The sequence below is a fragment of the Fulvivirga sedimenti genome (assembly GCF_020328055.1).
The window spans coordinates 1,093,028-1,150,698 of record NZ_JAIXNE010000001.1; the positions used below are offsets into that span (position 1 = coordinate 1,093,028).

The window sequence follows — 57,671 nt, forward strand, 5'->3', positions numbered from 1 at the left end:
AAAGACTAACGCGGCGTTTTGGCATCAGGCCAGTCATTCTTGAAATCTATCCAGTACTGTCTCACCGTTTCCTTCATTTCGCCCCGAAGCCAGAATATACCAATGAGGTTGGGTATGGTCATCAGTGCAATGGTAATCCCCGATAGCGTCCAGATGATAGTGGTAGGCGTAAATGACGCCAGGAAGAAACCGATAACATACAGTATCCTGTAGAAAATGATATACTGTGTACCGAACAGATACGTCGTGGCACGGTCACCATAATAGGACCATGAGATCGCAGTGGAGAATGCAAAAAGCAACAGGCCAATGGTTACTATTAATTTCCCATTCTCACCAAGGAAACTCTTTTTAAAGGCAAAAGTTGTTAGCTGTGCACTATGCACGAGCGATTTCCCTTCAAAACGCACAGAAGGGCCGCTGCCTACTACCACATCGCCGTTGGTGACTTCCACGGTACCCGTATAGGGTACCCACTCTCCATTCTGGCTAATGTTCACTATTACTTCTTCGGCAATTGATCGGTTGTTTACAACGGTTACTTCGTCCGTGATCTTTCCATCTGTAATGGTAAGTTCTCCGGTAAACATCTTCATATCTGCACCTTCCACCAGGTATGAATAAAGTCGTTGCCGGTCCGCTTCATTATTTTCGTCGAAACTGGCTCCGAGTATATCCACATCAGTATAATCGAAAATATTCTGGTACTTTTCATTCCATGCACCCGAAGACAAAAGCACGAGTCCGGTAAGGGTACAGATAATAATTGTATCGATGAAGGGCTCGAGGATAGCCACCATTCCTTCAGAAACAGGTTCATGTGCTTTAGCGGCAGCGTGGGCAATGGGTGCGGAACCCTGCCCTGCTTCATTTGAAAATAATCCGCGGTTCACCCCCCGGTTGAAAGCAAAAGCAAGGTTGGCTCCAAGAAAACCACCTGCTGCCGCTGTACCTGAAAATACATCGGAGAATATCGAAATAAATGAGGGAAGGATATTTTCAAAGTTTGTGAAAATCACCGCCAAGGCGCCCAGGAAGTACAGAATAGCCATTCCCGGCACAAGTTTTTCAGTAACTTTTACAATTCGCTTGATACCTCCCAGAATTACAAGCGCCAGAATAACAGCGAGTACCAGTCCGGTCTGCCAGCGTTCGATCTGGAATGATGAATAAACCGAATCTGCGATATTATTTATTTGGGGCAGGTTTCCGGTTCCAAAGGAGGAGAGTATCGTTGCAAAGGCAAAAACGGCACCCAGCCAGGCAAGCTTCACGGGTTTGTTGCCGATCTTGAACGTCGCATTCTTCATGTAATACATGGGACCCCCGGCAATCAGTCCTTTATTATCCGTCTCACGATATTTATGTGAAAGGGTTACTTCCACAAATTTGGTTGTCATACCTAAAAACGCGGTAACAAGCATCCAGAACAGCGCTGCCGGTCCGCCCAGGTGTATTGCCAGGGCAACCCCGCCTATATTACCAGTTCCAACCGTACCGGAGAGTGCAGTGGCAAGTGCCTGGAAATGGGATGCATCTCCTTCGTCACCTTTTCGGTCAAACTTTCCCGTTACAACCCGCAGTGCATGCCGGAAATAGCGAATCTGGGGAAACCCCAGGTAGATGGTAAAGAATGCGCCTATGAATAACAGAAGGAATACAAACCAGGTGGACCCGCCAATATATCCGTCAATCAGCGAAAGAACATCGTTGAGTTCTTGCATAGTTTTGCTTGTAGTTTTTTAGGAAAGAGCAAAACTACTAAAATTAACCGTTTGGCAAAACCGGATTACACCACCGGCAAGTCTATACCACCTTCTTACGAATTTGTTTCGCGTAAGTACGGCTCACAGGAAAGGTCTTGGAGTTATCCATTTTCACAATGAGGCCACCGTTGAAATGTTTCTCAATTTCCTTGAGATAGTTCAGGTTGATAATGGTAGATCTGTGAATCCGGATAAAAATTTCGGGGTCGAGCTTTTCTTCCAGTTTTCCAATTCCACTGGAACTCAGGAACTGATCGCCTTTGGTTGAAAGAACCGTGTAGTCACCTGATGCCTCGAGATACATAATATCCTTTACTTCCAGGTTCAGCAGCTTCTCGGATTTCTGTACGAAAAGGTGCGAGGAATAGCGATTGCCACCCTTGTCTCCATTTTGAATACTGCGAAGCAAATCCTCCACATTCTGTGATTTTTCTGAAGTAATCCGATCCATGGCACGCTGAACAGCTGTCTTAAAACGCTCTTCATTCAGCGGCTTAAGTACGTAGTCAACAGCATTTTTATCAAATGCCTGAAGTGCGTACTGATCATAGGCCGTGGTGAAAATGACATAGGGGTGATGATCTATCGCTTCGAGTACCCCGAATCCATCCATTCCCGGCATTTGCACATCCAGAAATATCAGATCCGGTTCAAGTAAATTGATTTTCTCAACCGCTTCACTTCCCTTGCTGCACTGGGCCACTACTTCAATATCCGAGTAAGGCTGAATATATTCCATCAACAGATCCCGGGCCAAGCTTTCATCATCTATGATAATACAGGTAATTTTCATTTCATCTTTAATTAATTGTTTCCTTTTCCATTATCACCAACTTATCGTTCCTTCTTTCAATCCATTTGTTTGGAATGGTGAAAGATACAGAGTAACCATCCTCCCGCGCCTGGATGTTCAATCCGGCCGCCGGACCATATATACTTTTAAGGCGCCGATCGGTATTCTTAATGCCTACGCCTGTTGAGTTCCCATCGAGTACCTTTTTAGCATTTTTCCCTAATCCGTCGTCTGATACCCTAAATATTACACCATCTCCCACGGGTTTGACCACCAGCCATATTGTTCCGCCATCATCCTTGGGAGCAATTCCATATTTAACGGAATTTTCAACCAGGGGCTGAAGTATCATCGGCGGAATATCCATGTTGAGACAGGAGGAAGACACATCCTTGACGTAACGTAATCTTTCGCCAAATCGTACTTCCTGAATACGGATATAATTTTCAATAAATTCAAGTTCACTGCTAAGTTTCACAAGCTGACCATCATGTGATTCAAGCGCATACCTGAAAATATCAGATAGCTGACCAATCACACTCCTGGCTTTTTCCTTGTTCGTTCCCACGAGGGTACTGATCGAATTCAGGGTATTAAACAGAAAGTGCGGGTTAATCTGCGACTTCAGCAGGGAAATCTGCATTTCCTTATTCTTTATTTCAAGACCCGATTTTTCCTTTTCCTCAGATTGAAGGCTGGTAAAATACCGAATGATATAAAAAACCGCCACAGTGATCAAATACTGGTCATAATACCGCATTGCGTCCCAGCTGAGCAGATCGGTCATATACTCCTTCCAGTCATCAAAATAAACACGGCCGTCAAGGTAATCATTGAAATAATACGACAGATAACTGATGAAAAGGAAGTAAACAAGTAAGCCTCCGACGTGTCCGACAATTTGAATGGGTAGTCGGAATCGGGTAAGGAATTGTGCGTAGAAAAATATCAGGGCGATGGAGATACATACTGCTTCAAGCAGGTAAAATCCATTTTCCAACGCGATGGTATTATACGGCCGTTCGATCTGCCATTCTATAACCGCGCTGAGCGCATAATTTAATGCATACCAGGAGCATATCAGCAGATATGCCGTTTTCCAAATCTTCGGTATGCGTTCAATGGCAGTCAATGCGATAATTTATTCACTAAATTACATATAATATGTATAAGTGGCGTTTAAGAAACGTCGGGAAGCGTTAAAAAGGGTACGGTAGTTGCACTGTTTTTTAATTAATCTGTGATGAAATATTACATTTATTATTTCATGTGCGGAAACATGGGCATTTACATTGATTTCATCACCGGGGTTAATGATCTTTGATAGAAATACTAAGTTGTCAGGCGTTTTGGTTTTTCGATTTTTTACATTTTCCGTGATTTGGATGATTCTCGGAGCAGGCACACTACTTGCCCAAAGGTCATTCACGGTATCAGGGACACTCATCGACAGTGACTCAAAGGAGCCGTTGGTTTTTGCGACAATCGGAGTAAAAAATGAAAGTATCAGTACGGTGACCAATTCCCTTGGAAAGTTTGATTTTCATATTCCGGCAGAATACAAGGATAACCTGATGGTCATTAGTATGATGGGGTATGAAAACCGGGAAGTCCCCATCCGCGACCTCATCAATAAAGACACCATTCTCTTTCAGCTGAACAAGGCAACCAAGGTACTGGAAGAAGTCGTTATAAAGGATTCTTTAACCGGTGCAGACATCACGCAGATTGCCGTGAACCGGATCGAAGACAATTTCCCGATGGAACCTTTTCTTTTGGAAGGGTTCTACAGGGATCTCAAAAAACTGGGTGGTACATATTTTTCCCTGTTGGAAGCCGCCGTTAAGATCTATGACGAGGATTACGGATATCCTAAAAACAAAGACAGGCTGCGCGAGCGTGTAGGACTCACAGAAGTTCGCAAAAGCCTTGGATACGATAATAAATGGGTTCGGTATTTCGAACAAAACAACCTCCTGGAAAGCCTGCTCCTTGAAAATGATGTGCGCTATCACGACTTTCCGGATATAGACCCGGAGAAGGTAAACCCGTTTTACCAGGATTTTAAAAGGATAAAGATCACCTATTACAACGAACATCGGGTCTATGTCGTGGAACGGAACACTCCCAACCGGTTTACACGGATGTACATCGATACGGAAACGTACGCCATCATACGGATTGAACAGGAAGAATTATTTCCGAATACGCTTATCAAAAAACGCAAGCGAATGGTAAGCAAACAGATATCTGAAAAAAAGATCATTGATTTCAAGGAATACCGGGGCAAGATGTACCTCAATTATATGACGATGGAATCAAAGATCAACTGGTACAACGAAAAAACCGAAAGCCTGAAATTTGAAACGGAAGTTCTTCAGGAGCTGCTGGTAAACCAGGTGTATGCCAATACCGTTGAGCGGATCGATAATACAGAAAAAATGCGACGTTACGGACTCCAATACCAGGAAACGCGCTACAACAAAGAATTCTGGGCTAATTACAATGTGATCAAGGATACGCCGCTGAACGAGGAGATCGTTTCAGACCTCGAAAAACAGGGTGTACTGGAGTTCCAGTTTGAAGACCGCTAATCCTTTCTTACTCAAATTCACAACCTGATCATCAAACACTGATCGTACTATTTTGCCATTCGTCGACAGAAGTTGCAGATGAGCAGATGTAGTATTTGATTTTTCCACCTGAAGAATTACCTTCAACAACATAAAGCCAACTATAGACACGAAATAACCCCAAGGCCTAGGCTGCTTTGGGGTTATTTTTTTAAACTAATTTGAGGGCTTCCTGTAGCAGATCCTCCCGGTTTATCGGCACCACACCGGAGTGTTCACATACCAACCCACCCGCAAGATTCGATAAAGCAGCTACAATTGATGGCGATTGGCGAAGGGCAGTTGCCAGCGCGGCAATGCTGATGACAGTATCCCCTGCACCGGAAACATCTGAAATCTCGCGCATATGAGCGGGTAGGTGATTCTGTTCCTGTCCGCTGTCGATATAAATTCCCTGCTCCGAGAGCGTGACCATCACCTGGTCACAAACCAGCAACTCGCGTAATGCGCGAACTGATTCCCTGATCGCCTGCTGATCTGTTTTTTCAAATACCAGATTAAGTCCTTCCTTCAACTCTTTCAGATTAGGCTTAAAGAGCGTGACTCCACGGTAATTCAGAAAATTGCGTTTTTTCGGATCAACCACTACCGGAATATTGTTCTGTGAAGCTTTTTCAACCACATAGGAAATCAAATCCTGTGTGATGACCCCTTTATCGTAATCCTCAAAAATAACGACATCTGCCGATGGCAGGAATTGATCAATGCGCTGTTTGAGCTGAGTGAGTTCCTGTTCGTTTATGGGAGTATCTGTTTCCTGATCGACACGAACAACATGCTGATGACCACTGATCACACGGGTCTTGATGGTTGTTGGGCGATGGTCTGACCGAACGAGTCCTGAAGCGTCGAGGTTATTGATCTGCATACGTTCCAGAATATGGCCCGAGGCATCATCATTTCCAATGACAGCACAGAGCATGCAAGAAGCTCCCATGGCCTGAACATTCAATGCCACATTGGCCGCGCCGCCAAGCCGGTAATCTCTTTTATGGACTCGTACGACCGGCACAGGTGCCTCGGGTGATATTCGGTCTATGGATCCCCAGATGTAGGCATCAACCATTACATCCCCAATAACGAGTGCATTGAGGGAAGCCATATTATCGATTATCGCCTTGTAATCGGCCATTAGCTCAGTCTTGCCAATGTCTCTGAAATTCGTTTGATGGCTTCACGAAGGTCGTCTTCAGAAGCCGCGTAGGACAGGCGCACACAATTGGGATCACCGAAGGCATCACCTGATACCAGCGAAACATGCGCTTTCTGAAGGATGTACAGGCAGAAATCATCCGAATCCTGAATGGTAGTTTCTCCGTCTGACTTCCCAAAGTAATCACTGACGTCCGGAAAGAAATAAAACGCACCCTGCGGTTTATTGATCCTGATTCCCGGAACTTCGGAGAGCAGTTTTGCTACCAGGTCACGTCTTTTCAGGTAGGCATCTGCCATTTCAAAACTAGGCGCAAGATCTCCGGTAATCGCTGTAAGCGCAGCACGCTGTGCAATGGAGCAATTGGCTGATGTGATCTGACCCTGCATTTTGTTACAGCCCTTGGCAAGCCAGAGTGGAGCGGCAATATATCCGACTCTCCAGCCGGTCATGGCAAAACCTTTGGCAAAACCGTTCACGGTTACCGTTTTTTCAAACATTCCGGGAAGGGACGCAAAGCTTACATTCTCTCCTGTATAATTGATGAGTTCATAAATTTCATCTGCTATAACGACAATATTATCATGGCGGCGTATGACATCTGCCATGGCCTCAAGCTCCTTCCGGGAGAATACCGAACCTGTCGGATTACAGGGAGAGGAATAGATTATCGCTTTGGTGCGAGGTGAAATAGCAGCTTCAAGCTGGGCGGCGGTTGCCTTAAAATCATTCTCAATACTTCCTTTAATGAAGACCGGGACTCCTTCCGCCAGCTCGATAAGTGCGGTATAACTCACCCAGTACGGTGAATAAACAATCACCTCATCGCCAGGATTCAAAAGAGCGAACATAACGTTGGCGATTGACTGCTTTGCACCGTTGGAAACAACAATATTTTCTGCCTGGCAGGGAATGTGATTTTCTTTATTCAGTTTTTTTGCAATAGCCTCGCGCAGATCGGTATAACCGGGAACAGGCGGATAACTAAAGTATTTTTGGCTGTCGATCGCCTGCTTTGCCCCTTCCTGGATGTGTTTGGGTGTCTTAAAATCAGGTTCACCAAGACTCAGGCTGATCACATCAACCCCTTTTGCTTTTAGTTCGCGCGCTTTCGCAGCCATCGCCAGCGTCGCAGATTCCTTTAAGTTCGTAATCCGGTCAGATAAATTCATATGAAGTGTTGTCAAACGGGGTCAAAATTAGAAATTAAATCAGGTACATCCAATCAGTCCTGCGGATATAATGTCCGTCCCTGGATGCTCCTGCCAAGTGTGATCTCATCGGTATATTCCAATTCACCTCCGATTGGAATTCCGCGTGCAATCGTACTGATTTTCAGGTCAAAGTCCTTAAGTTTTTTGGTGAGGTAGAATGAGGTGGTATCGCCTTCCATGGTAGGACTAAGGGCAAAGATAACTTCTCTGATCTCACCATTGCTTTCAGTGATACGGTTGAGCAGCTGATCGATGTGCAGGTCAGCCGGACCCACCCCGTCAATCGGAGATATCACACCCCCCAGGATATGATACAGTCCGAGGTATTGTGAAGTATTTTCAATGGCCATAACATCGCGGGTATCTTCCACGACACAAAGTACAGAGCGGTCACGACGAGGTGAAAGACATATCCGACAGGTTTCCTCATCAGAGATATTCATGCATTGGGTGCAATAACGAATTTCTGTACGAAGTTTATGAATGGCTTCCGATAAGGTAATAGATTGTTGCTCCGGCTGTTTGAGTAAATGAAGTGCCAGCCTCAAGGCTGTCTTTTTACCGATACCGGGTAATTTGGAGATTTCTTCTACTGCTTCCTGAATGAGTTTGGATGAATATTCCATGCGCTGATTCCCGCTACACTACGCGTGCATCAATTCCCGCCTCACAAATGGCCTGCTGCATTGGACGCAAATCTTCCCATGCTCCTTTTTTAACGCAGCACTTCCCTTTGTAATGAATCAAAAGGGTACATTGTTCCGCCTGTTCAGAGGTATGTTTGCAAACTTTGATGAGCGTCTTTATCACGTGTTCAAAAGTGTTGACATCATCATTAAAAACCACCAGGTCCCTCAGGCCGGTTACGGCAATATCATCCAACACTTCGTTCTTATGTCTTACTTCTGTCATGTCGCCGAAATTTATTTGTCAAAGGTAAAAAAAAATCACAAATTAGCCTCAATTTATGAGCGCAACGACTGTTATTCTAATTATAGGCGCGTACTTTTTACTTTTGATCGGTATTTCATTTTTAACCGCCAGCAAAGCCGATTCCAGTACGTTTTTCACCGGAAACCGCCAGTCTCCATGGTACCTGGTAGCCTTTGGCATGATCGGAGCATCCCTCTCCGGGGTGACCTTTATATCAGTACCCGGATGGGTGGGTACCTCACAGTTTTCATACCTCCAGGTAGTCCTCGGCTATCTCGTGGGCTATTTTGTAATTGCCACCGTGCTGATGCCATTGTATTACAGGCTTAACCTTGTATCTATTTACGGATACCTGGAACAACGGTTTGGTTTTTGGTCTTATAAAACCGGTGCTTTCTATTTCCTGCTTTCCAGAACCATCGGCGCTGCCTTCCGGCTTTTTCTTGTAGCAGGGGTGCTGCAGCTTGCAATTTTCGATGCATGGAATGTTCCATTCCATATCACTGTTTTCATAACGATCCTTTTAATTTGGCTCTATACGTTCCGCGGGGGAATTCGCACGATCGTATGGACAGACACGCTGCAAACGCTTTTCATGCTTATGGCTGTTGTATTTGCCATATATCTGATTGGTGACGAGCTGGACATGACCACTGGTATGATGGTGGAAGCAGTTCGTGAAAGTGAGTATTCAAAAATCTTCTTCTGGGAGTGGGAAGGGCCCAAAAACTTCTTCAAGCAATTCATATCAGGAGCATTCATCGCCATCGTAATGACGGGGCTGGATCAGGATATGATGCAAAAGAACCTTACCTGCCGGAATCTGCAGGATGCCCAGAAAAATATGTTCTGGTTTTCCATTACGCTTGTTTTCGTGAACCTGCTTTTCCTGATGTTGGGAGCATTGCTTTACATCTATGCCGGCACGAAAGGAATTGCCATTCCTGAGCGTACCGATGACCTGTTCCCTATGCTCGCACTTGATTATTTTCCGGTAGTGGCAGGAATAACCTTCCTCCTGGGTATTACCGCAGCAGCCTATTCGAGTGCAGATTCGGCGCTTACTGCCCTTACAACTTCCTTTTGTGTTGATTTTCTCGGCTTCAAGCGCGAAGAAACACTGGAGCTACGTGTCTCGCAACGCAGAAAGCGATTTATGGTTCATATCGGGTTTTCGCTCCTGCTGTTTTTACTAATCGTTCTGTTCAGGGAAGTGCTTGACGGGGCGGTCATTCAAAAAGTATTTGAGGCGGCGGGATATACCTACGGTCCGCTTCTGGGTTTGTATGCATTTGGCCTTTTCACAAAAAAACAGGTTCGGGATCCGCTGGTACCCGTGATCTGTCTGATTTCCCCTGTGCTCTCCTACCTGCTGAATATCAATTCAGAAAAATTGCTGTTTGGCTATAAGTTTGGGTTTGAAATCCTACTGGTGAACGGGCTGTTCACTTTCATTGGAATGGTTCTGCTTATAAAAAGTGGCCGCCCCCATGATAATGAGGACGGCCTGGCTGTACAACATAAAACCAACTAAAAAACACAGCCATATCTGAACTAACCAACTTTGTTTCTGCAGAGGTTAGGTTCAATGGCCGTGCCAATGATGAAAAATCAATCAGAATAGTGTTTTAAGTAGGAATTGTGTAAGGTTTTGTCCCAATTTGGTACTATTATTCCCAATTTGGGACATTCAAAGGAGTTCCTTGGCCGGATCCCAGAACAGAGTATCAAAATTGACCACCTGATTTTCAAACACCTCAATTCCCTCTGCAAGCAGCAACTCCTCCATCCTTTGGGGGGTTTCAAAATGATTTCTGCCGGTGAGTAATCCCAGGCGGTTAACCACCCTGTGTGCAGGAATTTCGGGCATTGTGTGGCTTGCGTTCATTGCCCAGCCCACCATCCTGGCACTTCCACGCGTACCGAGGTAGCTGGCAATCGCTCCATAACTTGTGACTCTTCCGGGCGGAATGAGCTTCACAACTTCGTAGACATCTGCAAAAAAGGATTCGGTTTTCACGTGAATGCCTGTAATATGTTGTCAATTATAGCGTTCAGCTTACATCTGTCCGTTAAAACTACAGATAAAAGAAATAACCCCGGTATTTATGTGGGGGTTATATTACCTTTGTTTCAGGTGAAATTTTTTGTGCTATGTTTAAAAATCAGAAAGAAGAGAAGGTGTCTCCGGAAGTATTAAACTCCAACAACACCATAGGGAAAGGAACCACTTTTACAGGTAACATCGAAACCTACGGTAACATACGTATCGAGGGTAAAATTGTCGGTGATCTTCACTCAAAATCAAAAATTGTTATTGGACCATCCGCTGAGATCCAGGGGAATGTTACGGGACAGTTTGTGGAAGTAGAAGGTAACGTTCGCGGTACGCTCAAAGCAACCGAACAAATTACCCTGAAGGGAACCTGTAAAATTCTTGGTGACATCGAAACCAGTAAGCTCGTTGTGGAGTCCGGTGCCGAGTTCAACGGTAAGTGTAAAATGGGAAAGGTTGCCAGCATGGTAGCATCTTCCCCGGAGAAAACCGAACATAAACCGAGTCTCGCTTCAAACGGATAATTCGTACGTTACTGGATTTGTCTGTCAATAGAAATGGATGAACGGTTTTAAAATCGTTCAGGATATTTCTATTTTTGCGAGAGTTTTTTGGCAATCAAGTAACCGACACCTTGAAGTATTTTTTAGCGACCCTGTTTATTTTGGGAATTTTTCGTTTGTCAATTGCACAGGAAAATCCCAATCCCGTATTTGTATTTCCCGAACGGCCCGACTGGAACCTGATTTACGAAGGTGATACCCTCGCATTTCAGCTATCTGTAACGGATACGCTCAACCGTGCCTACAGGATAGGCTATTTAACAGACGAACAAATCGATATTCAGCTGGACTCCACCGGAAATTTTCTCTGGAGTCCTTCTTTTGATCTGGTAGACAGGCTGAATCCCTACAAGAATTTCAGTATTATTCTTGAAGCACTTTTCGAGGATGGCGAAAAACTTCGTCGTGAAATCAATTTCAGTGTCTTTCATGTGAACCGGCCTCCACTTGTAGAGGAGCTACCCGTATTTTATGTACGCCAGGGCATGAATAATGACGTTGCACTCAACCAGATGAATCAGATCCTGGACCCCGACGGTGATCCCATAGTTTTCAAACCGGTGCTTTCTGAAATGCCTGAAGGCGCGAGCCTGAGCGAGATTGGTGTCTTTTCATGGAAACCTTCGCGCAATCAGTTCAGGGACATGAGGGATGAACCACTGAAGGTTCCATTTATTGTACAGGATCAGCCATTCAAATCAGAAGCTACCGGTGTGCTGTACATTTCGCCAACCCAAATGGACCTTCCCCCGGAAATTGTAATGGTTCCGAATGATTCGGTCATTACGGTGAAAGAAGATGAATTCATGAATCTTAATTTTTACCTCACCGATCCCAACGGCGATGATGACATCCGGGAAGTTGATTTTGTCGCTAATGATCCGCGCATCGAAAAACATCTCTTTCAGCGCAATACCGCTACGCAATGGGAATTTAAATGGATGCCCGGCTATGATTTCGTAGAACTTGAAAACGGTACCAGGGAGGTGGAATTTACATTCTTTGTCCTGGACGAAAGTAATCGGCGAACCGAGCGCAGACTTTTGGTAAAAGTTGAGGATACTGAAAACCTGGATGAAAAAGACCAGCGGCTGTTCCAGAAATATAAGGCCATGCTCATTGAAACCATGAACCTGATTGCACACCTGGATGAAACGCAGAATACCCTGAACAAGGAATTGCGTAAGGCAAAGAAAGGAACGAAAAACAGGGCGATCATGAATGCCTCACTGGGTGCATTAACGGGCGTTGGTCCGGTCTTCCTGGAAGATCCCAGCAAGGATTATGTGACAGGAATTGGCGGTACCGCGGTACTTACGATGGGTACCCTGGAAGCAACCGATGTAATCGGGCGCTCAAAGGAAGATATTCTTTCGAAAATGAAGCTGAGCATTGACCTGCGCAATCAACTCCAAACGGAAGGGGATCAGTTCGCCCGAAAATATGCACTTAAATCGCGACGCCGGGATTCGGAGTTTTTCACGGATATTGATAAGCTTAAAAAGCAACTGAACAATAAACAGCTGATTTTACTAGAGCTCGATGCGGCGTGGGAAAATCCCAAAAAACCATCCGACGCCAATATTCGCAAAGCATTTCCGGATTATAATAACGAGGGATTCGAGTAATCAGCCATTCCCGTTTATCACTTCTCTCCACGCATTGTGTGTTGCACATTCCATAAATAAACACGTAATTGGTTAATTGAACCAATTACATCTCTAACTCCATGATTACATTTTCAACGATTGACATGTTGATTTTTGGTGGTTATATCGCCATCATTATATTCATGGGAATTTGGGTTTCCCGTGAGAAAAAAGGGCATGTAAAAGACTCGGCAGACTATTTTCTCGCGTCCAAGTCACTTCCATGGTGGGCAATCGGCGCATCGCTGATCGCCTCAAATATTTCAGCCGAACAATTTGTAGGAATGCAGGGTTCGGGTTTTGCCATGGGCCTGGCTATCTCGACCTATGAATGGATGGCAGCGGCTACGCTGATTGTGGTTGGAATTTTCTTCCTTCCTGTTTTCCTGGAAAAACAGATTTATACGATGCCTCAGTTCCTGGAAAAACGATTTGATGCGCGCGTACGCACAAGTCTTGCAGTTTTCTGGCTGTTGCTCTACATTTTTGTCAACCTCTCATCGGTACTTTACCTTGGCGCACTCAACCTGGAAACCATACTTGGCATACCATTCTCTGCAGGAATGATCGGACTGGCCGTTTTTGCCTTGCTTTATTCACTTTACGGCGGTCTTAAAGCAGTGGCGTGGACGGATGTTATTCAGGTTGTCTTCCTGGTGATCGGCGGATTAATGACCACATACCTGGCCGTCGAGCTGGTCGGAAGCGGCAATTTCTGGAGTGGCCTGGGTGATCTCCGTAAGGAAGCAGTTAACCATTTTACCATGATATTTGACAAGGGAGAGTACATGATCCCTGATGGGAAAGGTGGATTTGATGATGCCTACACCAATCTACCCGGTCTGGGCGTTTTATTAGGCGGGATGTGGATCGCAAATATCGGATACTGGGGATTCAACCAGTATATCACACAACGTGCACTCGCAGCAAAAAACATTAATGAGGCCCGGAATGGCCTTCTTTTCGCAGGATTCCTGAAGATTCTTATGCCTATGATCGTGGTAATCCCCGGGATCGCTATGTTCGTGCTGGTCACCCGCGAAGGAGGATCAGGAGAATTCACCGCGGCAATGACCGACGGAACGACTAACCTGGTTAAATCCGATAAGGCCTACCCTGTCCTTCTGAATATTCTTCCCGCAGGTATCAAGGGACTTTCGTTTGCTGCCCTTACAGCAGCAATTGTTTCTTCCCTGGCATCGATGATCAATAGTACGTCGACCATCTTTACGATGGATATCTATCGTAACTACATGAACAAAACAGCCAGTGAAACGAATCTTGTGACTACCGGACGTATTGTTGGTGTGATCGCGTTAATACTGGGGATGATCATTGCACCCCAACTGAGCAGCTTCGACCAGGTCTTTCAATTCATTCAGGACTTTTCAGGTTATGTGACACCTGCCGTTGTGGCCATTTTCCTGATGGGTATCTTCTGGAAACGAACCACCGCGAATGCAGCACTCGCTGTTGCAGTCGTGGCGATACCCTTATCATGGGCTTTCGGAAATATCGAGGGACTGCCCTTCCTGGACCGGATGGGAATCGTATTCACCATCCTTCTTTTCCTGATGATGGGCGTATCTGTACTCGACAAGAATTATGACGCGTCAAAGGCCGTTCAAATTAACCGGGAATGGTTACGCTGGGGAATGATCGTACTGATCATCTGTACAGTTACCGTGCCCATTTACCACGGAATGGACCTGATCATTGAAAGTTCGATGATACAGGGAATTGTAACCCTGGTAATCGTCGGAGCGCTTGTGCTTTCCCTGATCCGTTTCAAGAATTTCGGCGGCGAGGACATCGTTCAATACGAAAAAATGGACGACAAGTGGTTCAAGATGAGCGGAACCTTTGTGGTCGGCTCGATACTGCTTGCTGGAATTATTGCTGCACTTTATGCAGTATTCTGGTAGGAATTAGCCTAGAAACCATAGAAGGCAGCCCCCAACAGGGCTGCTTTTTCATTTAATACCACTGTAACCGGAACCCTCCTTAGAAGTTTTTCCATTCTACCGCTGTTCTGAAGAAAATGAAGGAAACGATCCAGGTCGAGCTGATCCATGATATCAGGCACAATTCCACCACCGATGTATAAACCTCCGGTGGCATTGTATTTCAGTATAAGGTTGCCCGACTCTTCGGCCAGATATCTCAGGAATAAATCGATGGTGGCTTCACAGATCCTGCACTGGCCTTCGGCAGCATATTTACTGATCAGCGGACCTGCACTGCCGCGAGAAAGCGCCTCGCGAATAGGATCCGGGATCGTCATTTTCTTCTCTTCCGCATAAAACTTAAAAATGGTTTCAATACCGGGGCCGGAAACAAGCCTTTCCCAGCTCACATGATCCAGGTTGCGCTGCAGAAATTTTAAAATTTCGATATCGAGTTCCGTTTGTGGGGCAAAGTCACAGTGGCCGCCTTCGGTGGCAAACGGATGAAGATATTTTTTATCCCAATACATACCCGCTTCGCCAAGGCCGGTCCCGGGAGAAATCATGGCCACATTGCCTTCAGGTTCAGGATCTCCTTCATGAATGCAAACAAAATCTTCCGGCTTGAGAACTCCCAACCCGTATGCGTTCGCTTCCAGATCGTTAATGAGATAAACCTCTGCTATGCCCGTTTTTTTCTGTATTTCCAGTGCATTAATTCCCCAGGGAAGATTCGTAGCCTGAACCGACTGTTTGTAAACAGGACCTGCAATAGCCAGGGAAATTGCATCATAGGAAATTCCGGCACGTTCCGAAAAATCATCGATGATCTCCGTAGGTGAGTTGAACGACGATGATGGATACGTATGCGAAATCAGTTCTTCGAATTCCAGATCGGTATGCCGGAAAAGCGCCATATTCGTCTTTGTGCCTCCAATGTCTGCAGCAAGCACAATTTTTTCCGGATTCTTAAAGGAATTCTGTCTGGGATAGGCAATCGATAGTCGGGTATGCATAAAAAAGGACTTTCCGGAAGGTACGAAAAGTCCAAAAATATATCCAGTATTTAGGCACTCCCGGGAGTACCTATTGTTTAGTCCAGCTCGCCGATAAACGGAATTTCCTCTGCGATACTTACGCTGATCGCATTGTTCAGGTAATTTTCTATCTGATAGAATTGTGCAGCTTGCTTAACACCTACTTTTTTCTGAATCTTTTTCACATTGGAATTCAGAAGTTTTACATAATCGGAATTCATTTTGGTTACACCCGACAACAGCGTAGCCATTTCAGCCTCAGGCATGTTCATATAATCCTTTACATATGACTCCAGCAAATTCATCCGGGTTTGTCCGAGTACTTTCCGTTGTGTCTCATATGCCTCATAGATTTCCCAAAAGGCATTCTTTGCCTCGTCATTCGGGAATTCAACAAATTGGCTGAGGATCTCCTTTTTTTCCATGCCATACAATTGCTGAATTAACTTTACTTCTTCAGATTGTTGTGCCAGGACGGGCGTCACGAAAGCAAAAAGCAGGACGGTAATAACAATTTTCATAATAGACTTGATTTAAGAGGTTTGATTTATGCCCTAAGGTACAAAGAACAGCACAACGAATAATCAACACGGAGATCAATAATTTATCATATTATAATTTGTCGCAAGATTTTCATTAATCTTATATCATGAATTTACCTGTTGCAAGGATTTTTTTGACATTGGTTATCGCAGCCTTCGCGCACGTGGCAAATGCACAGCAGGAAACTGCAAAAGATTCTGTTGCACTGTGGGTACGAACTATGAACGGCAACGAATACGTCGGATATCTGGAAATCAGAAATTCGTCTGAGATTCAGCTACGAACTGCTGACCTTGGGATTGTGACGATTCCGTTCGACCAGATCAGGAAAATTCGCGAGGTAGATCCAAAAAACGTCAACAGGCCTTTCCCCGATTTCTATTCCGCGTTCAAGTCCAAGTACTTTACCATTCAATCTGCAAGGATGCTCAATAAGGGTGACGGCTATTATCAGAACGGAATCCTTTTGTATAACCAGGCGGCATTCGGAATTACAGACCACTGGTCCGTAAGTGTTTCCACGTTCATACCCTTTGCCCTGTGGTTCTCGACAAAAGCCGGTTTCAGCATTTCTGAAGGAGTGCATATCGCTGGGAATGTTTCTCTTGGAACACAATTTGAAGAGGGCACCGGAGGAACCGGGAGTGTCGGACTTTTTTCCGGAATCATCACAGTTGGGAAGAATCGTTTTCAGGCAACTTTCGGAGCCGGGGTGTTACTGGAAGACGGGGCCTTCCAGAACCGTGCGGCATTACAATTCGGAGCAATGTATCAAACCGGGCGCCGCGGATACGTAATTTTTGAAGGGAATATCCTGGACTCCGATGAATTTTTTGATCGCACTTATCTCATGGGAGGCCGTACCCGTATTCGCAGAATAGCCATTGATTACGGTGTTGGTTTTATCGACGATAATAGTGATTTCTTGTTTTTGTACCCCTATGTAGGTATAATTCTGCCATTCTGATCAGTTATTCCCGCTTGCAGAATATTTTCCAAAATGGGTAAATAACAGAGCCATTTTCACTCACCCATTCCCCTATCCAGTTAAAGCTGTTTTCTCCGATCTCATAGAAAGTCAGCCTGCTGTCGCCTGCCTGGCCCTGTGGAGAAGGCTGCGGCCTGTGTAGTACAATATCCCCGTTTTCCTGTTTATTCCCAGTCCAGTGCGGATAGGGAGGCAGTGAAGCTGATGAATAATAGGTAACAAACCATTTGGCTGAATCTGAATTATATTTGCGAATGCTGCCGGCATAACGGTTGTTTTCAGAAAAGACCTCATCCTGCACAGCCGATCCGTTCATTATATATTTGAATGTCCATATCATTTTGAGTGAATCCTGCCAGGTACCATCAGGATTGCGAACGACGGAAATACAGGTGTTTACGCCAAGCATCGGAGCAAAATCAGCTGTCTGAATGGGGGCATCAGGATGAATCATACCGTAGGGGTGATCACCACCAGGCTCAAATGAACGATCCTGGGCGTTCATAAATAACGGAGCAAGCAGGAAAATTATCAGAATGTTTCTCATGACATAATATAATCATTCTACTTTTTTCCCGTTGTTTACGGGATCAGATCAACAGGCAGTGTGGCAGTCTTCCTTAATTCCCGTAAATAACTTTTCCCGTCTGTGTAACATATCTGAAATTTAATCGTCGAAATAAAAAATGCAGTCCATTATTCACGTTTTCCTCCATGCCTTTCGTGATGCAAGGTCAAATCTTTTACATACGATTCTTTCCGTACTGGGAATTGTGATCGGAGTCGCCGCCCTGGTTGGAATACTGTCACTCATCGACGGTATGGAAATGTTTGCCAGGGAGCAAATTGAAAAGACCACTAGTCTCAACAGCATTCAGATCAATTCAAAGACTACTGAACGTATCAATGGCGTATTAATTCGCAAGCAGGAGGTGCCTGTGCTGGAGTATGCGAATCTTTCAGGTCTTAATTCGGCCCTTAAAAATCCCCATCAGACCTACCTTCGGTACCAGGAATCCGGTTGGCTGCATGGTTTCGACTCTGCATTTACGCTGGGGGTTTTACTTAGCGGCATCAATGAAGAACCACATGAGCAGTTCACAATTAACGAAGGAACGGGCTTTTCCCAGGAAATGATGACCAGCATGTCAAAAAGTGCGGTGATCAATCAGTTTGTGGCCGACCGGATTGATTCACTCACCAGTGGAAAGTTTGCATTGGGGATGCCTGTTGTTTATCATTCAGACACCTTCCGTATAATCGGTATTTCAGAAACCGTGGCTCCGCGTCCTGAAATATTTGTGCCTATCACCGTCATACCATTGGAGAAACTGGCTGAGCGGCCCCCTACATGCCTGGTCAATGCCTCAACAGTTGAAGATGTGCCAGCATTGCGTGCAGCAGTTGAAGAGTGGCTTCATCAGCAATTCCCGAATACCCCCGACGGCTTCCGGGTTTCAACCAATGAATTCAGGGTTAAACAGGCCAACCAGTCATTTCTTATTTTCCGGATTGTCATGGGACTGATCGTCGGGCTGTCGGTAATTGTCGGAGGTATAGGCGTCATGAACGTTCTACTTATCTCAGTGACAGAGCGAACGCGGGAAATAGGTGTTAAAAAAGCCATGGGAGCAAAGCGCAGGGATATCATTTTTCAGTTCCTTGCAGAATCACTCACCGTGAGTGCCATTGGAAGCATTTTGGGAGTTATTCTCGGGGTTCTGTTCACTGCCGCTGCGATTCCTGTCATCCGCAAGGTAACAGAAATGCCCTTCCAGACCGTTTACACCTGGAATACATTCCTGATTATCGCCGTTGTTTCAATCCTGATCGGGATTATCTTCGGTACATACCCCGCGATCAAAGCCTCGCGCCTGGATCCTGTGGACGCCATACGGCATGAATAAGTAATCCTTGAAAATAAAAAACTAACTTTCATTTGACCAAAGTTAGTCAGGCTCGTATCATCTATACAATGGCTGAAATATCGGATTCAATACTTGTCGAAAAAGCGCTGAGCGGCGACGTACTGGCTTTCCGGTATCTCGTCGAACGAACGCAACAGATGGTCTACCAGGTTTCCTTTCGGTTTTTGCGTGATCAGCATGATGCAGAAGATGCTGTTCAGGAAGTTTATTCAAGGCTTTGGAAAAACCTGCGTAAATATGACGACCGTATCAAACTAACCACCTGGCTTTACCGGATCACAGTAAACCATTGCCTGGATATACTGAAATCAGCGAGGGCAAAAACCAGGACGGAAGACATATCTGAGTCGCTTGCCGACCATTTTCCTGAGCCTCACCAGGTACTGGAGCGGCGGGAGTTGCTGGATCAGCTACATGCAGCGGCAGCAAGGTTAACTCCCAGGCAGCAGGCGGCATTCATTCTCAGAGACCTCGAGGGGTTATCAGTAAGTGAAGCATGCTCAGCACTGGACATGAATGAAGGTCAGCTGAAAAGCAACCTCTATTATGCCCGGAAAAACCTGCAGCGTATGATTAAAATTGAAATGCTACGACCATGAAATGTGAAAATGCCGAACAACTGATCTTTCAATATGCCGAGTTATCGGAAAGTGAAAGAAATGCGCTGAAAGCACACCTGGAAGGGTGTTCAAAGTGTTCAGTATCCTTTACGGTCAATCGCATGTTTACCGAACATCTTCAGGTCCTTTCAACAGAAAAGATCATGCCGCTTGATCAAAACAGGCTGACTGAAAAGATCATGGTTAACCTGAAGAAATCTGAAATGGCCGGCGAACAATCCGGCGGTAGTGGATTATCTTTTATCTTTTTTCGTCGGCTTATGTCGGCCCTTTCGGTGAGTCTGATCCTGTTGTTTGTGATAGAGACAGGTGCACTCACTGCTTCCTCGGAAGCCGGGGGAAATACCCCGAACAAGGATGCCCTCCTGAGTGAACAGGGTCTTTCCAGGTTAAAGAATCGAAAGAAAAAAAATACAGTGTCGCTGTATGCAATGATCAGGGACAATGGAATTCAAAATAAAAAAAACAACATCTATGAAAATCAATAGGCTTTTAATTCCGGCAATCATCGCGTTATTCATCCTGAGTGGATGTGATCATCGTGCTGAATTAATTTCAGTGGTCCATGAAGACGGGTCAATAGATAAATCCATTATTCTCACTGAAGTTGATTCCTCCCATATCAATGAAAATTATTTCGGTATCTCCCCGAAAACAGGCTGGGCTGTTGAAGTGAAAAGGGTCGAAAGCCTGGATGATGATGAGAACGAGGAACCTTTGCAGGATCTTAGGGATTCGGTTCAAACGGAGAAAAAGACCGACATGCAGATCATCTTCACCAAAAGCTTTCCATCGGTCGAATCGATGAATGCCGAACTGAATCAACCCGTAGATACACTCTTTCAGGTCGAAGCAAAATTTGAAAAGAGATTCCGATGGTTCTATACATACCTGGATTACTCGGAAACCTACAGGGCGGCAGATCGCTTCCGGGTTGTTAAGCAGGCCGATTTTTTCACAAAGGAGGAATATGAATTCATTCAGCGCCTTCCCGCACGGGGAAAAAAAGTGAGTGCGGCCGACAGCCTGTATGCTGAGGCGCTGAACAAAAAGATATTCGACGAATATAGCATGGAAGGGATTATTGAGGAGCATTTTCAATTCATGCGTGAAAGCATTGTTAAGTACAATTTGGGTGATGATGCTGTGAAAAAATTGGAAGACAGCCGCCCAGGAATTGTTGAGATTTTAACTGAATCAGATGATGAACAGGGTGATGATTTGGTTCCTACAGATGATGATCTGTATTTGTTAGAATTAGTTGACAGCCTGGTGGTCCCATTGCCACGGCCCCAGATGGATGCGGATTATATAAAATTCAATGATGAATTTGAAAAGCGGCTTAACTTCATGAGCTGGGTAAGTGATGGCACTTTCACACAGCGCATTGAAATGCCCTGGGAGCTGGTTGAAAACAATGCCGACAGCGTCGACGGAAACAGGCTCACATGGGAACCACCATTGATGAGGTTCCTGTTAACCGACTATACCATGCAGGCTACTTCACGGAAAATGAATCTTTGGGCTGTGATTGTATCCGGACTGATTGTAATCCTCACGCTGATATTGTATGTTCGATCGGGAAAAAAGACTAATGGGTGAGCATCAAAACGCTTTTTCTTGACCTGGATTATACCATTTTTGAAACACGAACTATCGGGTATCATCACTTCGCAGACTTGTTTAATGTCCTGGACAGTGTTAATGACCGGTTTTCACCGGAAAAACTTGAATTGGTCAAGGATGAGCTTTGGAAATACACTTTTCATGAGGTTGCTGAACGGTATGGGTTCAGCAACCAAATGATTCATGCCTATTTCAGCCGGATGCGGGAAATGAATTTTTCTTTTGATATCAGCCCCTATCCGGATTACCGGGAGTTACAGAATATTAGTTTACCGAAGTACCTGATCACGAGCGGAAGTGAACCGATTCAGCAGGCCAAAATCCGGGCGCTCGGAATTGAATCTGATTTCATTCAAATCTGTTATGACGACCGTATGCAGGGAAGTCCAGGCAAGGCGGGGATCTTCACTCAGCTAATTCACCAGGATGATCTTGACCCGGAAGGAATTCTCGTCATCGGCGATAACCCCGAATCGGAAATCAAGGCGGCGAAAAATCTCGGGCTGCATTATGTGCTGATTGACCGAAAAGGTAGCGTGGATTTCAAGCCGAAGATTCAGTCTTTCGCTGAATTAGCATCATTTACTTATTAAAGTTGATGATTGCTCGGACAATGCCTTTATTTTAGGTGACAAAACCCGTGTAGTTTGAAAATCGTCCTCATATCCATTGGCACCAGAGGTGATGTTGAACCTTTCCTTGCCATAGCAGAACGGCTGAAAGATCAGGGGCATACCATTTTTTGTGCATTTCCGGCCCAGTATGAAAAGCTGGCAATTGAGATAGGCGTCGGATTTTACCCATTGAAAAAGGAATTTCTGGAAATGCTTGACAGTCCGAATGGACGCATTGCCTTAGGTGGCGGCAGCTCCCTGGCAGACCGGTTTCGGGCGATGTACAAATTATATAAAATGAACCGGGTTGTTTCCTTTGAGATGCTAAAGCAGCAACATGACCTTCTGGAAACGGAGCGACCCGATCTCGTTCTTCACAGTCTGAAGGCCATGTACCCCATTAGCTGGCATATTCAAAATCCTGGCAAAGCCGTCACGGTGAGCCCAATCCCCTGCGTCGTACACCCTCTTGATACGATGTCGGCCATATTTCTGATGGGTAAGAATTTTGGGAGTCGAATCAACAGGTGGTCCTATCGTTTCTCACGTATGCTTTCGATGCGGTTCACAAAAAATCAGCTCCGTAAAATCGGAATCAGTAACATATCCACCCGTGACCTGATCGAATCACTGGTTTCCGAAAAATTCATTTATACGATCTCCCCTTCCCTTTTTCCTCACCATTCCGGCTGGCGGGATACTGTCAAGGTTTTCGGCTACCAGGAGCGAAACAAAATGAGGTATTGGGAATCGCCTCCGGAACTGGATAAGTTTCTTGAGCTGAATCCCTCACCCCTTTTTCTTACTTTCGGAAGCATGAGTAATCCTGATCCGGAGGGAAAAACGAATATGATCCTACAAATTCTGAGAACCCACGGTATACCTGCCATCATCAATACTGCAGGAGGCGGACTGATTCCCTTGGAAAATTATGATCGCTCACTGATTCATTTTGTAGAGGAAATCCCATATGACTGGATCTTCCCGAAAGTAAGGGCTGTTGTTCATCATGGCGGGGCAGGAACAACACACCTCGCCCTCAAATACGGAAAACCGTCCATGATCATTCCTCACATTCCCGACCAGCATTTATGGAATCGGATTATGAGCCAGCTTTCACTGGGCCCGTTCGGTCCGTCGATTCGGAAACTTAATTCGACAAACTTTGAAAAGGGATTGCTGGACCTGCTGTCGAATAAGCATTATTTGATTAATTCAGAACATACCGGAAGACAAATCAAAAAAGAAGATTACAGCGGAGAAATGCTGAAATTCCTGTTAGAACCGGTTAATTAATTCATATACGGGAAATTAAAACATCAATAATATGGGTTTGTTATTATCATACGATGTGTATTTTAGTATGATCTGAAACCAAACCACTTGTGATGAATACAGACAAAAGAACCACTTATCTATCTGCAATGAAATTTGGTGTTTTCCTGTTCCTATTTGCCATAACCGGCGTTTTACAGGCTCAAACCAAATTGATTGAAAAGGTCACCAAAACCGGTGACGAAATTGTAATTCCCTATGAAAAATATGAACTGGAAAATGGTCTGACCCTCATTATTCATGAGGACCATTCAGACCCACTGGTGCACGTTGATGTCACCTATCACGTCGGATCGGCGCGCGAGGAGCTCTACAAATCAGGGTTCGCTCACTTTTTTGAGCACATGATGTTCCAGGGATCTGAAAACGTGGCCGACGAAGAGCATTTTAAAATAGTTACCGAATCAGGTGGAACACTGAATGGTACAACCAACCGGGACAGAACCAATTATTTTGAAACAGTCCCTGCAAATTATCTTGAAACCGCCCTGTGGCTGGAAGCGGATCGCATGGGATACTTCCTTGATGCGGTAACGCAAAAGAAATTTGAAGTCCAGCGTGCTACCGTGAAGAATGAAAAAGGTCAGAATTATGATAACCGACCGTACGGCCGTTTCCAGGAGCTGAATGCCGCAGCGCTTTACCCGCTTGGCCACCCGTATTCATGGCTTACTATTGGCAAATTGGAAGACCTGGATCGTGTGGATGTAGACGATCTGAAACGTTTTTTCCTGCGCTGGTACGGTCCTAATAATGCAACATTGACAGTTGGCGGTGATGTCGACCCGGCAAACGTAGTAAAGCAGGTTGAAAAATATTTCGGGAATATTCCGAGAGGTCCGGAAGTTGAGCCGCTTAAACTTGACCCGGTAAAGGTTGATGAGAACCGATATGTGAGTTACGTCGATACGAATATCCGGTTCCCCGCAGTAATCTTTACGTGGCCAACGGTTCCTCAAAACCATCCGGATGAAGCTGCGCTGGATGCACTGGCGGAAATTCTCGGACAGGGAAGAAGCTCATACTTGTATAAGAAATTTGTGCTGACTCAAAAGGCAATTCAGGCAGCAGCACAACATCCTACCAGTGAGCTTGCCGGAGAATTTTTCATGTTTGTACTTCCATTCCCCGGCCAGACCCTGGCAGATTTTGAGCAGGAAGTACGCAAGACAATGAACGAATTTGAGGAAGCCGGTGTAAGTGATGCCGACCTTCAGAAATTCATTGCTGGCAGAGAGTCTTCCACAATCAATCGTCTGGCAAGCGTGAGTGGAAAGGTCTCGCAACTGGCGAGTTATGAAACCTTCCAGGGAAATCCTAACCAGATACAGGAAGACCTGAAAAGGTACCAGGAGGTGACGAAAGAGGATATCATGCGGGTTTACCGCAAATATGTGAAGGATCAACCCGGAGTAATTGTAAGTGTGATTCCGGAAAATGGAACTCCCGCTCAGCCTGACAATTACACGATACCTACTGAAGGCGATAACCCCTTCCCCACGACGGATTATTCCGGACTGACCTACAAACGTGCGGCCAAGGATGATTTCGACAGAAGTAAACAACCCACTCCGGGTCCGAGTCCGCTGGTGCCGGTTCCTGATTTCTGGAAAACCACCATGTCCAATGGCATCAAAGTAATCGGAACGAATACCAATGAGATCCCAACGGTCGCCTTGCAATTATCCATCAATGGCGGTCATAAAATGGACCAGTTTGAACCTACTAAATCCGGACTGGCGCTGATGACGGCCTCGATGCTGAACGAGTCTACGGAAAAATACACGTCAGAAGAAATCCAGGAAGAGTTAAGAAAGCTGGGCAGCAGTATCAATGTATTTGCCAATGATGATCGGACTATCCTTTCGATCAATACGCTGAAAAAGAACCTGGATGCAACGCTTGATTTAGCCAATGAAATCCTGTTTCATCCCAGATTTGATCAGGCTGATTTCGACAGGTTGAAAAAACAGCAGCTTGAAGGAATCCAGGCGAACTACAAGGATCCTTCAGCAATCGCGAACCTGGTATTTCAGCGGCTGCTGTATGGTGATGAGCATATTTACTCCATCCCGTCGGGCGGAATTGAAGAAACGGTAAATAATATCAGCCTCGATGATGTTAAATCATTCTACAGCAAATATTATGCGCCAGAGATATCAGAATTGGTTGTTGTTGGGGATATTTCAGAAAAAGAGATCCTCGGCAAACTTGATTTTCTACAGTCATGGAAAAAGAAAGGGGTTGTTGTTCCCGAGCTTCCTGAACCGAAGCCGGGCGAAAATACAAGGCTTTTCCTGATGGATAAAAAAGGAGCACCGCAATCAGAAATTCGTATCGGATATCTGACCGATCTTACTTATGACGTGACTGGTGATTACTTCAAAAGCTACCTGATGAACTACCCGCTGGGGGGTGCATTCAACAGCCGGATCAACCTGAATTTACGGGAAGATAAGGGCTGGACGTATGGCGCTCGTTCATATTTCGATGTAGGGGATGAGCCCGGGCCATATGTTGCCAGTGCAGGCGTGAAGGCTTCTGCTACCGACAGCGCTGTCTACGAATTCATGAAGGAGATCGGTGACTACCGGGAAAATGGCATGACCGATGAAGAACTCGAATTTATGCGCAACTCTGTGGGTCAGCGTGATGCAAGAAGTTATGAGACCCCCGGGCAAAAAGCAAACTTTCTCTACAGGGTAGCTCACTACGACCTTGATCGGACGTTCGTTGATGAACAAACCAAGATCATCCGGACGATATCGAAGGAAGAGCTGAATGCGCTGGCAAAAAAATATTTGCAGGACGATCAGATGTATATCCTCGTTGTAGGAGACGGCGCTTCTAACCGCCAGGGATTGCAACGTCTTGGCTACGAGATCGTACCTATTGATGAAAAGGGAGAAGTCTTATCAGACACCTCCATCGATACCAAAAAATAACAGATTCAAGACCCGGCTTAACAGCCGGGTTTTTTATTCCTCCTCAAAAAATTCAGTCTTTCCGCGAAAACTTAGTTTGATAATCAGGTTCAATTCCCGTTCTGTAAAATCCAGCTTTTCAGCCACCATTTTGCAAAGGTTGTACTCATCGCGCGTGAATTCACCATCGGCAATCGCAAGCGACAGCATTTGGATAAGCTGGGTCTCCCGATCTTCATAACTTTCAGGGATATAGTATTTATATTCCTCGGCATTGGAGATCATTGATTTCAATTCCGTCTCGGATACACCTGCTTTCTCTGCGGAGTCCAGCAGGACATCCATTTCCGATTTATCCACCTTGCCATCTGAACACGCAAGCGCAACCAGGTTTTTGAGGTATGCCTTGTTCATCCGCTTATTCAGTGCCTGCGAAAGCCCCTGATACGGAAGCTTATCAGCCATGAGTTTACAGAGTTCATACTCACTCTGACTGAATTCACCGTCGGAATTCGCCAGGTTGATCATATTGATCAGGTGACGTTCTCTTTCTTCGAGTGAGTTGGGGAATTTCAGAACAAGTTCTTCGGCATTTTCAAGCCAATGATCCAGTTCTTCCGGTGATATACCAATCTCCTCTGCCAGTTCGTGTAATAAATCCAGTTCCTCGGGATCAATGACACCATCCACAAAGGCAAGAACCACGAGATTCTGAATATGTTGTGTGTTCGTCGAATTCATAACCGTTTTGTTTTATGTTGAGTCCAGTTAAGGCCAATGAATATGCCAATTGTGAAATTATGCCATTTTCAGGCTCCAGAGGCACTTTTCGGAATCAGACATTTCCCAATTTGGGACAAATCATCCCGATTAGGAAAAACAATATGGCGTTTATTACGATGAAAAACCTATCGGAAACCCCCGAAAAGATACACCGAAGATGTTTAGTTAAATTTTAATGTAAGATGGCTGATAATCTGAGGTTTACAGGATCTCCTTAACACGGCCTACGGTTCCGTCATCGAGCATCACCTTGATACCGTGCGGATGATAACCAGACTTTGTAAGAATCCTTTTTACAACCCCTTCTGTGAGTTCGCCGCTTCGCTGATGATGCTTCTGAACGATGCACACCAACATGCCCGGTGAGATTTGCTGACGATTTGTACCCTGCGACATAATTTAATTATTCTCAGGCCGCTTCTTCTTGCCTGCTGAGCGGTTTATAAATGTTTGTCCGTGAATATGTGATGCAATCAAACGTATCCGTCGCTCTGAGATCTTCAGGGCTTCCTGTACCATCACATGGATATCCCCGGCTGGAAAATCACTCATATCCCGAACGGTAAGATGCCGGATCAACTGTCCGCTTCCACTCAGGCGAACGGTAGCATTAGTGAGTTCAGTACCCCTGTTAAATCCGAAATTAACGTAATCGGGATAGACGGCAATATGACAAAAAGCATCACTCAGCTTATCAGACAGGGAGAATGCCATGGATACAGCATTATACGCATCGTACACCAGCTCATTGGCAGCGGGAATCCATTCAATCACCTGTTTTCTGAGATCAAGCGCCAGGTTTTGAATATTCTCATTGTAGGGTTCCAGGAACTCCAGAAGCTCCGGTGCGGGTGTGCGATTATCCATGTTTGAAATTAGTGAAACCAATTCAATTTTTTGGAAAAAATTTAACTATCGGTTTCGAAACCCTATATTCATCCCACCATACCCTTACAGAAATCCAAATGATCACCATTCTCCGTCGACTCAGGAAACAACTTCTTTCCTCCAATAAATTTACCAAATACCTGATTTATGCCATTGGCGAAATAATTCTTGTGGTACTGGGGATCGTTATTGCTTTGCAGCTGAACAACTGGAACGATGAACGCAAGATGAATGCCAGTTTTGATAATCTCATTCTTTCCCTTGAGGATGAACTGAACAGCAATATTCAGGAATGTTCCTATGAAGTTTTCTGGGGCATCGACTTTATTGGAGATTATGCCCTGGTTACTTCTGACAGCATTACGCGGGACATATATCGGGAAAACGAAGATTTACGTCGGCTTATCGGGGTAAACAAGCTTGATATCATTGCTGAAGACATGAATGTGCTGATCAATAACCAGGATGAATTTCCTTCAAAGTACAAACCACTCATACCATCGCTGAAGAAGTTTCTGACCATTATGTCCAGGTACGAAAACTCCGAGCGAGACATCAGTGATGCCGTAAAGTCATATCGTTCCTATATCACACAGAATACGACCTGGATGGGCGACAGGGATTTAGCTGTGCAGGGCTCTGCAGCTATGGAAGCTCAAATTGATTTCTACTTAAACGACCCGGTTTATATGAATTTTCTGAGCAATCACAGTTATTTCTATGAAGAATCCATCCGGAATATGATTGGGATACGAGCAGTTTGCCTGGTTTTGCTGGCACAAGTGAGGCAGATTCGCGATCATCTCGGTCCTGATGAAATCCAGGCACTTCTTGCAGCAAACGACATGGCGCCTTTCGAGGAATATGATTGTTCTCTTTCACCGGAAGAAAGAAAACCGGTAATTCCTTTTGAAACCTATTATCCCTTCATCAATGCTTCCCAACAGGATATTGTACTTCATTGGATTGATGATCAGGAGCATAATGTGTTGGTAAGGGCTGGAGAAATGATTGTGAATTCGGTGACCGACCGGATTTATGATGAGGATATTATTGATGTACATATCAATGGTGAATGTGTTCAGCAGTACCGTACAAGCATAAATGGTTTTTTACTTTTTCGTTAAATTCAGAGATGTCTGATCAAAATATAACTTACCTGCAAAATCCGGAATACATGCCCAATGCCTTTGCTGACGCCTGGAATGAACGGGATGCGCATAAAATCGCCGGCCTCTTTTCTTCAGATGCAGAATTTGTAAATGTAGTTGGACTGTGGTGGCACAACAGAGCTGACATCTTTAAGGCGCATGATTACGGATTAAAAAATATATTCCAGCATTCACAATTATCTGTGGGGACTGTTAAACAACGCCGGCTCTCTGATTCCGCGGCCGTGATTCACGCCCGAATGAAACTTGACGGACAAACCTCGCACGGAGGTATTGATAATCCCGGAACGCGCAGAAACATATTCACTTTTGTCATGCAAAAGCAGGAAAATGGATGGGTCTGTGTTGCGGCACATAATACCGATGTAATTCCTGGAAAAGAGACTAATATTGTGGATAGTAAAAATCAGGTTCGCCCTGTCGATTACCGCAAATAAGCCTGGCCAAACACCACTCGTATAAAGTCTGCTGATCAATTCAATTCTACCAACTACCTTTATCGAATAAATTCGATTCAACATGAACAAATTATTACTGTTGCCCCTCCTGTTTTTTGCATGTACTTCTTCAGAAATTAAAGAAGAGTCCGACGTTTTTCAAACCATTAATTCCGAGGTTCTTCAGAATTCCGATGGCTACAATAGTCTGCGTGAAGCCACCGAAACGATCGGCCATCGCCTGACCGGATCTGAAAATGGCGCAATGGCAGAACAATTTATATATGACAAGCTCATTTCCTATGGATTTGAGGATGTGGCATTTCAGGAATTTGAAGTGGAAGCCTGGAGCCGGGGCACCATTTCAGTTACATCTGCAATCAACGGAAATGCGGATACCATACCAGCAGTCAGCCTGGGTCATTCACCAGACGAGGCCAATGTAACTGCACAAGTGGTTGACATGGGCAACGGGCTGGCAGCAGATTACGAAAATATCAGTGATAAGCTTGAGGGAAAGATTGCCCTTACCTATATCTCCCTGTTGGAGGGTACACCTGAAGGAACACGAAATTTACACCGGTCGGAAAAAGCAGCCCTTGCCATTGAACATGGTGCCGTTGGCGTAATCATCTTCAATCAGGTAGAAGGCGGTGTGCTTCTCACCGGTACAGCATCTGTAACCGGGGAATTGCTCTCAGTACCGGCTATTTGTATAGGTCTTGAAGATGGAATGGCTATGAAACAACAATTGGCCGGTGACCCTGAAAGTGTTACTGTCTCCATCAGCATGACCAATAACAGCGGCATGATCAAAGCAAGAAACGTTATCGCAACCTTAAAAGGCACTGAACTCCCTCAGGAAAGGGTAATTGTCGGCGGCCATCTCGACAGTTGGGATCTGGCAACCGGCGCTATCGATAACGGGATTGGCTCTTTCTCTGTGCTGGATATTGCACGGACATTCAAGGCCAATAACCTTCAGCCAAAACGTACTGTCCAATTCGCTTTCTTTATGGGCGAAGAGCAGGGACTGCTGGGTTCAACCTACATGGTTGAGCAGGCAGAAAAAAATGGATCCATCGAGGATATTAAATTCATGATGAACCTCGACATGAGTGGTAATCCGGTTGGAATGAATGCATCTGGCGCATCAATTGATACGGTGTTCTTTTCGGAGCTCGGTTCAAAGATTCAGACAATCGATACCGCTTATAAAGCGGGTTTCTCCTCCCGTGCCGGATTGCACAGTGATCATCAGCCGTTCATGCTCGCGGGTGTTCCGATTCTCTCAGTTCATTCAAACCTTGACAGGAGCATTTACAAATGTTATCATGCGGATTGCGATGCTTTCGAACTTGTTAATGAGGAACACATGCGGAATACAGCACGTTTTGGTTCAATGATGCTGTATGCGATAGCAAATGCAGAGGAGCTTCCTGCGGTAAAAATGAATTCGGAGCAGACCAAACAGTTCATGATCGATAACGGACTTGAAGAAAACCTGAAAATGCAGGGAGACTGGAAGTGGGGTGAATAGTTCATCTATATTTTCAAACACTATATTAAATGCTCAAATTTTTCAGAAAGATCAGGGCCGAAATGTTAAATGACCACGGGTCTTCCTCTCCAGCAGTGCGGATGAGAAAATACCTTCTCTATGCACTCGGTGAGATCGTACTTGTAGTTATTGGAATTCTGATTGCTCTGAGTATTAATAATGCCAACCAGAACAGTATAATACGTGAAAAGGAACAAACATACCTGGCAGGCTTGCTGTATGAATTCCAAACCAGTAAGACTAAGCTGGATAACCTGATAGAGGTGAACAGGCAAAATTATGAAGGTGCTAAAAAGCTGTTGGTAACAATGGATAATTCTGCACCAGAAATGAACGAAGAGGAGTTGAACATCCTGCTTTTCAATTCGCTGGTTTTTGATGTTGCCTATAATCCAAACAATTCATTACTTCAGGAAATGATGAATTCAGGAAGCCTCAAAGATATCTCCAACCCCAGACTGAGGACATTCCTCACATCCTGGGATTCCTTTATCGGTAAAATCAGAATCCAGGAAGCGGAATTGAGGCAACAGCGACAGGATATCGTAGATCTTTTTCGCATCGGTAATGGCAGCATTCGTACCATTCTTGATCAGGCGAATGTTACGCCTGATATGCTGGGCATTCCTAAAAGTAATGATGTAAAAAGCAACATGGAGATTTTACGATCGCAGGAATTTGAAAATAATATGCTTCTGTTCATCCTTACCAGCATCAGTACTGAAAAAGAACACTACGAGCCCCTTTCACAACGAATCGCAGAAATTCTGGATCTGCTGGAATCGGAAATTAAAAAATAATCCTTTTAGCTGTCCAGCCAGCTTTTAAATTCCTGTACCCTTTCACGGCTGACGATCACGTCCATGTCACTGGAATGACGCAGCATAATTCGTAAACGGCTGTTGCTGTACTGTACAATATCTTCAATGGCATCAAATGAAATAATGTATTTCCGGTTTATTCGGAAGAATTTATCCGGGGGAACGGCTTCCATTATCTGATCGAGGGAATAGTCGAGCAGGTATTTATTTGCATCCAAATACATAGCAAAAGTAGCCTTGTGCGCAGAATAGAAATATAGGATCTTATTCGTTTCAAGAGAATGAATATGTTCGCCCAGCTTTACGATAAACCGCTCTTTAAACGGGGAGGAAAGCATCTGTCCGGCAGATTTTATACGCTCCTGTTGCGGGGGTTTACTGTTCCTGGTAAGTGTTTCCATTTTTTTCAGCGCATTTCTGATCTCATCCTTTTCTACGGGTTTCAGAATATAATCAACACTGTTCACCTTAAAGGCCCGAAGCGCATACTCATCGAATGCGGTTGTAAATATGATGGGACATTGGAGGGTGACGGCATCCAGAATTTCAAAACTCAGTCCATCCCCCAATTGGATATCCATAAAGACGAGGTCTGGCTCTTCATTTTTGAGAAACCAGATAATGCCGGATTTTACTGAATCGAGAACAGCGCATATCTCGATCCCCGCGTCAAGACTCACAAGGAGGTTCCTGAGGTGATCTGCCGCCAGTTTTTCGTCTTCAAGAATTACTACTTTCATGATGTTTCTCGATGATTGGGATTTTTACTAAAAAAGTATTGCCCTCGTTTATTACAGACATCTTCTTATGAGTAAGCAATTCAATCCGCGCATTTAAATTTTTAAGTCCGATGTGGGGTGAATCCGTCACCGGCCGGTTTTTTATCCGGATGCTGTTTTTCACTTCGACGTATTCGCCATCATCGCTCACCTGAACCGTGAGTGGATATTCTTCGCTGATCTCATTATGCTTAATGGCATTTTCAATCAGGGTCTGAATCGAAAGCGGCGGTATGGAATAGCCTTCCTTTTTCGAAAGATCTAAATCAATTTTCAGATTTTCTCCAAACCTGATTTTCTGAAGGTAGAGATAAGAGTTCACAAAACTTATTTCCTCTGAAATGTCGACAACCTCCCTGAACTGGTTATCCAACAGGTAGCGGTATACTTTAGAAAGTTGTTTGATGAATTTGGCCGACTGATCGGCATCAACATATACAAGGCTGCTTAATGCATTCAGACTATTAAAAAGGAAATGCGGATTGATCTGTGCTTTCAGTGCCTCAAACTGGGATTTCAGGGATTCCTGCTTGATCTTTTCCGCATTGATCGACGTTTGCCGCCAGGAGATAAAAAACATCTTTGCATTAAAAAACAAGGAAATCACCACGGTAATTGCTATGGCTACACCGGCGCTACTCAGGAAATCCTGAAATGAATTGGTCATCCCCATATTCATATTCCACATGGCGCCGAATGCATAGTTCAGAAAGAGCATAGCTAATGGAGTATAAACAAGGATTCCAACCACCCCCCACGCAAGGCGCTTGCCGGGATTATCCATCCATGAAATGCGACTGCTGATATAGTCGGACAGCAATCCATTCCCCTGCCACATGAATATCCAAATGATGGATGAAAAGAAACCCACCTTGAGAAACAGTTCAAGGTTTTCAATACAGGCGGGACACATTAATAGGCCGACTGGAAAACCAATCAGGCCTATTATGAGTGTTTGTTTTAAGAAAGCGGTGACCTTTGACTTGTTCACAGGTTCAATCTATAAATTATTTACATCTTTCCTGAAAGCCAAGTGCCATATTCTTCCCCCAGGTGGGATAAAATGGAATATCGGAAGAGAAGGAATCAAATAATGCGATCGCCTGTGCATTCGTTTTACAAGCTTCGCTCCCATCCTGACCGAAAAACTGGGCTGTACCATAGCTGAGCTGGGCCGACATATGCATTACCCTCGGGTTTTGGGGATCGATGCTTCTGGCCCTGGCCAGGATCGCACCGCTCTTTCCTGAAAATTCAGGACCCCTGCTTTGAGGATCCACCGAAATCCGGATTAAATAAATGAACCCCTGCAATGCCATGATTTCCACGTTTTCCTCCTCGATTGCCGATGCTTTTTTCAGGAAATCTTCCGCACGATTAAGGTATTCATCCTTCAATTTTACATCATTGTTCATGGCACCGTACATTGTAAGCGTGTAAGCTGCGTAATATGCCGGGATCCATTTGTCCTTTTCAACTGATGCTATCCTTGAGAAAGTATTCGATGCTTCCAGGAAGGATTCAGGTGTGCGCGCCTCGGTTAGTTGATCCATGCCTTTCTGCATAGCTTCCGTATACTTGTCATTGGCATAGAGTGTCGTCACTGCAACCAGTATTCCGATTAATAAAATAATTGACTTTTTCATGATTTTCTGATTTATAGATTTGGTAATTGGTTCATTGCATTACCCTTCGACAGGGTGATAAATATTCCCAGGAAAAGGAAGCGATCGGCAGGAGGAACGATCTCCTGACCTATATACCTGCCTTCCTGGTTCGGCTGATCTGCAAATTCATAGCCGAATACATTTTTCCTTCCGGTGAGGTTGGTCATGCTGAAATAGATAATCACATTAGGCTTCATCAGGTAGCTGATATTCATGCTCAGATTGTGATAGGCATTAGTCTTTTCACTGTTGAATGTTGTTAGATTGGGATCATTATACCTGCGCGGCGAGCCGTATGTGTAGGTAAGGCCCAGCTGGCTTCGCAGTGGCTGAAACCAGTGCTTGTAAACGACCGAGAGGTTATGCGTACTTACAAAATTGGGAATGCTTTGCTGTGGAAAATCCAGGTAGTTGCGTTTTGAATCCAGGTAGGAATAGCTGATCCAGTAATCGACATTCCGGAATGTCTTAGGATCCCTCCAGAAAAGGTCGATTCCTTTTGCATAGCCGTCTCCAGTGTTGAGCAGCACATTTTCAGGACCCTCCTTAACGAGGTCGTTGTATTTTTTGCTGTAGCCTTCCAGACGAAGTGTCCGCTCCTTGCGCGTAATCTGATAGCTTAAGATGAGGTGTGAAGCTTTTTCCTGTCCGATTTGCTCCTCCCGCAGAACAAATTCGGTGCGGGGCCGCTGACGGAATATTCCCCATGCAGCACTGAGCTGTCCCATTTCTCCCAAACGAAATCCGGCGGATATCCGGGGATCGAACGACCATTCATTTATTCGGGAATTATATTCGAGACGTCCACCCGAACGTATGGAAATATTTTTATGAAGGGCCCAGTTTGCTTCTACGAACGTGGCATTCAGAATCGCTTTACGGGTAAGATCAATTTCGGTGAGAGAACCCTCATCACGATGCATAAACCCGAATTCATTGATAAATACTTCATTGCCGGCATTGATAGTTAGCGTATTAACCGGATCATAAAAAACCGCAGTCTTCACATGCAGCCCATTTAGATTTTCATTGATTCGTGATGGATTCTGATAAATGGAAGTATTTGAACGGGTGTATGATATACCTCCCCGGTAGTACAGGTTATCAGAGATCTTATCAGACATGTATGTGTTCAAATACAGGTAATTGTTGCGGATACCCGTTGGCAGCGCCGTATCCTGGCCAACAGGTTGCTGATTTACATCCATGAAAGAATGATTCCCTTTGAAGTAGGTCTTCAGCACAAAATCATCTTTCTCATACCGGTATGCAGCATTTGCTTCGATGGATTCAGGTGCATGATCCCAGTCGATGCGTTGATTCAAAAGCGCGAAATAGGGTGTCAGATTTGTGTATTCGAGTTTGGCTGCCAGCGAGGAATTCTCCCAGGTTTGTGTTCGGGAAACATCAACGCCCACCGTCATCAACGAAATATCGGTGCGATCGGTACCGGCAACATCTTTCGTATTCAGAATCAATGCAGATGAAAGTGCCTGCCCGTACTCCGCCGAATAACCGCCGGTGGAAAAACTCATTCCACTGAACATCATGGGCGAAAACCGTGACCTCGTGGCCACATTCGGTATGGTTGTGGAATAGCTATCCAGAACAGCAAGACCATCGATAAACGTCATAGTTTCATCACCATCACCACCGCGAACGAATACCCGTCCTTCTTCGCCGACGGTTGTGGTACCTGGCAAAGTATTCAGTGCGCCTGCGATATCAGCCGTGGCTCCTGCCGTTGTCACAATATCGAGAGGCTTCAAAACTTCTCCTTTGCTTCCGGCACCCGCATCAAAGCTACCTGCGGCGATCACGACCGGGTCCATCTGCATGATATCCTCTGCGATTTCTATCGTTAGAAATTGAGGTGAAGTTGAACCAACAAGATTTAAGGGAATCTGCGTTTCGCGATATCCCATATAGCTTATGATCAGCAACTGCACACCTTCCAGGGTTGTTTCAAAACTGAAGTTTCCCAAAGTATCTGTACTGGTACCGTCGTAGCTTTCAAAAATGTAAACGCTGGCCCCGATGACCGGGCTGCCTTTTTTATCAAAGACCTGGCCTTGCAGGGTTGCCTGAGCGAGGGCTCCTGTGAGAAAGATGAACTGCAGCGCCACCAGTATGATTGCAATTCGATTCATTTTCGCCGTTTTCATGAATCAAATTTTGGAACAAAGCGGCTGCTTTAGAAAAAAAGATTACTGAACTGTCGAATTTTAGGGATGAGTTGTAGGTTTACCCATGCGCCGTCCATTCCCCCTAATCGTCATCCCCTCCTACGCTGTCACTCCGGTGGGTAAACCGGTAGGCAGGGATCTCCCCATGGTTTGCAGGTAGGCATTCAGGATAATTAATATCTATCCCATTTCAGGGGAATCATTTTATAGACGGAGCGTACCTTCAGCACGCAATCGCAAACAACGTCCTTTTCTACATACCGAGCGTACCTTCGGCACGCGTTAAACGAGACCACGGTACCGGATTGTTTTGAACATCTTTTGTTACCGATTTGCCGTCCCGATGGGATGGGGAATCCTACTACCAATACGCCATACCTACGGCATGGAATTCTTAGATGACATCATTAGCTACCAATACGCCGTCCCTACAGGACGGGAATGGTGATTTTCAGGATCCTCTTAATGCAACATTGGATCAAGTTTTCCGTCTATCCACGTCGAGATTCCGGCCCGACTCCGGGCTAAACCCGGAGTTCCACTGGCCTGCCTGCCCTCCTACGCTGTCACTCCGGTGGGTAAACCGGTAGGCAGGGATCTCCCCATGGTTAGCAGGTTTGCAGACAGACAGCCTGACTACTGACTACTGACTACCTGCCTGCCGGCAGGCAGGCTGACTATCAGCAAGAGGCGGACGCCTTAGGCGCTGACTACATCTACCTCCTCTTCAACAAAGTACATCATCAGCTCTCCTTTACCTTTCACATCAATTAATCCACGTGGCGAGCACACATAGTGGTCCTTAACCAGGTTATAGGTCGATTCTGAAATATTGATCTTTCCCGGAAGGCTGTTGGACTCCATTCTTGAGGCAATGTTGACTGTATCCCCCCAGATGTCGTAGGCGAATTTCTTGATCCCCACGATTCCGGCCACGACAGGACCGCTATGAAGACCAATGCGAATCTCAAAGTAAGGCTCGTTTTTCTCCTTCTTGAGTGCAATGTTCTTTTGCATGTATTCCTGAATTTCAACCGAAGCCTTCACCATATCAAGGGCGTGACCGGTGTTGGCTTCCGGCAGTCCGGAGGCCGCCATATAAGCATCCCCAATTGTCTTGATTTTCTCAATCTGGTATTTACCGATGATCTCATCAAATGCCCGGTAACAGCGATCAATTTCAGAAACAAGCTCCGATGGGGTTAACCCGGCGGCGAATTGGGTGAAATTTTTAAAGTCGGTAAAAAGAATTGTCACCTCATTGTATAACCGCGCCTCGGCTTTACCATTCTCTTTGAGCTCTTCGGCTATCTGCTGAGGGAGAATATTCAATAACAGCTTCTCGGACCTGTCCCGTTCCTTTTCAATGATCTTATTCGTGCTGTTGATAAACCGGTAACGGTTATAAAGGCCGATGAGGAGAACCACAAGCAGCACCCCAAGAATCGCAGCTGCCCAGTTGATGGTCTCTGAACGGTCAGCCCTCAGACGCTGAATTTCGGCATCTTTTTCAAGTGCGTCCAGGGCCTGCCGGTTTTTTTCTTCCTGGTATTCGGCGAGTTTCATCTGTGCCTCATCTGACTTCTTTGAAATAACCGAATCCATATATTCAATCCGCAGGAAAAAATATTTCTGTGCCCGTTCATTGTCGCCGACAGCAGCATAGGCCATCCCCAGGTATTTGTAATTTTCGGCCATCTGAGCCTGGTAATCTATACTTTCTGAAAAAGCAGTTGCCTTTTCCAGGATAGGTATCGCATCATCGTAGTTGCCGGATTTCATCAGCAACATAGCCTGTAACCGTTCACTGTCGCTGCGTGAAACAGGATCGTCGAGCTGTCCTCCCAAATCGATCGCCAGCTGGTTATAATATCCTGATGAATCATACATATCACGCACGTAAAACATATTCGCGAGCAATTGATAGGCGATCAGGCGGTCATAATCCTGACCAGTCTCGTTAAAGAGCCGGATTGATTTCTGAATGTAATACGTCCCGGTATCATAGGACTCCAGCATTACAAATGAATTTCCATAATTCATATAATTCAATGCCAGCTTACGCCTATTGCCGGCAGCCTCATTCAGATTCAGTGCTCTGTTCAGGTATCCTATCGCGATGTTGGGCGAATTCATTTGCAGATAACGTAAGCCGAGGTTATTGTAAGCGGTTGCCATCTGCGAGGTATCCTGAATGGATTCAGCCAGGCTAATGGTTTTGAGCAGGTACTCTATGGACTTTTCCATTTCACCTTTATAGGAATAAGCAATGCTGATATTGTTATAAATATTGGCTGCTGTTTTTGGACTACCCGTAAGCCCAATGGCAATTTCAGCACCCTTATGATAATAAATCAGGCCTGTGTCAATGTCCCCGTTGATCTCGTAAGCAAGTCCGAGATTATTATACCCCAGCGCCTCTCCCTTTCGATAGTCGATTTGTTCGGAAATACGGATCATTTCCTTGGCATAAAAGATCGTGGTATCCTTGTTGCCTTGAGCCAGGCTAAATACCGGACCGTTCAGATCATAAACATGGATGCTGTCGGGGTTGGCGAGGAGTTCACGGTACAGACTATCGACGTACTGTATTCCTTCGAGTTGCTGCGAGGCCAATGTGAATGGTAAACCTGCAAGAAGCAGGAGAATGAGGTTACGCATAGATGCTTTGTTACTGCGGTCAGGTCAGGTGTGCGACCGTGAATGTTGTAATAAAGTAAAAAGACAGGAATTATGGAAATGTTTATGGGATCACGAACATTTATGAGCCGTCATGCGCCGTACCTAACGGCACGGGATTTTTTAATAATTCCGTTTTCTACCCATACGCCGTCCCTATTGGGACGGAAATGGCTTTCAGCAGGACAGACAGGAACACCTTCGGAGTGGTACGGGATGCCCCTCCCCAATCGTCATCCCGGCGGAACTCCGGGTTTAGCCCGGAGTCGGGCAGGCCTGCCTGCCCACCTACGCTGTCACTCCGGTGGGTAAACCGGTAGGCAGGGATCTCCTCATGGTTTGCAGGTTTGCAGACAGACAGCCTGACTACTGACTACTGACTACTGACTACTGACTACTGACTACTGACTATCCGCCAGAGGCGGACGCCTTTGGCGCTGACTACTGACTATCCGCCAGAGGCGGACGCCTTTGGCGCTGACTACTGACTACTTTCCTGCCCCTTTCGAAAACATCTTATCATTAAAACTGGTAGAATCTCCCCTGGGGATCGTCAGGCTTTTCCAGTCGCCTCCCTTGATCATACGTCCAACATATACGATTTGTCCGATATGATAGGTATAGTGCGCAAATTGCCGGTTCACTGCTTCCATAACAGAATGAGATTGATTTCGGATAAAAACCTCTGTATTAAAGTTCTCTGGTGTGATGGAGTGAAGCGCCGTAAATAGACAATCCCACCCATCGTTCCATTTGGTCATCATCTCATCCCGTGACTGAATGACCGATTCAAACTCGAGGTCACGCTGCCGCCATTCTTTTTCGCCGTCCGATGTGAGGAAATCAGTCCACCTGGATTTCATATTTCCCCACAGGTGATTAACAATAATGGCGATTGAATTGCACTCCGGATGATATTGCCAGAAAAGATCCTCGTCGGTGAGCTGTTCAAAAGTTTTTTCGCCAACCGATTTATAGTTTTCAAACTGCTTTAAAATACTGTTGATATATTCCTGCTCCATGTTAATTAGTCTATTCACTCCGGATCGCATCGATCGGGTTCGATAAGGCCGCGACCAGCGCTGTCCGGCTGATGGTGGCAAAAACCAGTACAACAATAATCACCAGGCCTATTAAATATTCGACCGGACTTATTTCAATACTATAAACAAAAGAATCAAGCCAATCTGAAACCGCGTAGTATGACAATGGAATAGCCAGTAAAAAACCGACAATCACGAGGATCAGGAATTCCTTATACATCTGGGAAAGGATCAGTCCGACGTTAGCTCCCAGGACTTTTTTGATGCCGATTTCCTTTTGTCTGCGTTGTACATTGTACAAGATCATTCCGTAGAGACCCATGCACGAAATCACGATGGCAATGAGGGTAAAATAACCTATGATCATGCCGAAATCCTTGTATGCCTCATATTGGTTGGCCAAACTTTCATCCAGCATCGAATATTCAAATGTTTTTTCCGGGAAAAGCTCATTCCATGTATCTTCCATGAATGAGATCGCACCAGGCAGATCATCACCAATTACTTTTACCGCCAGTAAGGGTGAGCCAAAGGCACTGATATCCGCCGATAATGGCGTTAATGGTTGTGTAAGTCCCATGAAATGAAAATCCTTCATCACGCCCACAACCGTACCTATCTTTCCTTCGAGGTTAAACGTTTTGCCAATTGCATCCTGAGGATTTCCCCATCCATATTCACGCACGGCAGTTTCATTCACCATAAACCCTTCTGTAGCATCGGACGCATACTCCTGGCTTAAAGGTCTTCCGGCAACTATCTCAATTTCGAACGTTTCGAAGAAGTCATAATCAATCTTAAGGTTGGCATGAAACATATTATCTTCCGGGGTAAATCCTTCCGGAACAGTACCCCGAAATGAAATTCCACTTCCGACTTCAGATGATAACCTTGTAGAAGAACCGATGAATGACTGGCTTTTCAATTCATCAGCATATGTCTTCAGACGTGTTTGGAATGTCGTATCTGTGCCTGAAAATATGTTGTTCAGATTCTGGCTGAACAGACTGATCATTACAATTCTTTCTTTGTCGAAGCCCAACGCCTTATTATTTATAAAATTCAGCTGCTGCAATATGATCAGCGCGGCTACCAGCAGGAAACTTGTTACCAAGAGCTGGAATCCGACCAGTGAACGCCGCAGCAGTTTTCCGCCCCCTGTTGCCTGAAGCTTACTCCCTTTGAGCGCATTTACAGTATTGAAACCGGTTACAAAAAATGCCGGGTAACTGCCTGCCAGTACTGTGAGTATAAGGATCAGGGCCAACAGGAGTAAAATGAGCTGACCATCCATGACCTCGGAAAAGATAAAATTTTTATTCGTGAGATCATTCAGAATGGGTATGCTCAGATTCACCAGGAAAAGGGCAACCAGCACCGATACGCCTACAAAGAGAAAGGCTTCCGTAAGAAACTGAAATATCAGTTGGCGCTTGTCGGAGCCCATTACTTTCCGAACCCCGATTTCCTTCACGCGTGAAAACGACTGAGCTGTGGATAGATTGATATAGTTTATACTGGCGATGGCGAGTGTGAGAAGGCTTACGGCGATAAAGAGGTATATAGTCGACCAGCTGTTGGTGGCTTCAGGCTCTGCCAGAAGAGTCGATTCCATATGAATGTCCTTCAATGGAAAGAGCGTAAATACCTGGCCAACCTGCATCTGTTCGGGCGCGAATTCTTTCATGAAATCATCCATGCCTTTATCGATGGCGGAGGGATCTGAGCCTTCCTTTAAGAGAATGTAGGTAAATGAATGGCTGATCACGAAATTCCGCTCCAGATTTTGGCGCATGATCGCAGAGGTCTGATCTTCTTCAAGATCAAACATATTTTCATAGGGAAGCAGCATGGAAAAATGAATCGAGCTGTTCGATGGATATTCCTTTACCACTCCGACAACTTCAAAGTCAATTCTGCCGGAAAAATTGAGTGATTGTCCGATCGGATTTTCTGCACCAAAATATTTTGTCGCCGTGACATCGGTGAGGAGAACTGTATTCTCCCTGAAGGCCTCATCCGGAGATCCCTGTATAAATTCGAGATCGAAAATATTCAGGAAAGTAGTATCTGCGAAATAGACTGATTCCTCCTCATAAATTTCACTGGAGCCACTCCTTTTGATACTGGCACTTCTGCCAAAGAGACGAGCCACTGATTCGACATCTGAAAAGTATTCCGGAAGACGCGGGGCTATGGGTGGTGGTGAACTTGCGAGCTCCATGTTCTGGGAGGGCAGCGAATATTTAATTCGATAAATTCTGTCCAGTTTGCTTTGGAAACGATCGTAATTCACTTCTTCCCGCACATAAATGAAAATGAGCACGGTAAGTGCGATCCCAATGGAAAGTCCAATAAAATTAATAACAGAAAATACCTTGTGCTTGACAATATTACGCCAGGCGGTGCTCAGGAAGCGTAGGAACATCTTTTTGGTTGTTGTTGAAGGTATTATTTTTTACGTGAAAAGGTACTGCCATGTTCAGCCGTTCATCAATGCATCCGACCTTTCAGGATGAAAGTAGTGACTGTTACATGTTCAGATCAGCTGATCTTCGGAAATTTCCATGGTTTCCGGTATTCTGGCTTGATGAAAGCATTGGCCGGATGGTCTTTGCCGAATGAGCCTGATGTTGCATCCCACTCAAGTCTGCTATTGCTTCGGAGGGCGATATTACCCATATGGGCGTATTGAGCCACCAGCCTGCCGTTTTCCACAGGACAGTTCGGCGTTTCCCTGGACCGTATGCATGCGAGGAAATTTTGTACATGCTCTTCATGGTGTTCCCTTCCACCACGCGGCGGGATTGGCGGCACTTTGTAGGCACCGTTTTCAATAACAGGATGGACTTCCCACCCTTGCCGGTTGGCAAAAATGGTGGCATCATTTCCTACAAATTCAAGTCCGTAATTCTTGCCATACGGACCGTTATTCACCCCGGCGATATTCGTCCAGTTCATCACATAATCCTTCATCTGCCAGGTAACGCTCATGGTATCGAAGGTCTCATGGGCATAATTCTGAAAAGCATAGTTGCCCCCGGATGCGCTCACGGCGATCGGCGCGTAGTCGACATCTTTTGCCCAAAGTGCCATGTCTATGAGGTGAACGCCCCAGTCGGTGACGAGCCCTCCCCCATAATCCCAGAACATTCTCCAGGTTCCATGGAAACGGTTCGGATTGAAGGATCTTTCAGGTGCGGGCCCGAGCCACATGTCATAATCCACGCCTTCGGGTACGGGGCTGTCGGGGAGTTTCTCCGGTCCCCTGCCATATTCAAAATTGGCCCAGACATTCACCTGCCTGAGCTGTCCGATTTTTCCGGATTTAATAAATTCCATCACATCCATCCATTGGGGTGCACTTCGCTGTTGCTGCCCCACCTGAACGACACGGTTATATTTGTTCGCGGCCGCCACCATCTGGTCCAGTTCGGCCAGGCTGTTGGCCATGGGTTTCTCGACATATACATCTTTGCCGGCCTTGCATGCCTCGATCATGATCAGGCAATGCCAGTGATCCGGTGTTCCGATGATCACGGCATCCACGTCCTTGTTATCGAGGAGTTTCCTGAAGTCTTTATAAGTCTTTGGTTTGGTTTCCTGGAATTCAAGCACACGCTGGGAGCGGGCCGCGAGCACGGAATCGTCAATATCACAGAGGGCGACGCATTCCACCTCGGGTTGTTTCATGGCATTTTCGAGGATATAGAATCCCATTCCCCTGGCTCCTATCAGGCCGATTCGAATTTTATCCGCGGCTCCAACTGCGGATTTCCGGGATTTTGCGAGTGCGGCATTGATGGGAAAGAGTCCGGCCCCAAGGGTGAGAGCGCCGGCACTGGAAAGGAATTTTCGTCGGTTGTAGCTGGGTGACATGGCTGAAAAGTTGGTGATGGTATAAGATCAAAATTTTATGCGTGAAAGCAAAATTTGGATGGGGGTACTCGTAGAATACAAAAAGATTACCTGTTCAGCCATGCCCTATTCCTTGTTACTTGTTACCCGCAAGCGGGCCAGCGCCACTTCCACTTAAGTCGTCATCGAATCACCGTTTAATCAATACCCGGTATCCTCAAACTGTATGCTCAAACTGGGATTGGCGATGTGCCATCGCCGATCCCATTGGGGTGGCTTTGCATCCAAAAGCGAGCGCCACTTCCACTTAAATCGTCATCGAATCACCGTTTAATCAATACCCGGTATCCTCAAACTGTATGCTCAAACTGGGATTGGCGATGTGCCATCGCCGATCCCATTGGGGTGGCTTTGCATCCAAAAGCGAGCGCCACTTCCACTTAAATCGTCATCGAATCACCGTTTAATCAATACCCGGTATCCTCAAACTGTATGCTCAAACTGGGATTGGCGATGTGCCATCGCCGATCCCATTGGGGTGGCTTTGCATCCAAAAGCGAGCGCCACTTCCACTTAAATCGTCATCGAATCACCGTTTAATCAATACCCGGTATCCTCAAACTGTATGCTCAAACTGGGATTGGCGATGTGCCATCGCCGATCCCATTGGGGTGGCTTTGCATCCAAAAGCGAGCGCCACTTCCACTTAAATCGTCATCGAATCACCGTTTAATCAATACCCGGTATCCTCAAACTGTATGCTCAAACTGGGATTGGCGATGTGCCATCGCCGATCCCATTGGGGTGGCTTCGCATCCAAAAGCCAGCGCCACTTCCACTTAAATCGTCATCGAATCACCGTTTAATCAATACCCTGTATCCTCAAACTGTATGCTCAAACTGGGATTGGCGATGTGCCATCGCCGATCCCATTGGGGTGGCTTCGCATCCAAAAGCCAGCGCCACTTTGTGGCACTTACTTTTTTCATGCCCCATCGCTCCCCAGAGCGAGCTCTGTTCGCTCCGGGGCATAAAAAAAGCCAACCCGTTTTCACGGGTTGGCTTTTGGATGCAGAGGAGGAGGGATTCGAACCCCCGGTACCTCGCGGTACAACGGTTTTCAAGACCGCCGCATTCGACCACTCTGCCACTCCTCTGTGTTATTTAACCGAGTTCTTTCAAATCGGACTGCAAATGTATTTTTAATTTTGCTTTACGCAAAGGGTATAGGCATAAAATTTTCATCCGTTTGATTTTTAATAGCCCTGCAAAGAGCGGAAATATGTGTATAAAAATTTAGTCTTCATATTCCAGCGGAAGCTGATCACCTGTCATACTGTGGGCTTTGTGAATACTGGCATTGATTTCGTAGCCAACGAGCACAATAATGCTCAGTATTTCAATGAACAGCATCAATGCGATGAGAACACCCAGTGAACCGTACAACTTATTGTAGGTCGCAAAATTCTCCAGGTAGAAGGTAAAGACATAAACAGCGCCTATACAAAGTAATGTGGCAATGAACGAGCCTACCGAAAAGAACCGCCAATTGTAATGTACCGATGGTCCGAAATAATAAACGAATGAAATTCCAAAAAAGAAAAATGAGAAAATGATGATGAACCGAAGGATGAAAATCAGGGCAAAATTGTAATTCTCAAAGTTGATCCATTCGACCGACTGAACATTATTGAGCAAAATATTTCCTCCCACAACCAGCAATGTAGCCGTAATCAGGATCACCGCGAACATAATAGTGAGCATTGTAGCTACAAGCCTCATCTTAAAAAATCCACGTTTTTCAATGGTGCTGTAACAGGCATTAAAGGCCCGCATCAGCGAAAGCATTCCATTCGTAGCCAGGTACAATGAGAACAATGCACCAAAAGTTAGCAGTCCGCCCCGCGTGTTTCCCACAATATCCTCTATCGTCAGGTAAACCGTACCGTACATATCGGGCGTCATGAAATTGCTGATAAACTCCATGATATTTTCCTGGCTTACTTCAGGAATCACCTGGTGTATGTAGGGGATTAGCGTGAAGAGGAAGATTATCCCCGGAAAGATCGCCACTGTAAAATTGAATGCCACCGCGTTGGCCCTTTCAATGATTTCATCACGTGAAATTTTCTCAATAAAAACATGAATGATACGATACAGCGACAGGTCATCCTTACTACTGAAGCGAATATTTTTCAGTGTATGAATCAGGTTCTTATACCAGGAGTGTTGGGTGATATAGTCGAATAGACGTTGTTTCATTTCGGAAAGAAGGACGCCAGCAAGTTAGTCATATTTTCAGGTGGCTGACAAGGCCTGTTTGTCTTCTTATCTACAAACACCAGCGTGGTTTCTCCTGTATGAATCAATTTATCGGATTCATTGTAAATTTCATAATGAAAGATGATCCGAACACGGGGCATTTCCCTGATGATCGTATGAATCGTTAGTAATTCATCATACAGCGCCGGTGCGATGAATTTCGACTTATTCTCCAGCACCGGCATAATGTATCCGTCCTCCTCCATTGTTTTGTAGGACAACCCCAGTGCCCGCAGACTCTCTACCCTTCCGATCTCATAATAGGCAGCATAATTCCCGTAATACACATAGCCCATCTGGTCTGTATCTGCATATCGTACGCGGATCTGAGTTTCGTGTCTGTACATATCAGTTGGTTTGGGCCGCCTGCGCACGGGCTTTTCTCTGCTCAATGGTAAGCGCACGCTGATACCGCTGCGCATTGATCAGATGCTGATTCAGATTGGTCGCGAAATTGTGATAACCGGAGAAATCCTCCCTTGCACACATATACAGGTATGAATGGTCCTCGTAATTCAGAACCGCATCCAGTGTCCGGATCGTAGGCATGTTAATCGGACCAGGAGGAAGTCCGGGATACATATAGGTATTGTAGGGAGAATCAATTTCCTTATGCACATTCAGTACCCGCTTAAGGGTGAAATCACCTGAAGCAAACACCAACGTTGGATCCGCCTGAAGCGCAATATTCCGCTTCAACCGGTTGATATACAGACCGGCAATCACCGGACTCTCATCAGGCTTGATGCTTTCGGCCTGCACAATCGACGCCAGCACCGATACTTCCGCCGGGGTGAGCCCCAGACTGTCGGCTTTCGCAAGTCGTTCCTCATTCCAGAAATTGTGATACTCCCGGTTCATCCGCTCAATCAAACCATCCGCAGTTATATCGAAATATACCTCATATGTATTTGGAATGAACATTCCAATAATACTCTCATGATTGAAGCCTTCATCATTATTAGCCACATAAGCGTTCAGGGCGTCATTGAATTCATCCTCCGTAAGCAGGATATTGGCCGTGATCTTTGGTGCCAGATCAGAGATCAGGCGGACATTATTAAAGGTTATATTCACAGGTTCCTGCTTTCCGGCACGCAGCATACGAATAGCCTGAAGGTTGGTCATATTAGCTTCCATCACATAGCGGCCCGGCTTCACCTGCTCATCATAATTCATGAGCTTGGCCAGGAAACTGAAGGATACCATGTCATTCACGATGTTGGCATCATATAACCGGCTCTGCAATGATTTAAAAGTTTCGCCCCTGGGAACGATCAGTGTTCTGTCTTCGCGATCTACAAGAATATTGGGAGAGTAGAGCATCTGATAGGTCCAGAAACCAAAACTCGTAAGCAGGATACTGAACAACAGGAGGAATACAACAAATATCTTCTTCCGTTTCATTTTAAAAAATTTCAGCAAAAATAAGAATTCGACACAAATAGTCACTTATTCCTGAAATACCCAACGTAAACCCGTGTTGGTTAATTCATATATCGCGAATTATGGCGTAAATTTATTGATATAAACACTATACGATTATGTCCGCTAATTACATGAAACTGTATCAGGAGAATCCTGAAATGCAGAAAGTTCGTCAAGCTGTAGAAATCCTCCGTAATGGCGGATTAGTCATTTGCCCGACGGATACCGTATATGGCATTGTTTGCGACCTGTTCAACAGAAAGGCGATTGACCGGTTGATGAAGTTGAAAGGGCTGAAGCCCAAGGAGATGAACCTTTCTTTCATATGTTACGACCTGAGCGATATTTCCAATTATGTAAAGCGCCTGGATACACCCGACTTTAAACTATTGAAAAAATCACTGCCCGGTCCGTTCACATTCATTCTCGAATCGAATAACAACGTGCCGAAAATATTGGGAGTGAATAAAAAAACAGTGGGAATCCGGATCCCTGACAATAATATTCCCCGGCAGATTGTAAAGGAACTGGGAAATCCAATTATGACCACTTCGATCAAGGATGACGACCATATCCGTGAATACATCACAGATCCGGAGATCATTTATGACACGTTTAAAAACCAGGTGGACCTGGTGATCGACGGAGGCCCAAGTGGAATTATTCCCTCAACCGTTGTGGATTGTACACAGGACGAATTTATCATTGTCCGTGAAGGACTCGGCGATATCCGTGAATTTGCCTGATGAAGGCACTTATTGACGTACATTATCTGCCATCACTCGAATATTTCTGTTGCCTGCTGCAGCATGAATCCGTCAGGCTGGAGCGGCACGAGCATTTCATCAAACAAACGTATCGCAGCAGGAGCTACATCCTGGGAGGCAATAATGTTCAGATGTTAAATATCCCGGTGGTGAAAGGCAGATCGAAAACACCGGTAAAGGATCTTCGCACCGACACGCGGCAACCCTGGAAAAAACAACATTGGAAAAGCATCCGTTCGGCGTACGGCAATGCGCCCTTTTTTGAATTTTATGCACCAGAACTGGAACAAATGTTTCAGAATAAGACGGATTTCCTGATCGATTACACATTTCCCTTTCTGACATTATGTCTTAAATGGCTGGGGGCTGACATAATGCTGGAATGGACCGGGATGTATGAAAATGAGCCGGATTCGTCGATTAACGACCTCAGATCGGTTATTGAGCCCAAATCCGGATACCAGGAACGTTCATTTTACCGTCCGGTACCGTATCTCCAGGTTTTTGGCAAAAACTTTGTTCCAAACCTCAGTATCGTCGATCTTTTGTCATGTGAAGGACCTAATGCACTATCGGTTTTAAAGAGTTCTGCCGGGGTCTGAACAAATGCAAGATTGTGCGTGTTTTTACATAGAATTAATTTGTTGTTGTATGGTAATTCTTTTTGATATATCATACATTTACGTAAGTCACTATTAGAATTGCTCAACTATGGAAGCTAAATTTTCGAACAGAGTTAAGGAGGTCATTTCTCTCAGCAGAGAGGAGGCCCTGAGGCTTGGGCATGACTATATTGGTACGGAACACCTCCTTTTAGGGATGATCCGTGAAGGTGAAGGGGTGGCAGTTGGGCTGTTAAAGAAACTTGGCATTCCACTCGATGAACTTCGTGGAGCAATTGAAAAAGTCTCCAAAGGAACGGCAACGCACGATGTGAAAAATCTTGCCAATATTCCGCTTACCAAACAGTCTGAACGGGTCCTCAAAATTACCTATCTCGAAGCTAAAATATTCAAAAGTCAGCTGATCGGAACAGAACATTTGTTACTGTCCATCCTGCGTGACGAAGATAATATTGCCACTCAGATCTTAGAAAAATTTGACGTGAACTACGACGTTGTGAAAGAACTACTCGAATATCAAACCGAAAATCCGATGGCATCATCCGATACCGATGATCCGGATGATGACAGCTCCAAAATCTTTGGAGGCGGCGGATCTTCCGGAGGTAAGGAAAAGAAAGGGACAGAAAAATCCAGGACGCCTGTGTTGGATAATTTCGGTCGCGATCTTACCAAACTTGCAGAAGACGACAAGATGGATCCCATCGTGGGACGCGAGAAAGAAATCGAACGTGTCGCACAGATCCTGAGCCGAAGGAAAAAGAACAACCCGATTCTTATCGGGGAACCCGGTGTTGGTAAGACTGCCATCGCCGAAGGACTTGCACTGCGCATCGTTCAGAAGAAAGTATCCCGTGTTCTTTTCGGAAAACGTGTGGTAACACTGGACCTTGCATCACTGGTGGCAGGCACAAAATATCGCGGTCAGTTTGAAGAACGCATGAAAGCAGTGATGAACGAGCTGGAGAAATCTCCTGAAGTGATCCTGTTCATCGATGAGCTTCATACGATCGTTGGTGCAGGTGGAGCTTCCGGTTCGCTGGATGCATCCAACATGTTCAAACCAGCACTTGCACGGGGTGAAATTCAATGCATCGGTGCCACAACGCTGGACGAATACCGTCAGTATATTGAAAAAGACGGTGCCCTCGCCCGTCGATTCCAGATGGTCATGGTAGATGCTACCACACCTGAGGAAACGATTCAGATCCTTGATAACATCAAGGAGAAATACGAGGAGCATCACCATGTAAATTATACCCCGGAAGCCATTGAGGCCTGTGTGAAATTATCAGACCGATACATTTCAGATCGCTATCTGCCCGATAAAGCGATAGATGTACTGGATGAAGCCGGTGCCCGCGTACACATCAATAACATTCATGTTCCTGAAAACATCATTAAGCTGGAAGCAGCGATCGAAGATGTAAAGGACGAGAAGAATAAGGTCGTTAAGAGCCAGAAATACGAAGAAGCCGCCCGACTGAGAGATAAAGAGAAAAAGCTTATCGAACAGCTGGATCAGGCAAAATCGGAGTGGGAAGAAGAAACCAAGAGCAAGCGCTACACGGTTGATGAGGATAATGTTGCTGATGTGATCGCAATGATGACCGGCATTCCAATGAAACGTATCGCCCAGAAGGAAAGCAAGAAATTGCTCACCATGGGAGAAGAACTAAGCGGTCGGGTCATTGGCCAGGATGAAGCAATCAAGAAACTGACCAAGGCGATTCAGCGCACACGTGTGGGACTGAAGGACCCCAAAAAGCCTATCGGATCTTTCATATTCCTCGGGCCTACAGGAGTTGGTAAAACGGAACTTGCGAAAGTTCTCTCCACCTATCTTTTCGATAAGGAGGACAGCCTTATCCGGATCGACATGAGTGAATACATGGAGAAATTCTCCGTATCCAGACTCGTCGGTGCACCTCCTGGCTATGTTGGATATGAAGAAGGCGGTCAGCTTACCGAAAAGGTTCGCAGGAAGCCATATAGTGTAGTGCTTTTGGACGAAATTGAAAAAGCGCACCCTGATGTTTTCAATATTCTTCTCCAGGTACTGGATGATGGTATCTTAACAGACGGATTAGGAAGACGGGTTGACTTCAGAAACACAATCATCATCATGACTTCCAATATTGGAGTTCGTGACCTGAAGGATTTCGGCGCAGGAATTGGATTCTCAACCAGTGCACGAAAAACCAGTGAAGACGAGATCATGAAATCCACCATTCAAAGTGCTCTGAAGAAAGCATTTAGTCCGGAATTTCTGAACCGTCTTGACGACGTAATTGTCTTCAATTCACTGCAGCGTGAGGATATTCATAAGATCATTGATCTCACACTCGATAAGCTCTTCAAGCGAATTCATGACCTTGGCTACAAAGTGGAACTGACCGATAAAGCAAAGGATTTCCTTGCTGAAAAAGGTTATGATCCGCAATATGGTGCAAGACCATTGAATCGCGCCATCCAGAAATATCTGGAAGACGCTGTGGCTGAGGAAATCCTGAAAGGTGATCTGGAAGAAGGTGCAACCATCGTCGCAGATTATGACGGTAAATCCGAAAATCTTAGCCTGAAGGTTAAGAAACCACGGGGTACCAAGAAGGAAGAAAAAGAAGAAGAATAAAAATCCCTGAATCTTAAAGTGGGCCGTCTCAAAAGGACGGCCTTTTTTGTTGTCGTTTGTCAATAGATCGTAAAGGTTTCTCCTGGTCGTAATTTGGGGTTCCGTCAGACCCTATTTGATTGCTTCACAGCACAGATCCCTGCCTCGCCGGCAGGCAGACCGGTCCGACTTCCGGTTCAAAGCCGGGAGGTTATACCGGGATGACGATCTGGATGAGAAATCAGTTTCCCCTGTCCTGGTCGTAGGTGTCGTGTTAAAAGTCAAGCCATGTGAAAAACCGTCCATCCTTCATTTGTTGTAATAAAAATTTTATTCCATAACTTGTATATAAACTGCATCGAATATGAAACCAATCCTAACCATAATCATCGTACTTATATCAACTGCGGCCATGGCACAGCAACCCGATTATTCAAGCAAGGTAAAAACCATCGACAGCACCATCGAAACCCTCTATGCTGTTATTTCAGGAGAAAAGGGAGAAGCCCGGGACTGGGAATTGTTCAAATACCTTTTCATACCCGAGGCACACCTGATTCCTTCAGGCAAGAACCAGGAGGGTAAAACAGGTTACCGGGTAATGACCCCTGCCCAATATGTTGAAACCTCTGGAGCATACCTGGAAGAGAATGGATTTTTTGAAAAAGAGATCAGCAGAAAGACAGATCGTTTTGGAAATATAGTTCAGCTCTTCAGTACCTATGAATCTTATCATTCAGAAAAGGATGAAAAGCCCTTTAACCGCGGAATTAACAGCATACAACTCCTCTACGATGGCAACCGGTGGTGGGTACTCAACATTTTCTGGCAGGCAGAGACCACTGAGTTTCCAATTCCTGCAAACTATCTGGATTAGTAGGAGCCGTAATATTTTCGAACAACCCATTCCACTGATATCAGCAATACTATCAGCAGGAAAATCCATGTCAGATTAATGGCCGACAGGTATTTTTCTTCGCTGAAGATAATTCCCTGTGCCTCTTTGGAATCCAGATCATTCTTTAGGTTTTCGATTTCATCCCAAAGGTAGAATTCACCTCCGTTCTTCTCTGATATTTGTCTGAGAAGATTGAAGTCGGCCGTGAGACGCATCGACTCCAGGTTTAACTTCTGTACAACGAACTCTCCTGATACACGTTCAGTAGAACCTTCAAGATCGGTACTTGCAAAATACGAATAAACCCCCTCCTTCAATCCGGCTACGGTATAACGGCTGTTTCCTTCACTTGTCACATAGCTGTAAGTTTGCTCTTCACCGTTCGACTCACGTATCGTAAGGTTTATCCGATTTCCGAATACGCGTTCATATAGTTCATTATAGACTTCCGTATCAAATATCACGTCCTCCCCTTCTGTATAGGATTCTTTCAGCGGAAATAAACGGAAGCGCCTTTTATCAGCACGGGTAGACAAATACTGAACAAGCTTCTGGACAAACTCATTGAAATTGGTATTATCCTTATTTTTCGCATAATCCGTAAGTTTCCATTGCCACATTCCCGACCCAATTATGATACCGCTTTTTATTTCATCCCGCTCCATGGTCATCACGAGCGGTTTGCCGGTTTCAATACTACCAACCTTTTGGTACATCATAACCTGTGCCTCTCCATTCAGATTTATTTCACCAAAAGGTGTTACAAGTGGGGGAAATTGAGACAACATCTGAAGGAAATCATCACTGTAGGTAAAAGGAAGGTATGAAGGGTTGATCACGCCCGTTACCTGGTCAAACTCCCCGGCATATGTCTGGATCTGAAAATAGTCATTTAGCGATGACAATGCATCAAGATCGGTCTGTGGACCATACACATATAATACAGATCCTCCGGCCAGTTTTTCTGACCAATTCATGGGATACCGCCGTGACGGCAGCTGATGAAGAATAAAAAGATCGGTGGGTTCATTCCTCCTGAGGAAAGCGTCCCGATCATCAGCAATACTCATGATAAACAATTCCACTTCATAGTTTGAATTGCTCTGAAGCGATTCAACGATTGCCGACAGATCCGGGTGAGGCGTAGCGGCTACAAGGCAGACTTTTTGTTTTCCTTCAATGATCTCTACATACGCATCTGCACGGTTATTTTCTGAAATAAATTCATCGGGCAATTCACTAACCTGTACCACATATCGCTGTATGCCCTTTTCCCCTGCATCCAGGAGAATATTTACATCCTTCAGCGCCATCCCGTCGTCAAACAGGATATTCTCTGACGCAACATTGCTGCCCTTGTTAAAAACTGTTACCTGGACGCGGGTGCCGTCATATCCGTTTTGATGGAGCGAAACGACCAACGGAAACTTATTTCCCTCATAGGCAATCTTATTGTATGTGAGTGATTCAATCCGGATGTCCTTCTTTGCAGTACTATCGCCAAGCCCAACCGTTGTTACCTGAAAGGGAAATGTTCTGTATGCCGGCGAAACACCTTCATTGTAGATTCCATCACTCAGTAAAATCACCTCCTGTAAATTCTTCCCTTCATAGTCATTACGGATATCCCTCATCATGATATCCAGGTTACTTTTCTCCTGCGAGAACACAATACTATCCGGATTATCCTGCATTCCATTGAGGGTTGCAAACTGAACCACATAATCCTGATCCGCCAATTGATCTGCCAATGTTTTTACTTGCTCATAGATCGATCGCAATGCCGCACTGTCATAAAGAGCTCGGATGGATGAAGAATTATCAACGGCAAGGACTACTGTTGGTTTTTCGGTATAGTTCTGAATCTGCCGAAGTACAGGAGCCAGCAAAAGAACGGCAAGGATTGTCACTGTAATCCATCTAAGGCCAAATAACATGCGGTTGATGGCCATACTCCATGGGGCAGATCGCTTGTACAGCAGATATGCATACACAAATCCCGCGGCAATGCACAGCAATATAAATTCTACCGGATATGCTAACTGAACAGACGATCCCATACAGAATAAAGATACATGTAAAAGGTCCAACCGCCAATATCCTCCAAAACAAAAGGCCCCACTGATATAGCGGGGCCTTTCATCATTCAGGTTAGTTTAAAAAATCAATATTTGACTATACGTCCTTTTTGAAGAACAAATCCTTCTTCGGTAATCACCTGGTAAATGTACATTCCACTTTGCAATCTGGCCAGGTTCATCTGACCGTCAAATTCAAGCATTTCTCTGGAAGTACCATTGATGTTGATCACCTGTATTTTCATTGCCATGTCTGCATTCTCAACAATCGTGAGGTAATCACTGGATGTGCTGAAATTCTTGATAACCGTTTGATTCTGAACCTGAATCTCATTCGTAAGATCATCAGAGCTCGCCATAGTGGTGACAAGGCCATTGTAAACAATTACATTCACATCATCGGAAGCAACGCGTCCCATATTATCTGTAACAGTTACTCTGAATTGATAATTTCCAACAGAGGGATTTGAAACGATCATCTTCGCTTTATCCGTTTGCGAAAGTGTTGCTGCAGGACCTGAGATTTTTTGCCATTTAATATTATCTGGCCATCCTTCGGTCATGTTGAGCGTTACGAGCAGGAAGAAATCTCCGCGATTTACATCCCATTCGATATCCGCACCTGCAGAAACCGTAAATCCTGATGATGACGATGATCCGGAAACATTAACCCTAACACGGTCGGTCGCTGTTCTTCCTTTGTTGTCTCTTACCCAGATCTGGAATTCATACGTTCCCACCGTTGCGTTATCTACAACCAATCTTGCTTTGTTGGTCTGCGACAAAGTTGCAGCAGGCCCTGAAACCTTAGTCCAAAGAATCTCCTCAGGCCAGCCATCAGGAATATTAAAATTAGCAATAATGGAGAACTGTCCGCGTGCTAGATCCCAGTCAAAGTCATCCCCTGCTGATACCGAAATTCCTGAAGGAGGATTCGTAGAACCACTGCCCACAACGGTAACAATCACCCTATCTGATCCTGTCTGACCTAAATTATCAGTAATGGTTACTTCAAATTCATAGGTTCCGGGACCAAAGTTTGTTACAATCAACCTTGCTTTATCTGTTTGAGAAAGGATAGCTGCCGGACCTGAAACTTTTGTCCATTCAATTTTTGTAGGCCATCCACCGGGTATGTCAAAATTAACGATCAGGAAGAACTCATTCCCCTGTTCATCCAGATTCCATGTTATGTCACTGCCGGCAGATACAGTCATGCCATTGGCAGGAGGTGTGGTGGAAGAACTTCCGGTAACGGTAACTACAACCCTGTCGGTTCCTGTACGTCCCAGGTTATCAGTTATCGTCACTTCGAATTCATAAGCACCAGCTGTTACATTGGAAACAATTAAACGAGCTTTATCTGTTTGTGAAAGCGTAGCTGCCGGACCGGAAACCTTTTTCCATTCGATCTTACTCGGCCATCCACCGGGAATGTCGAAATTAACTATCACAAAAAATTCAGAACCCTTTTCATTCAAATCCCACGTAAAATCACTTCCCGCAGAGACCGTGAATGTACCCGTGGGAGGAGTTACCTGCTTCACCGTAATGATTACCCTGTCCTGCGCAGTCGCACCATCGTCATCAGTTACCTTCAACTGGAACTCATAGGTACCAGGCTGAGGCGCAACCATCGTCATATTTAATTTATTTTGATTCTGCAATGTTACTGCAGGTCCACTGATTTTCGTCCATGCATACTGTGCGATCCATCCATCTGCATCGCTGGCCGATGCCGCCATTACAACATTCGCACCCTCGTCAACAGTCCTGTCAGCCCCGGCATTTACTGTCGGGCCCTGATTCGCAACGGCACCTCCATTTACAACTACAGTAGCCGTCGCCTTGGCAGTAGCACCATCGTTATCCATTACAGAAATCTCAAAGGTATACGTACCCTGAACCATGTTGGTAACAGTCAGCTTATTCTTGTCGGTGTTCGACAACGAAGCACTTGGACCACTTACTTTTCGCCATGTATAATTGTATATCTGTCCATCAGGATCCGAAGCAGTAGCAGTAATGGTAGTAAAATTGGTCGGAAGGGTTAATGTTCCCGGACCACTCACGCTAACTGTTGGGGGCTGATTATTCGGATTGTTTGTCTGGGTTTTCGTTTGTGATAAAAACCACTGATACAGGGTTGGATTGGTAAAATTGCCTCCATTCGTCGGATATATCTGGTTCCAGATAAAGTGGCTTCCTCCCTGAATTGCAGACCATTTTCGATCGCGGTTCCCTACGTTATTACACTGCAATAATGCATCATAGGCTGATTTTCCCCAGGAATAACTGATGGTTCCATCAGCAGTTCCATGAAAACCCCAAACAGAAATTTGGGCGTCAGCCACATTGCAAGCCAGGTTGGGTGCTCCCCATCCTGCGATAGGCGCCATTGCAGCTATTCTTTTAGAAAGGGGGTCTCCGCTTTGTGCCCAGTTCCATACTCCGCCACCGCCAAGAGAAAGACCTGTCAGGTAAATTCTTTCGGGATCGTACCGGTAATTCTTCGGTCCGTTAAGGATGTAATCCCAAAACTGACGCTGCGAACCAGCACTCCAGTCGGCCGATGTCTGCGGCGAAATCACGATGAAACACTCCTCTACTCCATTCACCGTCGCACATAGCTTTCCATTCTTTTCGACCTCGATAGAAGGGCCGAATTTAGCAGCCAGATAAAGTTTTATATTGCCATCACCCTTTTCTCCCTGTCCGTGAAGGAACACGATCATAGGATACTTCTTTG

The 57,671-nt window shown here is 45.3% G+C and carries 49 protein-coding genes and 1 tRNA gene (2 of these 50 running past the window's edge); 22 read left to right on the forward strand and 28 right to left on the reverse strand.

Going from position 1 to position 57,671, the window contains the following annotated elements; translation table 11 throughout:
* Nucleotides 1-9, forward strand: the 3' end of a protein-coding gene (locus LDX50_RS30980; protein WP_225697336.1) for an energy transducer TonB. 1,281 nt of this gene lie to the left of the window's left edge; only the last 9 of its 1,290 coding nucleotides appear in the window; its start codon lies off the left edge, out of view; the stop codon is at nucleotides 7-9.
* Here the strand turns inward: LDX50_RS30980 and LDX50_RS05145 are convergent.
* From LDX50_RS05145 to LDX50_RS05155, 3 genes are all read right to left on the reverse strand, one after another.
* Entirely contained in the window at nucleotides 6-1,724 is a 1,719-nt protein-coding gene (locus LDX50_RS05145) for an alanine/glycine:cation symporter family protein (RefSeq protein WP_225697337.1), read from the reverse strand. The genes LDX50_RS30980 and LDX50_RS05145 overlap by 4 nt on opposite strands.
* Nucleotides 1,725-1,806: 82 nt before the next feature.
* Nucleotides 1,807-2,559: a LytR/AlgR family response regulator transcription factor gene (locus LDX50_RS05150; RefSeq protein WP_225697338.1), complete on the reverse strand. Its 753-nt coding sequence runs from the start codon at nucleotides 2,557-2,559 to the stop codon at nucleotides 1,807-1,809.
* A gap of 7 nt (nucleotides 2,560-2,566) precedes the next feature.
* Nucleotides 2,567-3,691, reverse strand: coding sequence for a sensor histidine kinase (locus LDX50_RS05155; RefSeq protein WP_225697339.1), 1,125 nt, complete (start codon nucleotides 3,689-3,691; stop codon nucleotides 2,567-2,569).
* 253 nt (nucleotides 3,692-3,944) lie between these two features.
* Between LDX50_RS05155 and LDX50_RS05160 the strand changes: the two genes are divergently transcribed.
* Nucleotides 3,945-5,153 (forward strand): carboxypeptidase-like regulatory domain-containing protein, encoded by a 1,209-nt coding sequence (locus LDX50_RS05160; RefSeq protein ID WP_225697340.1) that lies wholly within the window; start codon nucleotides 3,945-3,947, stop codon nucleotides 5,151-5,153.
* A gap of 190 nt (nucleotides 5,154-5,343) precedes the next feature.
* Here the strand turns inward: LDX50_RS05160 and LDX50_RS05165 are convergent, their stop codons facing one another.
* Genes LDX50_RS05165 through LDX50_RS05180 form a run of 4 tightly spaced genes read right to left on the reverse strand, consistent with a single transcriptional unit; the run spans nucleotide 5,344 to nucleotide 8,471 of the window.
* Nucleotides 5,344-6,324, reverse strand: a complete 981-nt coding sequence (locus LDX50_RS05165) for a bifunctional heptose 7-phosphate kinase/heptose 1-phosphate adenyltransferase (RefSeq protein ID WP_225697341.1) — start codon at nucleotides 6,322-6,324, stop codon at nucleotides 5,344-5,346.
* Nucleotides 6,324-7,517, reverse strand: a complete 1,194-nt coding sequence (locus tag LDX50_RS05170) for a pyridoxal phosphate-dependent aminotransferase (protein WP_225697342.1) — start codon at nucleotides 7,515-7,517, stop codon at nucleotides 6,324-6,326. The genes LDX50_RS05165 and LDX50_RS05170 overlap by 1 nt, the downstream gene beginning before the upstream one ends.
* A gap of 53 nt (nucleotides 7,518-7,570) precedes the next feature.
* Nucleotides 7,571-8,185 carry a recombination mediator RecR gene (gene recR, locus LDX50_RS05175; protein WP_225697343.1) on the reverse strand — a complete coding sequence of 205 codons (615 nt, stop codon included), beginning with the start codon at nucleotides 8,183-8,185 and terminating at the stop codon, nucleotides 7,571-7,573.
* 13 nt (nucleotides 8,186-8,198) lie between these two features.
* Entirely contained in the window at nucleotides 8,199-8,471 is a 273-nt protein-coding gene (locus LDX50_RS05180) for an ATP-dependent Clp protease adaptor ClpS (RefSeq protein WP_225697344.1), read from the reverse strand.
* Between the two features lie 55 nt (nucleotides 8,472-8,526).
* Between LDX50_RS05180 and LDX50_RS05185 the strand changes: the two genes are divergently transcribed.
* A complete protein-coding gene (locus LDX50_RS05185; RefSeq protein ID WP_225697345.1) occupies nucleotides 8,527-10,026 on the forward strand; it encodes a sodium:solute symporter in 1,500 nt (499 codons plus the stop codon).
* Between the two features lie 156 nt (nucleotides 10,027-10,182).
* On the opposite strand, the gene LDX50_RS05190 is transcribed toward LDX50_RS05185, so the two are convergent.
* The gene (locus tag LDX50_RS05190) at nucleotides 10,183-10,518 is read right to left on the reverse strand and encodes an MGMT family protein (protein ID WP_225697580.1); all 336 of its coding nucleotides are present in this window, start codon (nucleotides 10,516-10,518) and stop codon (nucleotides 10,183-10,185) included.
* Between the two features lie 128 nt (nucleotides 10,519-10,646).
* On the opposite strand from LDX50_RS05190, the gene LDX50_RS05195 reads away from it, so the two are divergent.
* From LDX50_RS05195 to LDX50_RS05205, 3 genes are all read left to right on the forward strand, one after another.
* Nucleotides 10,647-11,072, forward strand: a complete 426-nt coding sequence (locus LDX50_RS05195) for a bactofilin family protein (RefSeq protein ID WP_225697346.1) — start codon at nucleotides 10,647-10,649, stop codon at nucleotides 11,070-11,072.
* A 110-nt stretch (nucleotides 11,073-11,182) separates the two neighbouring features.
* Nucleotides 11,183-12,739: a hypothetical protein gene (locus LDX50_RS05200; protein ID WP_225697347.1), complete on the forward strand. Its 1,557-nt coding sequence runs from the start codon at nucleotides 11,183-11,185 to the stop codon at nucleotides 12,737-12,739.
* Nucleotides 12,740-12,840: 101 nt separating this feature from the next.
* Nucleotides 12,841-14,685, forward strand: a complete 1,845-nt coding sequence (locus tag LDX50_RS05205; RefSeq protein WP_225697348.1) for a sodium:solute symporter family transporter — start codon at nucleotides 12,841-12,843, stop codon at nucleotides 14,683-14,685.
* Between the two features lie 8 nt (nucleotides 14,686-14,693).
* Here LDX50_RS05205 and glk read toward each other — a convergent pair whose 3' ends face one another.
* Nucleotides 14,694-15,722 (reverse strand): glucokinase, encoded by a 1,029-nt coding sequence (gene glk, locus LDX50_RS05210; RefSeq protein WP_225697349.1) that lies wholly within the window; start codon nucleotides 15,720-15,722, stop codon nucleotides 14,694-14,696.
* A 77-nt stretch (nucleotides 15,723-15,799) separates the two neighbouring features.
* The gene (locus tag LDX50_RS05215; protein WP_225697350.1) at nucleotides 15,800-16,264 is read right to left on the reverse strand and encodes a hypothetical protein; all 465 of its coding nucleotides are present in this window, start codon (nucleotides 16,262-16,264) and stop codon (nucleotides 15,800-15,802) included.
* 128 nt (nucleotides 16,265-16,392) lie between these two features.
* Between LDX50_RS05215 and LDX50_RS05220 the strand changes: the two genes are divergently transcribed.
* Entirely contained in the window at nucleotides 16,393-17,253 is an 861-nt protein-coding gene (locus tag LDX50_RS05220; protein WP_225697351.1) for a hypothetical protein, read from the forward strand.
* A 4-nt stretch (nucleotides 17,254-17,257) separates the two neighbouring features.
* Here the strand turns inward: LDX50_RS05220 and LDX50_RS05225 are convergent, their stop codons facing one another.
* Entirely contained in the window at nucleotides 17,258-17,821 is a 564-nt protein-coding gene (locus LDX50_RS05225; protein ID WP_225697352.1) for a hypothetical protein, read from the reverse strand.
* A gap of 139 nt (nucleotides 17,822-17,960) precedes the next feature.
* Here LDX50_RS05225 and LDX50_RS05230 point away from each other — a divergent pair, with 139 nt between their 5' ends.
* From LDX50_RS05230 to LDX50_RS05260, 7 genes are all read left to right on the forward strand, one after another.
* Nucleotides 17,961-19,181, forward strand: coding sequence for an ABC transporter permease (locus LDX50_RS05230; protein ID WP_225697353.1), 1,221 nt, complete (start codon nucleotides 17,961-17,963; stop codon nucleotides 19,179-19,181).
* A 68-nt stretch (nucleotides 19,182-19,249) separates the two neighbouring features.
* Complete coding sequence (locus tag LDX50_RS05235) at nucleotides 19,250-19,801, forward strand: RNA polymerase sigma factor (RefSeq protein WP_225697354.1); 552 nt, start codon at nucleotides 19,250-19,252, stop codon at nucleotides 19,799-19,801.
* A complete protein-coding gene (locus tag LDX50_RS05240) occupies nucleotides 19,798-20,310 on the forward strand; it encodes a zf-HC2 domain-containing protein (protein WP_225697355.1) in 513 nt (170 codons plus the stop codon). The genes LDX50_RS05235 and LDX50_RS05240 overlap by 4 nt, the downstream gene beginning before the upstream one ends.
* Complete coding sequence (locus tag LDX50_RS05245) at nucleotides 20,297-21,424, forward strand: hypothetical protein (RefSeq protein WP_225697356.1); 1,128 nt, start codon at nucleotides 20,297-20,299, stop codon at nucleotides 21,422-21,424. Before LDX50_RS05240 ends, LDX50_RS05245 begins: the two co-directional genes overlap by 14 nt.
* Entirely contained in the window at nucleotides 21,421-22,041 is a 621-nt protein-coding gene (locus LDX50_RS05250) for an HAD family hydrolase (protein WP_225697357.1), read from the forward strand. Before LDX50_RS05245 ends, LDX50_RS05250 begins: the two co-directional genes overlap by 4 nt.
* 54 nt (nucleotides 22,042-22,095) lie before the next feature.
* Complete coding sequence (locus LDX50_RS05255) at nucleotides 22,096-23,358, forward strand: glycosyltransferase (protein ID WP_225697358.1); 1,263 nt, start codon at nucleotides 22,096-22,098, stop codon at nucleotides 23,356-23,358.
* A 92-nt stretch (nucleotides 23,359-23,450) separates the two neighbouring features.
* Nucleotides 23,451-26,342, forward strand: a complete 2,892-nt coding sequence (locus LDX50_RS05260) for a M16 family metallopeptidase (protein ID WP_225697359.1) — start codon at nucleotides 23,451-23,453, stop codon at nucleotides 26,340-26,342.
* Nucleotides 26,343-26,375: 33 nt separating this feature from the next.
* On the opposite strand, the gene LDX50_RS05265 is transcribed toward LDX50_RS05260, so the two are convergent.
* From LDX50_RS05265 to LDX50_RS05275, 3 genes are all read right to left on the reverse strand, one after another.
* The gene (locus LDX50_RS05265; protein WP_225697360.1) at nucleotides 26,376-27,062 is read right to left on the reverse strand and encodes a tellurite resistance TerB family protein; all 687 of its coding nucleotides are present in this window, start codon (nucleotides 27,060-27,062) and stop codon (nucleotides 26,376-26,378) included.
* Nucleotides 27,063-27,305: 243 nt separating this feature from the next.
* Nucleotides 27,306-27,500: a YwbE family protein gene (locus LDX50_RS05270; RefSeq protein WP_225697361.1), complete on the reverse strand. Its 195-nt coding sequence runs from the start codon at nucleotides 27,498-27,500 to the stop codon at nucleotides 27,306-27,308.
* 3 nt (nucleotides 27,501-27,503) lie between these two features.
* Entirely contained in the window at nucleotides 27,504-27,971 is a 468-nt protein-coding gene (locus LDX50_RS05275) for a hypothetical protein (RefSeq protein WP_225697362.1), read from the reverse strand.
* A 98-nt stretch (nucleotides 27,972-28,069) separates the two neighbouring features.
* Here LDX50_RS05275 and LDX50_RS05280 point away from each other — a divergent pair, with 98 nt between their 5' ends.
* From LDX50_RS05280 to LDX50_RS05295, 4 genes are all read left to right on the forward strand, one after another.
* Entirely contained in the window at nucleotides 28,070-29,119 is a 1,050-nt protein-coding gene (locus tag LDX50_RS05280) for a hypothetical protein (RefSeq protein ID WP_225697363.1), read from the forward strand.
* Between the two features lie 8 nt (nucleotides 29,120-29,127).
* A complete protein-coding gene (locus LDX50_RS05285) occupies nucleotides 29,128-29,601 on the forward strand; it encodes an SgcJ/EcaC family oxidoreductase (protein ID WP_225697364.1) in 474 nt (157 codons plus the stop codon).
* 82 nt (nucleotides 29,602-29,683) lie between these two features.
* On the forward strand, nucleotides 29,684-31,141 hold the full coding sequence (locus LDX50_RS05290) for a M20/M25/M40 family metallo-hydrolase (protein WP_225697365.1): 1,458 nt from the start codon (nucleotides 29,684-29,686) through the stop codon (nucleotides 31,139-31,141).
* 29 nt (nucleotides 31,142-31,170) lie between these two features.
* On the forward strand, nucleotides 31,171-31,962 hold the full coding sequence (locus LDX50_RS05295) for a DUF6090 family protein (RefSeq protein ID WP_225697366.1): 792 nt from the start codon (nucleotides 31,171-31,173) through the stop codon (nucleotides 31,960-31,962).
* Nucleotides 31,963-31,967: 5 nt separating this feature from the next.
* Here LDX50_RS05295 and LDX50_RS05300 read toward each other — a convergent pair whose 3' ends face one another.
* The 12 genes from LDX50_RS05300 to mltG form a co-directional block, all read right to left on the reverse strand.
* Nucleotides 31,968-32,723, reverse strand: coding sequence for a LytR/AlgR family response regulator transcription factor (locus LDX50_RS05300; protein ID WP_225697367.1), 756 nt, complete (start codon nucleotides 32,721-32,723; stop codon nucleotides 31,968-31,970).
* Complete coding sequence (locus LDX50_RS05305; protein ID WP_225697368.1) at nucleotides 32,704-33,675, reverse strand: sensor histidine kinase; 972 nt, start codon at nucleotides 33,673-33,675, stop codon at nucleotides 32,704-32,706. Before LDX50_RS05305 ends, LDX50_RS05300 begins: the two co-directional genes overlap by 20 nt.
* 94 nt (nucleotides 33,676-33,769) lie before the next feature.
* Nucleotides 33,770-34,408: a hypothetical protein gene (locus LDX50_RS05310; protein WP_225697369.1), complete on the reverse strand. Its 639-nt coding sequence runs from the start codon at nucleotides 34,406-34,408 to the stop codon at nucleotides 33,770-33,772.
* A gap of 11 nt (nucleotides 34,409-34,419) precedes the next feature.
* Entirely contained in the window at nucleotides 34,420-36,579 is a 2,160-nt protein-coding gene (locus LDX50_RS05315; protein ID WP_225697370.1) for a TonB-dependent receptor, read from the reverse strand.
* A 735-nt stretch (nucleotides 36,580-37,314) separates the two neighbouring features.
* Nucleotides 37,315-39,276 carry an adenylate/guanylate cyclase domain-containing protein gene (locus LDX50_RS05320; protein ID WP_225697371.1) on the reverse strand — a complete coding sequence of 654 codons (1,962 nt, stop codon included), beginning with the start codon at nucleotides 39,274-39,276 and terminating at the stop codon, nucleotides 37,315-37,317.
* A gap of 506 nt (nucleotides 39,277-39,782) precedes the next feature.
* A complete protein-coding gene (locus tag LDX50_RS05325) occupies nucleotides 39,783-40,334 on the reverse strand; it encodes a DUF1572 family protein (protein WP_338029994.1) in 552 nt (183 codons plus the stop codon).
* Nucleotides 40,327-42,765 (reverse strand): ABC transporter permease, encoded by a 2,439-nt coding sequence (locus LDX50_RS05330; RefSeq protein ID WP_225697372.1) that lies wholly within the window; start codon nucleotides 42,763-42,765, stop codon nucleotides 40,327-40,329. The genes LDX50_RS05325 and LDX50_RS05330 overlap by 8 nt, the downstream gene beginning before the upstream one ends.
* 116 nt (nucleotides 42,766-42,881) lie before the next feature.
* Complete coding sequence (locus LDX50_RS05335) at nucleotides 42,882-44,216, reverse strand: Gfo/Idh/MocA family protein (protein WP_225697373.1); 1,335 nt, start codon at nucleotides 44,214-44,216, stop codon at nucleotides 42,882-42,884.
* 1,051 nt (nucleotides 44,217-45,267) lie between these two features.
* Nucleotides 45,268-45,352 (reverse strand) — tRNA-Ser (locus LDX50_RS05340).
* A gap of 139 nt (nucleotides 45,353-45,491) precedes the next feature.
* On the reverse strand, nucleotides 45,492-46,457 hold the full coding sequence (locus LDX50_RS05345; RefSeq protein WP_225697374.1) for a YihY/virulence factor BrkB family protein: 966 nt from the start codon (nucleotides 46,455-46,457) through the stop codon (nucleotides 45,492-45,494).
* Nucleotides 46,454-46,864, reverse strand: coding sequence for an acyl-CoA thioesterase (locus LDX50_RS05350; protein WP_225697375.1), 411 nt, complete (start codon nucleotides 46,862-46,864; stop codon nucleotides 46,454-46,456). Before LDX50_RS05350 ends, LDX50_RS05345 begins: the two co-directional genes overlap by 4 nt.
* 1 nt (nucleotide 46,865) lies before the next feature.
* Nucleotides 46,866-47,924, reverse strand: a complete 1,059-nt coding sequence (gene mltG / locus LDX50_RS05355) for an endolytic transglycosylase MltG (protein ID WP_225697376.1) — start codon at nucleotides 47,922-47,924, stop codon at nucleotides 46,866-46,868.
* Nucleotides 47,925-48,061: 137 nt separating this feature from the next.
* Here mltG and LDX50_RS05360 point away from each other — a divergent pair, with 137 nt between their 5' ends.
* The 4 genes from LDX50_RS05360 (at nucleotide 48,062) to LDX50_RS05375 (ending at nucleotide 52,823) form a co-directional block, all read left to right on the forward strand.
* The gene (locus tag LDX50_RS05360) at nucleotides 48,062-48,691 is read left to right on the forward strand and encodes an L-threonylcarbamoyladenylate synthase (protein ID WP_225697377.1); all 630 of its coding nucleotides are present in this window, start codon (nucleotides 48,062-48,064) and stop codon (nucleotides 48,689-48,691) included.
* Entirely contained in the window at nucleotides 48,691-49,314 is a 624-nt protein-coding gene (locus tag LDX50_RS05365; RefSeq protein WP_225697378.1) for a WbqC family protein, read from the forward strand. Before LDX50_RS05360 ends, LDX50_RS05365 begins: the two co-directional genes overlap by 1 nt.
* A 109-nt stretch (nucleotides 49,315-49,423) precedes the next feature.
* A complete protein-coding gene (locus LDX50_RS05370; RefSeq protein WP_225697379.1) occupies nucleotides 49,424-51,967 on the forward strand; it encodes an ATP-dependent Clp protease ATP-binding subunit in 2,544 nt (847 codons plus the stop codon).
* A gap of 343 nt (nucleotides 51,968-52,310) precedes the next feature.
* Entirely contained in the window at nucleotides 52,311-52,823 is a 513-nt protein-coding gene (locus LDX50_RS05375) for a hypothetical protein (protein ID WP_225697380.1), read from the forward strand.
* Here LDX50_RS05375 and LDX50_RS05380 read toward each other — a convergent pair.
* Nucleotides 52,820-54,904: a hypothetical protein gene (locus tag LDX50_RS05380; protein WP_225697381.1), complete on the reverse strand. Its 2,085-nt coding sequence runs from the start codon at nucleotides 54,902-54,904 to the stop codon at nucleotides 52,820-52,822. The genes LDX50_RS05375 and LDX50_RS05380 overlap by 4 nt on opposite strands.
* Nucleotides 54,905-55,008: 104 nt before the next feature.
* Nucleotides 55,009-57,671, reverse strand: partial view of a PKD domain-containing protein gene (locus LDX50_RS05385; RefSeq protein ID WP_225697382.1) — the 3' portion only. Its footprint extends 169 nt past the window's final position; 2,663 of the gene's 2,832 nt are visible here — the last part of the coding sequence; the start codon falls outside the window, past its right edge; its stop codon occupies nucleotides 55,009-55,011.

Excerpts from the sequence above, each read along its gene's own strand:
- LDX50_RS05195 (WP_225697346.1), top strand. The coding sequence starts at position 10,647 with ATGTTTAAAAATCAGAAAGAAGAGAAGGTGTCTCCGGAAGTATTAAAC.
- LDX50_RS05160 (WP_225697340.1), top strand. The coding sequence starts at position 3,945 with ATGATTCTCGGAGCAGGCACACTACTTGCCCAAAGGTCATTCACGGTA.
- LDX50_RS05150 (WP_225697338.1), bottom strand. The coding sequence starts at position 2,559 with ATGAAAATTACCTGTATTATCATAGATGATGAAAGCTTGGCCCGGGAT.
- LDX50_RS05330 (WP_225697372.1), bottom strand. The coding sequence starts at position 42,765 with ATGTTCCTACGCTTCCTGAGCACCGCCTGGCGTAATATTGTCAAGCAC.
- LDX50_RS05380 (WP_225697381.1), bottom strand. The coding sequence starts at position 54,904 with ATGGGATCGTCTGTTCAGTTAGCATATCCGGTAGAATTTATATTGCTG.
- LDX50_RS05225 (WP_225697352.1), bottom strand. The coding sequence starts at position 17,821 with ATGAGAAACATTCTGATAATTTTCCTGCTTGCTCCGTTATTTATGAAC.
- LDX50_RS05370 (WP_225697379.1), top strand. The coding sequence starts at position 49,424 with ATGGAAGCTAAATTTTCGAACAGAGTTAAGGAGGTCATTTCTCTCAGC.
- LDX50_RS05260 (WP_225697359.1), top strand. The coding sequence starts at position 23,451 with ATGAATACAGACAAAAGAACCACTTATCTATCTGCAATGAAATTTGGT.
- glk (WP_225697349.1), bottom strand. The coding sequence starts at position 15,722 with ATGCATACCCGACTATCGATTGCCTATCCCAGACAGAATTCCTTTAAG.
- mltG (WP_225697376.1), bottom strand. The coding sequence starts at position 47,924 with ATGAAACGGAAGAAGATATTTGTTGTATTCCTCCTGTTGTTCAGTATC.
- LDX50_RS05305 (WP_225697368.1), bottom strand. The coding sequence starts at position 33,675 with ATGTGTCCCGCCTGTATTGAAAACCTTGAACTGTTTCTCAAGGTGGGT.
- LDX50_RS05310 (WP_225697369.1), bottom strand. The coding sequence starts at position 34,408 with ATGAAAAAGTCAATTATTTTATTAATCGGAATACTGGTTGCAGTGACG.
- LDX50_RS05215 (WP_225697350.1), bottom strand. The coding sequence starts at position 16,264 with ATGAAAATTGTTATTACCGTCCTGCTTTTTGCTTTCGTGACGCCCGTC.
- LDX50_RS05365 (WP_225697378.1), top strand. The coding sequence starts at position 48,691 with ATGAAGGCACTTATTGACGTACATTATCTGCCATCACTCGAATATTTC.
- LDX50_RS05180 (WP_225697344.1), bottom strand. The coding sequence starts at position 8,471 with ATGACAGAAGTAAGACATAAGAACGAAGTGTTGGATGATATTGCCGTA.
- LDX50_RS05270 (WP_225697361.1), bottom strand. The coding sequence starts at position 27,500 with ATGTCGCAGGGTACAAATCGTCAGCAAATCTCACCGGGCATGTTGGTG.
- LDX50_RS05360 (WP_225697377.1), top strand. The coding sequence starts at position 48,062 with ATGTCCGCTAATTACATGAAACTGTATCAGGAGAATCCTGAAATGCAG.
- LDX50_RS05350 (WP_225697375.1), bottom strand. The coding sequence starts at position 46,864 with ATGTACAGACACGAAACTCAGATCCGCGTACGATATGCAGATACAGAC.
- LDX50_RS05295 (WP_225697366.1), top strand. The coding sequence starts at position 31,171 with ATGCTCAAATTTTTCAGAAAGATCAGGGCCGAAATGTTAAATGACCAC.
- LDX50_RS05320 (WP_225697371.1), bottom strand. The coding sequence starts at position 39,276 with ATGCGTAACCTCATTCTCCTGCTTCTTGCAGGTTTACCATTCACATTG.
- LDX50_RS05285 (WP_225697364.1), top strand. The coding sequence starts at position 29,128 with ATGTCTGATCAAAATATAACTTACCTGCAAAATCCGGAATACATGCCC.
- LDX50_RS05300 (WP_225697367.1), bottom strand. The coding sequence starts at position 32,723 with ATGAAAGTAGTAATTCTTGAAGACGAAAAACTGGCGGCAGATCACCTC.
- LDX50_RS05185 (WP_225697345.1), top strand. The coding sequence starts at position 8,527 with ATGAGCGCAACGACTGTTATTCTAATTATAGGCGCGTACTTTTTACTT.
- LDX50_RS05335 (WP_225697373.1), bottom strand. The coding sequence starts at position 44,216 with ATGTCACCCAGCTACAACCGACGAAAATTCCTTTCCAGTGCCGGCGCT.
- LDX50_RS05375 (WP_225697380.1), top strand. The coding sequence starts at position 52,311 with ATGAAACCAATCCTAACCATAATCATCGTACTTATATCAACTGCGGCC.
- LDX50_RS05230 (WP_225697353.1), top strand. The coding sequence starts at position 17,961 with ATGCAGTCCATTATTCACGTTTTCCTCCATGCCTTTCGTGATGCAAGG.
- LDX50_RS05220 (WP_225697351.1), top strand. The coding sequence starts at position 16,393 with ATGAATTTACCTGTTGCAAGGATTTTTTTGACATTGGTTATCGCAGCC.
- LDX50_RS05240 (WP_225697355.1), top strand. The coding sequence starts at position 19,798 with ATGAAATGTGAAAATGCCGAACAACTGATCTTTCAATATGCCGAGTTA.
- LDX50_RS05245 (WP_225697356.1), top strand. The coding sequence starts at position 20,297 with ATGAAAATCAATAGGCTTTTAATTCCGGCAATCATCGCGTTATTCATC.
- LDX50_RS05235 (WP_225697354.1), top strand. The coding sequence starts at position 19,250 with ATGGCTGAAATATCGGATTCAATACTTGTCGAAAAAGCGCTGAGCGGC.
- LDX50_RS05170 (WP_225697342.1), bottom strand. The coding sequence starts at position 7,517 with ATGAATTTATCTGACCGGATTACGAACTTAAAGGAATCTGCGACGCTG.
- LDX50_RS05345 (WP_225697374.1), bottom strand. The coding sequence starts at position 46,457 with ATGAAACAACGTCTATTCGACTATATCACCCAACACTCCTGGTATAAG.
- LDX50_RS05275 (WP_225697362.1), bottom strand. The coding sequence starts at position 27,971 with ATGGATAATCGCACACCCGCACCGGAGCTTCTGGAGTTCCTGGAACCC.
- LDX50_RS05145 (WP_225697337.1), bottom strand. The coding sequence starts at position 1,724 with ATGCAAGAACTCAACGATGTTCTTTCGCTGATTGACGGATATATTGGC.
- LDX50_RS05165 (WP_225697341.1), bottom strand. The coding sequence starts at position 6,324 with ATGGCCGATTACAAGGCGATAATCGATAATATGGCTTCCCTCAATGCA.
- LDX50_RS05205 (WP_225697348.1), top strand. The coding sequence starts at position 12,841 with ATGATTACATTTTCAACGATTGACATGTTGATTTTTGGTGGTTATATC.
- LDX50_RS05315 (WP_225697370.1), bottom strand. The coding sequence starts at position 36,579 with ATGAATCGAATTGCAATCATACTGGTGGCGCTGCAGTTCATCTTTCTC.
- recR (WP_225697343.1), bottom strand. The coding sequence starts at position 8,185 with ATGGAATATTCATCCAAACTCATTCAGGAAGCAGTAGAAGAAATCTCC.
- LDX50_RS05290 (WP_225697365.1), top strand. The coding sequence starts at position 29,684 with ATGAACAAATTATTACTGTTGCCCCTCCTGTTTTTTGCATGTACTTCT.
- LDX50_RS05280 (WP_225697363.1), top strand. The coding sequence starts at position 28,070 with ATGATCACCATTCTCCGTCGACTCAGGAAACAACTTCTTTCCTCCAAT.
- LDX50_RS05265 (WP_225697360.1), bottom strand. The coding sequence starts at position 27,062 with ATGAATTCGACGAACACACAACATATTCAGAATCTCGTGGTTCTTGCC.